This window comes from Mesorhizobium sp. Cs1299R1N1, from assembly GCF_037179655.1.
Taxonomy (GTDB): domain Bacteria; phylum Pseudomonadota; class Alphaproteobacteria; order Rhizobiales; family Rhizobiaceae; genus Mesorhizobium; species Mesorhizobium salmacidum.
Window position 1 is genome coordinate 225,309 of sequence record NZ_JAPYKR010000008.1, and the last position, 56,690, is coordinate 281,998.

The 56,690-nt window shown below is 62.1% G+C and carries 54 protein-coding genes and 1 pseudogene (2 of these 55 cut by a window edge); 29 read left to right on the forward strand and 26 right to left on the reverse strand.

What is annotated here, in order from left to right:
- The 3 genes in view from O7A70_RS19320 to O7A70_RS19330 are tightly spaced (at most 25 nt apart) and all read left to right on the forward strand, a layout consistent with a single transcriptional unit that may run on beyond the window.
- Positions 1-344, forward strand: partial view of a heme/hemin ABC transporter substrate-binding protein gene (locus O7A70_RS19320; protein ID WP_337141798.1) — the final stretch only. The gene continues 565 nt to the left of window position 1, outside the view; 344 of the gene's 909 nt are visible here — the last part of the coding sequence; the start codon falls outside the window, past its left edge; its stop codon occupies positions 342-344.
- Positions 345-349: 5 nt separating this feature from the next.
- A complete protein-coding gene (locus tag O7A70_RS19325; protein ID WP_337141799.1) occupies positions 350-1,450 on the forward strand; it encodes a FecCD family ABC transporter permease in 1,101 nt (366 codons plus the stop codon).
- A gap of 25 nt (positions 1,451-1,475) precedes the next feature.
- Positions 1,476-2,267, forward strand: a complete 792-nt coding sequence (locus tag O7A70_RS19330; protein ID WP_140751699.1) for a heme ABC transporter ATP-binding protein — start codon at positions 1,476-1,478, stop codon at positions 2,265-2,267.
- A 32-nt stretch (positions 2,268-2,299) separates the two neighbouring features.
- On the opposite strand, the gene rirA is transcribed toward O7A70_RS19330, so the two are convergent.
- Positions 2,300-2,764 (reverse strand): iron-responsive transcriptional regulator RirA, encoded by a 465-nt coding sequence (rirA, locus tag O7A70_RS19335; protein WP_027144053.1) that lies wholly within the window; start codon positions 2,762-2,764, stop codon positions 2,300-2,302.
- Between the two features lie 271 nt (positions 2,765-3,035).
- On the opposite strand from rirA, the gene O7A70_RS19340 reads away from it, so the two are divergent.
- The 3 genes from O7A70_RS19340 (at position 3,036) to O7A70_RS19350 (ending at position 5,621) form a co-directional block, all read left to right on the forward strand.
- Positions 3,036-4,331: a DUF445 domain-containing protein gene (locus tag O7A70_RS19340; protein WP_337141800.1), complete on the forward strand. Its 1,296-nt coding sequence runs from the start codon at positions 3,036-3,038 to the stop codon at positions 4,329-4,331.
- A 105-nt stretch (positions 4,332-4,436) separates the two neighbouring features.
- A complete protein-coding gene (locus O7A70_RS19345) occupies positions 4,437-4,865 on the forward strand; it encodes a phasin family protein (RefSeq protein ID WP_337141801.1) in 429 nt (142 codons plus the stop codon).
- Between the two features lie 258 nt (positions 4,866-5,123).
- Positions 5,124-5,621 (forward strand): MaoC family dehydratase, encoded by a 498-nt coding sequence (locus O7A70_RS19350; RefSeq protein WP_337130677.1) that lies wholly within the window; start codon positions 5,124-5,126, stop codon positions 5,619-5,621.
- Between the two features lie 41 nt (positions 5,622-5,662).
- Here the strand turns inward: O7A70_RS19350 and O7A70_RS19355 are convergent, their stop codons facing one another.
- On the reverse strand, positions 5,663-7,120 hold the full coding sequence (locus O7A70_RS19355) for an MFS transporter (protein WP_337141802.1): 1,458 nt from the start codon (positions 7,118-7,120) through the stop codon (positions 5,663-5,665).
- Between the two features lie 128 nt (positions 7,121-7,248).
- Here O7A70_RS19355 and O7A70_RS19360 point away from each other — a divergent pair, with 128 nt between their 5' ends.
- Positions 7,249-8,139 carry a LysR family transcriptional regulator gene (locus O7A70_RS19360; RefSeq protein ID WP_337141803.1) on the forward strand — a complete coding sequence of 297 codons (891 nt, stop codon included), beginning with the start codon at positions 7,249-7,251 and terminating at the stop codon, positions 8,137-8,139.
- Positions 8,140-8,154: 15 nt separating this feature from the next.
- Here O7A70_RS19360 and O7A70_RS19365 read toward each other — a convergent pair whose 3' ends face one another.
- Positions 8,155-9,558 carry an aminotransferase-like domain-containing protein gene (locus O7A70_RS19365; protein WP_337141804.1) on the reverse strand — a complete coding sequence of 468 codons (1,404 nt, stop codon included), beginning with the start codon at positions 9,556-9,558 and terminating at the stop codon, positions 8,155-8,157.
- A gap of 106 nt (positions 9,559-9,664) precedes the next feature.
- On the opposite strand from O7A70_RS19365, the gene O7A70_RS19370 reads away from it, so the two are divergent.
- Positions 9,665-10,555 carry a DMT family transporter gene (locus O7A70_RS19370; RefSeq protein WP_337141805.1) on the forward strand — a complete coding sequence of 297 codons (891 nt, stop codon included), beginning with the start codon at positions 9,665-9,667 and terminating at the stop codon, positions 10,553-10,555.
- 19 nt (positions 10,556-10,574) lie between these two features.
- Here the strand turns inward: O7A70_RS19370 and O7A70_RS19375 are convergent, their stop codons facing one another.
- The 7 genes from O7A70_RS19375 to O7A70_RS19405 form a co-directional block, all read right to left on the reverse strand.
- Entirely contained in the window at positions 10,575-10,973 is a 399-nt protein-coding gene (locus O7A70_RS19375) for a GFA family protein (RefSeq protein WP_337141806.1), read from the reverse strand.
- Positions 10,974-10,989: 16 nt separating this feature from the next.
- Entirely contained in the window at positions 10,990-11,121 is a 132-nt protein-coding gene (locus tag O7A70_RS19380; RefSeq protein ID WP_337141807.1) for a hypothetical protein, read from the reverse strand.
- Between the two features lie 52 nt (positions 11,122-11,173).
- A complete protein-coding gene (locus O7A70_RS19385; RefSeq protein ID WP_337141808.1) occupies positions 11,174-11,722 on the reverse strand; it encodes a GNAT family N-acetyltransferase in 549 nt (182 codons plus the stop codon).
- Between the two features lie 71 nt (positions 11,723-11,793).
- Positions 11,794-12,834: a zinc-dependent alcohol dehydrogenase family protein gene (locus tag O7A70_RS19390; RefSeq protein WP_337141809.1), complete on the reverse strand. Its 1,041-nt coding sequence runs from the start codon at positions 12,832-12,834 to the stop codon at positions 11,794-11,796.
- Between the two features lie 61 nt (positions 12,835-12,895).
- A complete protein-coding gene (locus O7A70_RS19395; protein ID WP_337141810.1) occupies positions 12,896-13,045 on the reverse strand; it encodes a hypothetical protein in 150 nt (49 codons plus the stop codon).
- Positions 13,035-13,685 (reverse strand): maleylacetoacetate isomerase, encoded by a 651-nt coding sequence (gene maiA, locus O7A70_RS19400; RefSeq protein ID WP_337141811.1) that lies wholly within the window; start codon positions 13,683-13,685, stop codon positions 13,035-13,037. The genes O7A70_RS19395 and maiA overlap by 11 nt, the downstream gene beginning before the upstream one ends.
- The gene (locus O7A70_RS19405) at positions 13,682-14,380 is read right to left on the reverse strand and encodes a fumarylacetoacetate hydrolase family protein (RefSeq protein WP_337141812.1); all 699 of its coding nucleotides are present in this window, start codon (positions 14,378-14,380) and stop codon (positions 13,682-13,684) included. The genes maiA and O7A70_RS19405 overlap by 4 nt, the downstream gene beginning before the upstream one ends.
- A 220-nt stretch (positions 14,381-14,600) precedes the next feature.
- On the opposite strand from O7A70_RS19405, the gene O7A70_RS19410 reads away from it, so the two are divergent.
- Positions 14,601-15,284: a response regulator transcription factor gene (locus tag O7A70_RS19410; protein ID WP_337141813.1), complete on the forward strand. Its 684-nt coding sequence runs from the start codon at positions 14,601-14,603 to the stop codon at positions 15,282-15,284.
- A gap of 24 nt (positions 15,285-15,308) precedes the next feature.
- Here O7A70_RS19410 and O7A70_RS19415 read toward each other — a convergent pair whose 3' ends face one another.
- Together O7A70_RS19415 and O7A70_RS19420 are read right to left on the reverse strand one after the other, a co-directional pair.
- Positions 15,309-16,649 carry a hybrid sensor histidine kinase/response regulator gene (locus tag O7A70_RS19415; RefSeq protein WP_337106347.1) on the reverse strand — a complete coding sequence of 447 codons (1,341 nt, stop codon included), beginning with the start codon at positions 16,647-16,649 and terminating at the stop codon, positions 15,309-15,311.
- 10 nt (positions 16,650-16,659) lie between these two features.
- Positions 16,660-17,796 carry an FIST signal transduction protein gene (locus O7A70_RS19420; protein ID WP_337141814.1) on the reverse strand — a complete coding sequence of 379 codons (1,137 nt, stop codon included), beginning with the start codon at positions 17,794-17,796 and terminating at the stop codon, positions 16,660-16,662.
- A 311-nt stretch (positions 17,797-18,107) separates the two neighbouring features.
- Between O7A70_RS19420 and O7A70_RS19425 the strand changes: the two genes are divergently transcribed.
- The 4 genes from O7A70_RS19425 (at position 18,108) to O7A70_RS19440 (ending at position 23,252) form a co-directional block, all read left to right on the forward strand.
- Complete coding sequence (locus tag O7A70_RS19425; protein WP_337141815.1) at positions 18,108-18,608, forward strand: (2Fe-2S)-binding protein; 501 nt, start codon at positions 18,108-18,110, stop codon at positions 18,606-18,608.
- A 105-nt stretch (positions 18,609-18,713) separates the two neighbouring features.
- Positions 18,714-21,059: a xanthine dehydrogenase family protein molybdopterin-binding subunit gene (locus O7A70_RS19430; protein WP_337141816.1), complete on the forward strand. Its 2,346-nt coding sequence runs from the start codon at positions 18,714-18,716 to the stop codon at positions 21,057-21,059.
- 114 nt (positions 21,060-21,173) lie between these two features.
- Positions 21,174-21,971 (forward strand): FAD binding domain-containing protein, encoded by a 798-nt coding sequence (locus O7A70_RS19435; RefSeq protein WP_337141817.1) that lies wholly within the window; start codon positions 21,174-21,176, stop codon positions 21,969-21,971.
- 258 nt (positions 21,972-22,229) lie between these two features.
- Positions 22,230-23,252, forward strand: a complete 1,023-nt coding sequence (locus O7A70_RS19440; protein WP_337141818.1) for an acyltransferase family protein — start codon at positions 22,230-22,232, stop codon at positions 23,250-23,252.
- Between the two features lie 22 nt (positions 23,253-23,274).
- Here O7A70_RS19440 and O7A70_RS19445 read toward each other — a convergent pair whose 3' ends face one another.
- Positions 23,275-23,763, reverse strand: a complete 489-nt coding sequence (locus tag O7A70_RS19445; protein WP_337129909.1) for a GNAT family N-acetyltransferase — start codon at positions 23,761-23,763, stop codon at positions 23,275-23,277.
- On the reverse strand, positions 23,760-24,512 hold the full coding sequence (locus O7A70_RS19450; RefSeq protein ID WP_337141915.1) for a copper homeostasis protein CutC: 753 nt from the start codon (positions 24,510-24,512) through the stop codon (positions 23,760-23,762). The genes O7A70_RS19445 and O7A70_RS19450 overlap by 4 nt, the downstream gene beginning before the upstream one ends.
- A 208-nt stretch (positions 24,513-24,720) precedes the next feature.
- On the opposite strand from O7A70_RS19450, the gene O7A70_RS19455 reads away from it, so the two are divergent.
- Both O7A70_RS19455 and O7A70_RS19460 read left to right on the forward strand, forming a co-directional pair.
- Entirely contained in the window at positions 24,721-25,149 is a 429-nt protein-coding gene (locus tag O7A70_RS19455) for an SRPBCC family protein (RefSeq protein ID WP_337141819.1), read from the forward strand.
- Positions 25,150-25,252: 103 nt separating this feature from the next.
- Positions 25,253-25,708 (forward strand): carboxymuconolactone decarboxylase family protein, encoded by a 456-nt coding sequence (locus O7A70_RS19460; RefSeq protein WP_337141820.1) that lies wholly within the window; start codon positions 25,253-25,255, stop codon positions 25,706-25,708.
- A gap of 82 nt (positions 25,709-25,790) precedes the next feature.
- Here O7A70_RS19460 and O7A70_RS19465 read toward each other — a convergent pair whose 3' ends face one another.
- Positions 25,791-26,222 carry a cupin domain-containing protein gene (locus O7A70_RS19465; RefSeq protein WP_337141821.1) on the reverse strand — a complete coding sequence of 144 codons (432 nt, stop codon included), beginning with the start codon at positions 26,220-26,222 and terminating at the stop codon, positions 25,791-25,793.
- Between the two features lie 237 nt (positions 26,223-26,459).
- Here O7A70_RS19465 and O7A70_RS19470 point away from each other — a divergent pair, with 237 nt between their 5' ends.
- The gene (locus O7A70_RS19470; protein WP_337141822.1) at positions 26,460-27,941 is read left to right on the forward strand and encodes a glucosamine inositolphosphorylceramide transferase family protein; all 1,482 of its coding nucleotides are present in this window, start codon (positions 26,460-26,462) and stop codon (positions 27,939-27,941) included.
- Positions 27,942-27,945: 4 nt separating this feature from the next.
- On the forward strand, positions 27,946-29,040 hold the full coding sequence (locus O7A70_RS19475) for a glycosyltransferase family 4 protein (protein WP_337141823.1): 1,095 nt from the start codon (positions 27,946-27,948) through the stop codon (positions 29,038-29,040).
- Here O7A70_RS19475 and asnB read toward each other — a convergent pair.
- The 4 genes from asnB to O7A70_RS19495 form a co-directional block, all read right to left on the reverse strand.
- On the reverse strand, positions 29,010-30,938 hold the full coding sequence (asnB, locus tag O7A70_RS19480) for an asparagine synthase (glutamine-hydrolyzing) (protein ID WP_337141824.1): 1,929 nt from the start codon (positions 30,936-30,938) through the stop codon (positions 29,010-29,012). The two genes, O7A70_RS19475 and asnB, sit on opposite strands and share 31 nt — an antisense overlap.
- 5 nt (positions 30,939-30,943) lie before the next feature.
- A complete protein-coding gene (locus O7A70_RS19485; protein ID WP_337106335.1) occupies positions 30,944-32,206 on the reverse strand; it encodes a glycosyltransferase family 4 protein in 1,263 nt (420 codons plus the stop codon).
- Positions 32,187-33,500, reverse strand: coding sequence for a nucleotide sugar dehydrogenase (locus O7A70_RS19490; RefSeq protein ID WP_027144026.1), 1,314 nt, complete (start codon positions 33,498-33,500; stop codon positions 32,187-32,189). The genes O7A70_RS19485 and O7A70_RS19490 overlap by 20 nt, the downstream gene beginning before the upstream one ends.
- An 88-nt stretch (positions 33,501-33,588) precedes the next feature.
- Positions 33,589-35,547 carry a heparinase II/III family protein gene (locus O7A70_RS19495; RefSeq protein ID WP_337141825.1) on the reverse strand — a complete coding sequence of 653 codons (1,959 nt, stop codon included), beginning with the start codon at positions 35,545-35,547 and terminating at the stop codon, positions 33,589-33,591.
- Between the two features lie 173 nt (positions 35,548-35,720).
- On the opposite strand from O7A70_RS19495, the gene O7A70_RS19500 reads away from it, so the two are divergent.
- Entirely contained in the window at positions 35,721-36,983 is a 1,263-nt protein-coding gene (locus O7A70_RS19500) for a glycoside hydrolase family 5 protein (protein ID WP_337141826.1), read from the forward strand.
- 218 nt (positions 36,984-37,201) lie between these two features.
- Here the strand turns inward: O7A70_RS19500 and O7A70_RS19505 are convergent, their stop codons facing one another.
- The 3 genes from O7A70_RS19505 to O7A70_RS19515 form a co-directional block, all read right to left on the reverse strand.
- The gene (locus tag O7A70_RS19505; RefSeq protein WP_337141827.1) at positions 37,202-38,494 is read right to left on the reverse strand and encodes a glycosyltransferase; all 1,293 of its coding nucleotides are present in this window, start codon (positions 38,492-38,494) and stop codon (positions 37,202-37,204) included.
- Positions 38,491-39,342, reverse strand: a complete 852-nt coding sequence (locus O7A70_RS19510) for a GNAT family N-acetyltransferase (RefSeq protein ID WP_337141829.1) — start codon at positions 39,340-39,342, stop codon at positions 38,491-38,493. Before O7A70_RS19510 ends, O7A70_RS19505 begins: the two co-directional genes overlap by 4 nt.
- A 621-nt stretch (positions 39,343-39,963) precedes the next feature.
- Positions 39,964-40,125, reverse strand: a complete 162-nt coding sequence (locus O7A70_RS19515) for a hypothetical protein (protein WP_181166167.1) — start codon at positions 40,123-40,125, stop codon at positions 39,964-39,966.
- Between O7A70_RS19515 and O7A70_RS19520 the strand changes: the two genes are divergently transcribed.
- From O7A70_RS19520 to O7A70_RS19565, 10 genes are all read left to right on the forward strand, one after another.
- Positions 40,112-41,380, forward strand: a complete 1,269-nt coding sequence (locus O7A70_RS19520; protein WP_337141830.1) for an oligosaccharide flippase family protein — start codon at positions 40,112-40,114, stop codon at positions 41,378-41,380. The two genes, O7A70_RS19515 and O7A70_RS19520, sit on opposite strands and share 14 nt — an antisense overlap.
- 47 nt (positions 41,381-41,427) lie before the next feature.
- A complete protein-coding gene (locus O7A70_RS19525) occupies positions 41,428-41,760 on the forward strand; it encodes an acyl carrier protein (protein WP_337106329.1) in 333 nt (110 codons plus the stop codon).
- A gap of 2 nt (positions 41,761-41,762) precedes the next feature.
- On the forward strand, positions 41,763-42,968 hold the full coding sequence (locus O7A70_RS19530; RefSeq protein WP_337141832.1) for an acyl-CoA dehydrogenase family protein: 1,206 nt from the start codon (positions 41,763-41,765) through the stop codon (positions 42,966-42,968).
- Between the two features lies 1 nt (position 42,969).
- Complete coding sequence (locus tag O7A70_RS19535; protein WP_337141833.1) at positions 42,970-43,893, forward strand: amino acid--[acyl-carrier-protein] ligase; 924 nt, start codon at positions 42,970-42,972, stop codon at positions 43,891-43,893.
- Between the two features lies 1 nt (position 43,894).
- The gene (locus O7A70_RS19540) at positions 43,895-44,890 is read left to right on the forward strand and encodes a DUF1839 family protein (RefSeq protein ID WP_337141834.1); all 996 of its coding nucleotides are present in this window, start codon (positions 43,895-43,897) and stop codon (positions 44,888-44,890) included.
- Positions 44,891-44,931: 41 nt separating this feature from the next.
- Complete coding sequence (locus O7A70_RS19545) at positions 44,932-47,442, forward strand: glycosyl hydrolase 2 galactose-binding domain-containing protein (RefSeq protein WP_337141835.1); 2,511 nt, start codon at positions 44,932-44,934, stop codon at positions 47,440-47,442.
- A 59-nt stretch (positions 47,443-47,501) separates the two neighbouring features.
- Positions 47,502-49,190, forward strand: coding sequence for an alpha/beta fold hydrolase (locus tag O7A70_RS19550; protein ID WP_337141916.1), 1,689 nt, complete (start codon positions 47,502-47,504; stop codon positions 49,188-49,190).
- Positions 49,191-49,298: 108 nt separating this feature from the next.
- A complete protein-coding gene (locus O7A70_RS19555) occupies positions 49,299-49,766 on the forward strand; it encodes a hypothetical protein (protein ID WP_337141836.1) in 468 nt (155 codons plus the stop codon).
- A 171-nt stretch (positions 49,767-49,937) separates the two neighbouring features.
- The gene (locus O7A70_RS19560; RefSeq protein ID WP_337141837.1) at positions 49,938-51,860 is read left to right on the forward strand and encodes a GumC family protein; all 1,923 of its coding nucleotides are present in this window, start codon (positions 49,938-49,940) and stop codon (positions 51,858-51,860) included.
- 103 nt (positions 51,861-51,963) lie between these two features.
- Positions 51,964-53,262: a VpsF family polysaccharide biosynthesis protein gene (locus tag O7A70_RS19565; protein WP_337141838.1), complete on the forward strand. Its 1,299-nt coding sequence runs from the start codon at positions 51,964-51,966 to the stop codon at positions 53,260-53,262.
- 435 nt (positions 53,263-53,697) lie between these two features.
- Here the strand turns inward: O7A70_RS19565 and O7A70_RS19570 are convergent, their stop codons facing one another.
- Both O7A70_RS19570 and O7A70_RS19575 read right to left on the reverse strand, forming a co-directional pair.
- Positions 53,698-54,471 (reverse strand): sulfite exporter TauE/SafE family protein, encoded by a 774-nt coding sequence (locus tag O7A70_RS19570; RefSeq protein WP_337141839.1) that lies wholly within the window; start codon positions 54,469-54,471, stop codon positions 53,698-53,700.
- A gap of 156 nt (positions 54,472-54,627) precedes the next feature.
- Positions 54,628-54,918 (reverse strand): hypothetical protein, encoded by a 291-nt coding sequence (locus tag O7A70_RS19575; RefSeq protein WP_337141840.1) that lies wholly within the window; start codon positions 54,916-54,918, stop codon positions 54,628-54,630.
- A 440-nt stretch (positions 54,919-55,358) separates the two neighbouring features.
- Between O7A70_RS19575 and O7A70_RS19580 the strand changes: the two genes are divergently transcribed.
- The gene (locus tag O7A70_RS19580; RefSeq protein WP_140761456.1) at positions 55,359-55,589 is read left to right on the forward strand and encodes a type IV toxin-antitoxin system AbiEi family antitoxin domain-containing protein; all 231 of its coding nucleotides are present in this window, start codon (positions 55,359-55,361) and stop codon (positions 55,587-55,589) included.
- Between the two features lie 3 nt (positions 55,590-55,592).
- On the opposite strand, the pseudogene O7A70_RS19585 reads toward O7A70_RS19580, so the two are convergent.
- Together O7A70_RS19585 and O7A70_RS19590 are read right to left on the reverse strand one after the other, a co-directional pair.
- Positions 55,593-56,065 (reverse strand): annotated as a pseudogene (locus tag O7A70_RS19585) (methyltransferase family protein).
- 21 nt (positions 56,066-56,086) lie between these two features.
- On the reverse strand, positions 56,087-56,690 hold the 3' portion of the coding sequence (locus tag O7A70_RS19590) for an NAD(P)/FAD-dependent oxidoreductase (RefSeq protein ID WP_337141841.1). The gene runs 293 nt beyond the window's last position; 604 of the gene's 897 nt are visible here — the last part of the coding sequence; its start codon lies beyond the right edge, outside the window; the stop codon is at positions 56,087-56,089.

Below are 56,690 nucleotides of genomic sequence, written 5' to 3' on the forward strand. Positions count from 1 at the left end.
AGGGCGGCAAGATCATGGCGGCCGGCAGCGACACCGCGGCCAACGGCATGGTCAAGCTGGCGGGCGGGGTCAATGCGGTGGAAGGCTTTTCCGGCTACAAGCAGATGTCCGACGAAGCGATCGTCACCGCCAGGCCGGACGTGATCCTGATGATGAGCAATGCCGGGCCTCCTGTGTCGGACGACGAAGTGTTCGGCAATCCATCCATAGCCTCGACGCCGGCCGGCACCGCGCGCAAGCTGATCCGCATCGATGGCGCCTACCTGCTCGGCTTCGGGCCACGCACGGCCGACGCCATCCACGACCTCGCCGTGTCGCTCTATGGCGCACAGGTCACGGACTGAGCATCATGGCCGACCAGTCGATCGCCGGTCCAGTGAAGGCGATGGGTGCATCCGAAGGCGATCGTTCCGGTCGCGCCCGTGCCGTCATCCTCTTGCTGTGCCTGGGCCTGGCGATCGCCGTCTTGCTTTCGCTCACATCCGGGGCGTCGGACGCATCCGCCGTGAACGTCATCAGGGATTGGCTCTTTGGCACCGTCCCCGGCGATGCGGCCCTCAACGCGCGTGACAGTCTGATCGTCTACGAAATCCGCCTGCCGCGCGTCATCCTCGGCATGCTGGTCGGCGCGGCGCTCGCGGTTTGCGGCGCCGTCATGCAAGGGCTGTTCCGCAATCCGCTCGCCGATCCCGGCCTGATCGGGGTTTCAGCCGGCTCCAGCCTTGGCGCGGTGGCCGTCATCGTGCTTGGCGGGACCGTGCTTGCACCGGTGACCGCCTTGCTTGGAACGCTCGCGCTGCCGCTTGCGGCGTTTTTCGGCGGCCTCGCCACCACACTGGTGCTTTATGAGGTCGCCACGCGACGCGGGCAAACCTCGGTCGCCACCATGCTGCTCGCCGGCATAGCCCTGGCGGCACTTGCCATGGCGCTGACCGGAATCCTGATATTCATGGCCGACGATCGCCAGTTGCGCGACCTGACCTTCTGGTCGCTGGGATCGCTCGGTGGTGCGACATGGGCCAAGATCGCTTCCGTGGGGCCCATCATCATCTTGGCGCTGGCGGCGATGCCGTTCCTGGCCCGCGGCCTCAATGCGCTGGCGCTCGGCGAGGCCACCGCCGGCCATCTCGGCATACCGGTGCAGCGGCTGAAATACACAGCCATCATTGGTGTCTCGGCGGCGGTCGGGGCGTCTGTCGCCGTCAGCGGCGGCATCGGTTTCGTCGGCATCGTGGTGCCGCATCTGCTGCGCCTGCTGATCGGCCCTGACAATCGTTACCTGCTGCCGACCTCGGCGCTGCTCGGCGCCTCGCTGTTGCTGCTCGCCGATGCCGTCGCCCGCACCATCGTGGCGCCGGCCGAGTTGCCGATCGGCATCGTCACCGCCGTCGCTGGCGCGCCGCTCTTCCTGTGGATCCTGTTGCGCAAGCGCGGCGTGATCGACCTGTGAGATTTGGGACCTGTAGGAGTGTTTCATGATCGAAGCGCGCGATGTTTCTGTGGCGATCGGCAAGAAGCGTATTGTCGTTGATGTCGATTTCGAAGTCGGGCCGGGTGAAATCTCGGCCATCGTCGGTCCCAACGGCTCGGGCAAGACGACCTTTCTCAAGGCGATGTCGGGGGATCTCGCCCATACCGGACGGATCGTCATCAACGGTCGCGAGCTGTCGACGATGAAGCCGGTCGAGGCTGCGACGGTGCGAGCGGTGTTGCCTCAGGCAACGACCTTGTCCTTTCCCTTCACGGTGCGCGAGATCGTCAGGCTTGGCCTCGTCGGTGGCCGCGCGGGCGTGCTGCCCGGCGAGAACGAACGCCTGCCGGAGCGGGCGCTGGCGCGGGTCGATCTTGATGGCTTTTCCGGGCGTTTCTACCAGGAACTTTCGGGTGGTGAGCAGCAGCGCGTCCAGCTTGCGCGCGTGCTGTGCCAGGTCTGGGCGCCAGTGCTCGACGGCAGGCCGCGCTATCTCTTCCTCGACGAACCGGTTTCCAGCCTCGACATCAAGCATCAGCTGATCATCATGAACATCGCCCGCGATTTCGCCAGAAGAGGCGGGGGCGTGGTCGCGATCCTGCACGACCTCAATCTGACGGCCATGTATGCCGACCGCATCTTCGTGATGCATCGCGGCCGGCTGGCAGCGACCGGCTCGCCGCGGGAGGTGCTAAGCGATGAGCTGATCGAAAAGGTGTTCGATTGCCGGCTCAAGGTCGGCGTGCTGCCGGCTAGCGACATGCCGTTCGTGCTCCCGCAATCGTCGGTCAGCTGATATTCAGCCGACCTCGCACGACTCGACAGGGATCAAGCTGCCGGCGCGCGGCGCTCCATCAACAGATCGATGCCGAGCAGGTTGCGCACATTCGGCCGCGCCGCCACCAGGTCGGCGATCGTGTAGCGGGCAAGCACGGCGAAGAAGGCGTTGAGCGCCTCGCGCAGCGCCGAATTCAACGCGCAGCTGTCGACAAGCGGGCATTCGGCCGCGTCGTTCTCGAAGCACTCCGCCATGGCAAAGCTTTCCTCGGTCACGCGCACAACGTCGAACAGGCTTATCGCTTCGGCGGCACGGCCGAGCCGTACCCCTCCGTTCCGGCCGCGGACAGTCTCGACCAGGCCGTTCTCGACCAAAGGCTGCAGGATCTTGAACAGGAACAGTTCCGACACCGAATAGGCGGCCGCGATCTCCGGGATGCGGCTCAACCGTTCATTGTTGGCGGCACAATACATCAGGATGCGCATGGCGTAGTTGGTTTGGCGGGTAAGCCGCATTTCATCCTCACAAAGCGCTGGCACGGTGCAACCATGCCAGAGTGTAGACTTGCTGGCGCGGCTTCATCCGGATTTTCGGAGTCTCCACACTGGCCTCGACGGAATATGGCCTATACCTTGGAATAATTCCAGACTAGCTTCGCGTTATAGATGAATATTCTCGTCAACTTTATGTGCGTGACCGGGTGAAACCCCGGAGGTAATCGCTGTCACGGGCATTCTGGCGGTCGAAACACTAAATAGGCTGAGATCGACGAGGAGCGGCCCATCCATGGCTCAATCGGACCAGTCCCTGGCGCCAGTGCGGTTCGATGCCGACGCGGGCGCCAAGCTTTCCGCGCTGCGGCGGACAAAGTTCGTCGCCACGGCGGCACTGGCACTCTGCGTGCTGGTCTTTGCCTTGGCCAAGTCCTACCAGAGCAGCTATCCGTGGCTCGGCTTCGTCGCCGCCTTCGCCGAGGCGGCAACCATCGGCGGCCTTGCCGATTGGTACGCGGTGGTGGCGCTGTTCAAACGGCCGCTCGGGCTGCCCATCCCCCACACCGCCATCATCCCGGAAAACCAGGACCGCATCGCCGACAATCTCGGCCGTTTCATCGAGGTCAATTTCCTGGCGCCGGAGCCGGTGCGTGAAAAACTCGCCGAGGTCGATTTTTCGGCACTCGTCGCCGACTGGCTGGCCGATGCCGAGCGCGCCGCCGACCTGTCGCGCTTCGTCGTGCGGCTTGTGCCGCAGACGCTTGCCGCCGTCGAACAATCCGGCCTGCGCGGTTTCGTCACCAGCCGCATGCTCGAACAGATCGAAAAGGTGCCGCTGGCGCCGCTGGCCGCCGAACTCTTGTCGGCTCTCACCGACGATCGCCGCCACCAGAAGCTGTTCGACGAGTTCATCAAGGTCATCGGCCGGTTTCTCAACGACGAACAGGCGCTGGCGACGATGCGCGACAAGATCCGTGAGGAATTGCCGTCGCTGTTCAATCTGTTTCGCGCCGACGCCTATCTCCTGAAGAAGATCGTCGCCTCGGCGGGCTCCCTGCTGGACGAGGTGCGTGCCGATCCCGACCACCCGATGCGCGCCGAATTCGACCGTTTCGCGCTAGGCTTCGTCGAGCGGCTGCGCACATCCAAGCAATATGCCAAGCGAGCGGAGAAAATGAAGCGGGATTTCCTCGCCAGACCCGAAGTCAGGGCGCTGGCCGGCGACATGTGGGAGAGCCTCAGCCTGTTCATCGAGCAGGATGCCAAGGCGCCGAAATCGCTGATCCGGGAGCAACTCGCCAACATGTTCGTCGAGGTCGGCCGCCATCTTGCCGGCGATGCGCAGATCCGGGCCGACATGAACGGAGGATTCGTGGTGGCGCTGGCCTCTTTCGTCGAGAGCCAGAAGAGCGGCGTATCGAAATTCATCGCCGACCAGGTCAAGCGCTGGGATCTGGCGCAATTGACGCGCCTGATCGAGATGAACATCGGCAGGGACCTGCAATATATCCGCTTCAACGGCATGATCATCGGCGGGCTGGCCGGCATCATGCTCTATACGATCGAGTTGCTGCTCCCGGTCAATTGATCCGTATCGACCGCCAGGCGTGCGTTCGAAATGGACACGCGGCGTTCGAGTGCTATTCTCCCGTCGAGGGCGTCCGTACCCGCGGCAACAGGGGAGAAGACAATCATGGCCAGGCAACCGGAATCCGATTCCTTCATGGAGATGTTCGGCAGATTCGGCCGTGACCTCAAGGTGCCCAATGTCGATGTCGAGGCGATCCTTGCGCATCATCGCAAGAATCTGGAAGCGCTGGAGAAGGCGGCACGGACCAGTGCGGCCGGGGCATCCTCGCTGTTGTCGAGGCAGCGCGAAATGCTGCAGGACACGCTGCGGGAAGTCGCCGACATGACGCAGAGCTACCGCGCACCGGGCAATCCGCAGGAGCTCATGGCTAAGCAGACGGAGTTTGCCAGAAAATCCTTCGAGGCGGCGCTCAAGAACGCCGGTGAAGTGGCTGAACTGGCAAGGAAATCAGGCACCGAATCGATCGATATCCTGCGCGCGCGCATCAAGGAAGCGATGGAGGAGGTCCGCGCCGGTTACGGGCAGAAGTAGGTTCTCATCGGCTGTCGTTCCGTCCTCGGCCAAGCACGCCGGTTCGCGATTCCGCAACCTTGCGCATGGTTGTATTAGCGCCACAGCATAAGCTCCCGGCAGCCCGGAAGGTTGGAAAATCCGAATTCGGCCTGCCATCGCGTGGCAATGCATGGCACGAGTGAGCTCGAATCCGCCGGAACGGATTTGCGCAGGATGAATTGACAGAGGCCGCCGGTTCGTGGTCCGGAAGCTTTGGAAGCGATCGGGAAAGCAGGAATGACGGAAGTACGGCCTAAAACGCCGCCTAGTTACGAGCAGCTGAGAACGATGTCCGGACAGGAGCTCGGCGTCTCGGAATGGACCACGGTCGACCAGAACCGTATCAACCAGTTCGCCGACTGCACCGGCGACCATCAATGGATCCACGTCGATCCTGAACGGGCGCGGCGGCAAAGCCCGTTCCGCACCACGATCGCGCATGGCTATCTGACGTTGTCGATCATCGGCGCGCTGGCCCTCGACATGGGGATCGTGCCCGAGAATACGCAGGCCGCCTTCAATTACGGTTTCGACAAGGTGCGTTTCCTGGCGCCGGTCAAGGTCGGCGCACGCATTCGCCTGCGCACGACGCTGCTTTCCATGGAAGACAGAGGCCCAGGCCAGTACCTGATGAAGGCAGCCAACACGGTCGAGATCGAAGGCGAGGAAAAGCCGGCGCTGATGGCTGAAACGCTGGTCATGCTTTACGAACGCCGCAAACGGGCAGGGGCCTGAACGGCGGTCCGCCAGGCCCCCAGCTGTCAAACGGTTTCGGTTCAAGGCAGACTGGGTTGCGCTCGGCGAGCGACGCGGGCGGAGAGCAGGGCAAGGACCAGCGCGGCCAGGGCCAGGGCGGTGGCTGTCCGAAAAGTGATCTGCATGCCTCGGGCCGCGGCCGCGGAACTCAAGAGCTGTTGCCCGATCCCTTGCCGAGCGTCACTTGATGCAATCGCGAATATGGCGCCCATCAGCGATGCGCCGGTGATGAGGCCGAGATTGCGCGACAGGTTGAGCAGACCGGAAACGACGCCACGTTCGTTTGCGGTTACATCGCCCATGACCGCCGCGTTGTTGGAGGTCTGGAACAGGGCGTAACCGAAGCATGTGACGGTGATTGGAACGACATAGCTGGCAATGCCGAACTTGGTCAGGGCAAGCGACAGGAGGAACGTCCCCGTGGCGAGGCAGGCCAGGCCGGCGACCATCATCGCGTGGGCGCCGAGGCGATCGGTCAGGCGGCCGGCCAGCAGCGCCGACAAGGTCGAGACAAGCGGCCCGGTCGAAAGCGCCATTCCGACCATCGCGGCATCCAATCCGAGCCCGCGCGACAGATAGAACGGAGCAACCACGAGGGTTGCCATCATCACCGTCGCGACGATGAGACTCATGGCAAGGCCGGCGCTCAGCCGTGGGTCGCGGAAGCGGGCGAGTTGGATCAGGGGCGCCTTCGCCTTCGCCTGCGCGATGGCGAACACGATGACGCCGATACCGGCCGCGACCAGCAGGCCCAAATTGGGCATGCCGAAATTGCCTCTTCCAAGCGTCAATGCCAAGGCATAGGCGCCCAAGGTAAGGGCCAGCAGGGCGGTGCCCGTGGCGTCAAACGTGCCTCGAGCGACCTCCATTGTCCCGCTGCGCGCCGGCAGGGCACGCCAGGCGAGAGCGAAGGTCAGAAGGCCCAGCGGGACATTGACAAGAAAGATAGCCCGCCAGCCAGGGCCAGCGATCAAAAAGCCACCAAGCGAAGGCCCGAGCGTCGTGCCGATCGCGGACATGGCGCCGAGCAGGCCCATGGCGCTGCCGGTTCGCTCCTTGCTCACGGTTTCCGCGACGAAGGCCAACGTCAGCGCCATCATCAGCGCGGCGCCAAGCCCCTGCATGGCGCGTGCCGCGATCAGCAGCCAGAGCGTCGGTGCCAGGCCGCAGAGCACCGATGCCAGCGTGAACAGCGCGATGCCGCCGAGCAGCAACGGCCGGCGCCCGAACATGTCGGCCAGCCGCCCGGCGCCGACGATCAGTGTCGTGATGACGAGCAGATAGGCGAGAACCACCCATTGCACGGACTGGAACGATGCATCGAAAGCCTGCATGAGCGAGGGCAGCCCGACGCTGGCGATGCTGGTTCCCAAGGACGATAGCAGCGTGGCGAGCGACAGGCTCGTCAGCGCCAGGCCGGTGGACCGGGCCTGTTGCGGCGCCGATGTCAGTTCCCGATTTTGCTCAGCGAGTGCCAAGGCGATCTCCTTCTGTCTGCTCCCGAAGCGGAGCTGTCGGAGATCTAGTCTTGTGGCTGATATGGCGGAAGATGCAGCATTTGCATCTTATCCGTGCGTCAAACGCCATATCATGCTAGGATAGACCGATGACATCACCCGATCTCAATCTGCTGTTTGCCCTCGATGTCCTGCTGGCCGAGGGCAGCGTGGCGCGCGCGGCTCACCGTCTGCGCCTCAGCCCCTCGGCGATGAGCCGAACGCTGGCGCGGCTGCGCGAGGCAACGGGCGATCCTCTGCTGGTGCGCGCCGGGCGCGGCCTGGTGGCGACGCCGCGTGCGGAGGAATTGCGGTCACAGGTCGGCCGTGTCGTCCAGGACGCGGAAGTGCTCCTGCGCCCTGCCGAGTTGCTTGACCCCCGGAGTCTGGACCGGATCTTCACATTGCGCACCAACGAAAGCTTCGTCGAGGAGTTCGCGCCCCGTCTCGTCGCCCGCATCGAGGCCGATGCGCCAGGGGTGCGGCTGCGTTTTGCGCCGAAGTCCGATAAGGATGCGATGTCGCTGCGCGAAGCGGCGATTGACCTGGAAATCGGCGTTGCCGGCGAGACCGGACCCGAAGTGCGCATCCAGGCGCTGTTTCGCGACCGTTTCATCGGCGCTGTTCGATCAGGCCATCCCCTGAGCGAGGGCAAGGTGACGCCCGAGCGCTATGCGGCCGGCCGGCACATCAGTGTTTCGCGGCGCGGCCGCGAGAAGGGGCCGATCGACGAAGCGCTGAATGGGTTTGGCTTGCGGCGGACGGTGGTGTGCATGGTTTCGGGCTTCTCGGCGGCACTTGCCATGGCCCGAGCCTCGGACCTGATCGCCAGCGTGCCCGAGCGGCATACGACAGGAGCGCGCGCCGGCATGCACAGTTTTCCCCTGCCGGTCGCCACCTTGGAGGTCACCATCTCCATGCTCTGGCATCCGCGCCTCGATGCCGATCCGGCACAACGCTGGTTGCGTGAGTGCGTGCGCGAGGTTTGTTCGAAGCACTGACGATTTCGTGCCAAATCAGCGAGCCATCGCCGTTTCGAGCGCCTTGAAAATCCGCTCGTCCGCGCACTGGGCGACGTTGAAGCGCAGGAAGCGACTGGCGGCCTGCGACAGGCTGAACGCATTGCCGGGTGCCAGCACGATGTTGTCGGCCAGAGCGCGGCGGGCGATTTCGGCGGCGTCCACCCCGTCCGGCAGGCCGCACCACAGGAACAGCCCGGCCGGCTGCTCGATCCAGGGCATGATGCCGATCGCTTTCAGCCGGGCGCTGGTCTCGACCATGGCGCGCGCAAGCTTGGCGCGCAGCAGATCCATATGTTTGCGGTAGCTGCCGTCCTTCAGCAGCGTCAGCACAAGTTCTGCCGCCAGCCGTCCGCCGCCGAAAGTCGTGGCGATCTTGAGGTCGGCCAGGCGCTCGATCCAGTCTCGGGGCGCGGCGATGAAGCCACAGCGGACCGAGGCCGAGAGCGTCTTGGAGAAACTGCCGATCTGGACGACGCGACTGAGGCCATCGAACGCCGCCAGCCTGGGGGCGGGGGTGTGCTCGAAATCGGCGAAGATGTCATCCTCGACGATGGTCAAGTCCGACTGGTCGGCAAGCTTGAGCAACCGGTGCGCGGTGACCGGAGACAGGATCGCGCCGGTCGGATTGTGGATGGCGGAGTTGGTGATGTAGAGGCGCGGCCGGTGTTCGGCGAGCGCCTGGGCGAACAGTTCGATGTCCGGTCCCGATGGTGTGTAGGGAACGCTGACGACCTTAGCGCGGTGGGCACGCAGCAAAGCGTGGAAATTGAAATAGCAGGGGTCGTCGACCAGCACCGTGTCGCCGGGCTCGATCAGGAACCGGCAGAGCAGGTCGATGGCCTGGGTGCCCGATTCCGTCAGCATGATCTGTTCGGGGGAGGCTTCGATGCCGTGCCCGGCCATGCGCCGCGCCAGCAATTGCCGCAGCGGCGGCAGGCCGAGCGGCGTGCCGTAATCGGCAAGCGCGACATCGTCGGCACGCGCGACCGTACGCAGTGCCCGGCGCAGCCCGGTCTGGGGCATCCATGATGCCGGCAGCCAGCCGCAACCGGGTTTCAGGACCTCGTCGCCAGCCTCCAGCGACTGGCGCGAAACCCAGAGCGGATCGACGGCACGATCGAGCCGGGGGCCGATCTCGGCCAGGGACAGCGGCGCCAGCGAGCCGGCGGCATAAAAACCGGAACCCGGCCGGGAGCGGATCGCGCCTTCGGCGGCGAGCCGCTCATAGGCTTCGACGACGGTGGATTTGGACACCTGCATGGACTTCGCGAAGGCACGGATCGACGGCAATCGGGTTCCCGGTGTCAGGCTGCGCGCTGCGATCCGCTGACGGATGGTCGCCATGACGCTTTCCACAAGGGTGCGTGCGCCGTCGGGTTCCAAGGCAAGGTCTGTCATCCGTACTGCTCAATCCTCCATTACAGTTTCATCGAATTGTACCCCATTGTCTCTGGCCGCACCATGGGCGTCCGCCCGATAGAGGGCGAAAGCAATGGAGCCTGCGATGGACAAGACGGCGAGCGGCTGGGTGAACGGATTTATCGGCGTGCTGATCTTCAGCGGTTCGTTGCCGGCGACGCGCGTGGCGGTGATGGATCTCGATCCCATATTCCTGACATCGGCTCGCGCGGTCATAGCCGGCCTGCTTGGTCTGGCGCTGCTACTTGCATTCCGCGAGAAACGCCCTGAGCGTCATGACTTGCTGTCGCTCGTCATTGTTGCTCTTGGCGTGGTGGTCGGCTTTCCCTTGCTGACGGCATTGGCGCTGAAGCATGTCACCTCGGCCCACTCCATCATCTTTGTCGGCCTGCTGCCGCTGGCGACCGCGATCTTCGGTGTGTTGCGCGGCGGTGAACGGCCCCGGCCGGCCTTCTGGCTGTTCTCATGCCTCGGCAGTGCGCTGGTGGCGGGTTTTGCACTTGCGCAAGGCGTGACGGCTTCGCCGGTCGGCGATGGGCTGATGCTTGCGGCCATCATCGCCTGCGGCCTGGGCTACGCCGAGGGTGCCGCACTGTCGCGCAAGCTCGGCGGCTGGCAAGTGATCTGCTGGGCGCTGGTGCTGTCCCTGCCGATCATGCTGGTGCTGACGTTTGCGACCTTGCCGCCGTCCTTCGCCAGCGTCGGCTCCAATGCCTGGATCGGTCTTGGCTATGTCTCGCTGTTCAGCATGCTGATCGGCTTCGTCTTCTGGTATCGCGGCCTGGCGCAAGGCGGTATTGCAGCGGTGGGGCAGTTGCAGCTTCTGCAGCCGTTTTTCGGGCTCGCATTGGCGGCGACGCTGCTGCACGAGCAGGTCAGCCCAATGATGATCGTCGTCACGCTCGGCGTGGTGACATGTGTGTTCGGCGCGAAAAAGTTTGCCAAGCGGGATTTGCCGCAGCGTGCGACTGCATAGTGATGATGCCGATCCCTGACTAGTTTTTCGTATAGTCAGGCCCAACCCGTGTCGGCAGGCCGTCGGCGAGTTTCAACCAAGGGAGCTTCTCCTCAAAAGCGACATGCAGCGTGGGTGCAAATTTTTCCGGCTCCTCCATCCCCGCTGCAAAAAAATGCATGACACCGGACATGTTCGTTGAGCGGAAGGACAGCGGCGAGCCACAGTGATCGCAAAATGTTCTTTCCACACCGGGTGAAGAGTTGAATACCTTCGGTGGCTTGCCCAACCATCGCCAGTGGCCGTCCAAGACGCCAATGTAGGTGGTCATCGGCGCGGAACATTGCCGCCGACAACTTTCACAATGACAGACCACGCATGCTTGCGCCGGCCCATCGACTTCAAAAGCAATAGCGCCACATAAGCAATGACCACGCATGGAAACTCTCCTTAAGTCACTGACCCATAAGTTGTACCGGGCGTAGTGAGAGAGCCGCCATGAGATGCGCCGAGTTGGCGCTCAATTGCGACATTGCCGATGAAAGTACCAGCGGCGCCTTCTTGTCGAGCATGGCCTTGGCGGCCATTAGATTTGTCGCTTTGCTTTCACCGCCGTTTGGCTCTGAACGAGTTTAAGCTCTAGGTACCCGACTGCGGCACTGTCCTTTCGGCGACATACAGCATGTGCATTGAGCTCGGATCGGTCGGCAGCAGGTCAGGATGAGCGAATTCGCCGCCCTCGATTTTCTTCATCCCCAACCGCTGCATGACGGCTTCGGACCGCTTGTTCGCCAATGCGGTGAATGCGTAGACGCGCGGCGCATCCAGGCTGCCGAATGCATAGTCGAGGGCGGCGCGAGCGGCTTCGGTCGCATAACCCTTGCCCCAATGGTCGCGAGCAAGCCGCCAGCCCACCTCCAGGGCCGGGCCGAAAGGGAAATCGGTCCCGAGGCGGTGCAGGCCGACCGCGCCGAGCAACGCCCCGTCGCCGATACGCTCGGCGGCCCAGAAAATCGGCTCGCCGACTTCGGAAAGCCGCATCAGTTGTTCGACGATGTCGCTGGTCTCAGAGGCGGTCTTCATGCCGCCGAGGAACTGCATCACCTCCGGATCGGCGTGGATAACGCCCAATAGGGGCTTATCCGCCTCTCGCCAGGCCCTGAGCTTCAACCGGTCGGTCGCGATCATACACTGTCTCCAAGAGGATCGGCTCACCCCCGCTACCACAATAGCGTTCTGGCTGTGATTGAGTCTCGACCTTAGAACTTCGTCACCACGCCGATGCCGATGCCCTCGAAACCGCCCATCGCCATCAAGGCTGCTGGCGCCTCGTCGAGGCTGATCTTCTTGCCGACCAGCAGTTCGGGCTTGAGCTTGCCGTGGCGGATCATCTCCATCATCGCGGGGTAGCGATAGGCCTGCATGCCGTGACTGCCGAGGATTTCGAGTTCGAAGGCGATCACCTTGTCCATCGGCACTTGCGGGCGGGCATGCTCGCCCAGCATCAGGCCGACCTGCACGTGACGGCCGCGCCGGCGCAGGTTGGCGATCGAATTGAAGGACGTCGTGGGGTGGCCGAGCGCGTCCATCGACATGTGAGCGCCGCCATTGGTGATCTGCTTGACCGCCTTGACGACGTTCGGCGTCGTGGAGGCGTTGATGGTCGCCACGGCACCGATTTTTTTGGCGAAGTCCAACTTTTCCTCGGTGAGATCGATGGCGATGACATTGGCGCCCATCGAACTGGCGATCATGATCGCCGACAGGCCGACGCCGCCGCAGCCATGCACCGCCACCCATTCGCCCGGCGTCACCCGGCCCTGGTCGACGATGGCGCGGAACGATGTGACGAAGCGGCAGCCGAGGCTGGCGGCGGTGGCGAATTCCATCTCGTCGGGCAGGCGAACGAGATTGGTGTCGGCGTGTTCGATGGCGACATATTCGGCGAACGAGCCCCAGGCGTTGAAGCCAGGCTGAGACTGATGTTCGCAGACCTGATGATTGCCTGATGTGCATTCGAAGCAGTGGCCGCAACCGACGGCGAACGGCACGGTGACGCGTTCGCCCGCCTTCCAGCGGGTGACGTGCTTGCCGGCGGCGACCACGATTCCCGCCAGTTCATGGCCCGGCACGTGCGGCAGGCGGATATCAGCGTCGTGGCCCATCCAGCCGTGCCAGTCGCTGCGGCACAGCCCGGTCGCCTCGACCTTGATGACGACGCCATCGGCAGCCGGCTTCGGATCGGGTACGGTCTGGATGGTCGGCTCTTCGCCGAATTTCTCGAAGACGACGGCTTTCATCGGTCACTCCACCCCTGAGACTGCACGCACGGTGGGAAACGATAGCCGATTCCCTGACCGGTCAAGCGGAAATCGTTTCCTCGATGCCAACGGAGGAGGCGAATGGCGGTTCGCCATCTTCCTCGAGCACGTAGCGGATGTGACAGCCATACGCCTCGATATCGGCCAGCGCCTTTGCCTCGTCGGCATCGGTGGCTTCTCTACTCGGCATCGATCTGGTTCTGTGGCGCGGCTTTCTGGAAGGCGGGTAGCGCCATGCAGGCGGTGTTGATGCGCGAAATCATCGGGTAGGACGTCATATCGACGCCAAAGCGGGCATTGCTGGTGACTTGCGCGGCAAGGCAGATGTCGGCCAGCCCCGGCGTGTCGCCGTGACAGAATGTGCCGGTTTCGGACGAAGCCGTCAGCAATTGCTCGAGCGGCGCAAAGCCTTCATTGACCCAATGCCGGAACCAGTTGGCGATATCCTGGTCGCCGGCGCCGAACAGCGTGCGCAGCGAGGTCAGCACCCGCAGATTGTTCACCGGGTGGATGTCGCAGGCGATGATCTGCGCCAGCATTCTCACCCGTGCCCGGCTGGGCGGGTCTTTCGGCAATAGCGGAGGTTCAGGTATGGTCTCGTCGAGAAATTCGATGATTGCCAGCGATTGCGTCAGGAGCATGCCGTCGCTCCAGATCAGCGCCGGCACCAGCCCCTGCGGATTGACCGCGAGATAGGCCGCCTCCAGATGCTCGCCGTGACGCAGGTAATGCGGGATGTAGTCATAGCCCACCCCCTTCATCTCCAGAGCGATCCGCACCCGATACGAGGTGGAGGAGCGGAAGTAGTTGTGCAGGACGACGTCGCTCATGGCTTCGGCTGGCCGATGGTCACTTCGATCGTGCCGATGCCGTCGACGCCGCCTGATATCGTTTCGCCCGGCTTGACCGCGCCGACACCGGCCGGCGTGCCGGTGAAGATCAGGTCCCCGGCCTGCAATTCCACGCCGTGGCTGCAGATCGAGACGATATCGGCAATCGGCCAGATCAGCTCGGCGAGGTCCGCATCTTGTTTCACCGCGCCGTCGATGGCGAGCCAGATACGGCCCTGCGTCGGGTGCCCGGATTTCTGCGCGGCAACCAGCGGGCCGCAGGGCGCGGAACGGTCGAATGCCTTCGACCAGTCCCAGGGCCGCGCCGCCTTCTTGGCGGCATCCTGCAGATCGCGGCGGGTGAGGTCGATGCCGACGCCATAGCCCCAGACATGGTCCAGCGCCTTGTCGCGGGAAATGCGAAAGCCTGATGTACCGATCGCCACCACCAGTTCGATCTCGAAGTGGAGGTTTTCCGTCAGCGGTGGATAGGGGATATGAGTGCCGGAATCGACCACCGCGTCGGCCGGCTTGGTGAAGAAGAAAGGCGGATCGCGCTCGTCATTGCCGAATTCGCGCGCATGCGCCGCATAATTGCGGCCGACGCAGAAGATGCGCCGCACGGCAAAGCGTTCGCCGGAACCCGCAATGGCGACAGAAGGCGTTGGCGGGACGGAAAGGACGAAGGCGGTCATGGCGATCTCTGCGTATGATGGCGATACATTCGGCCGATTTCGGGGGTCGGGCAAGGCGTCGCTTTTCATAAAGCATGGGCTTTGCCGCGGCTGGATGAGGAATTCAGGCTTCCGGCCATTTTTGCAGCGATGAATCCCGTCAACAGGCGATAGACTATTTGCCAATAATCCGGCCATGGTCAGGAGACTATGGTGTGCCCGGTAAACCGGAACGAGCCCTATGACCCCTCCCACCGATCGTGTCCGGTTTCTTATCATCGACGACCATCCGCTGTTTCGCGAGGCGCTGCACAGCGCCGTCCAAATGGCTTATCCCGAGGTCGACACGGTCGAAGCGCGCTCGATTACCGAGGCGCTGGATCTGCTGGCCGATGCAAAGCCTTTCGACCTGGCGCTCCTCGACCTCAGCATGCCCGACGTGCACGGCTTCGACGGGTTGTTGCAGCTCAGGACCCGCTATCCGCGCCTGCCGGTGGTGATCGTGTCGGGCTACGAGGAGCCGAGGATCATCTCCGAGGCCTTGTCCTACGGCGCTGCCGGCTTCATCCCGAAATCGGCGCGCAAGAGCGATCTGGCCGCGGCCATCCGCTCGGTGATGGACGGCGCGATCTATGTGCCGGAAACCTATGAGGGCCTGCCGCCGGGCGCCGACAGCACCGATCGCGCCGACATGCTCCAGCGCCTCTCCAAGCTGACGCCGCAGCAGTTGCGCGTGCTGCAGATGCTGCGCCAGGGTCTGCTCAACAAACAGATCGCCTTCGAGCTGCAGGTCGGCGAGACCACGGTGAAGGCGCATGTCTCGGAGATCCTGCGCAAGCTCAACGTCTACAGCCGCACGCAAGCGGTGATCGAGGTGTCGAAGCTGGACAGTGCCGAGCTGTTTCGCGATCAGGCCGGTTTTTGAGCCATTAGTCCTCCGCTGGGGACTCTAAGCCAGCAAATGCGCCAGCAGCGCGCGCAGTTGCGCGGGCTTCAACGGCTTGCGCATCAGTTCGATGCCGCCGGCGCGCGCTGCCTTGGCCACGGCTTCGGAACTGTCGGCGGTGACGATCAGCGCCGGCACGGCGCGGCCGAGATAGTCGCGGACCTCCGATATGGTGGCGGTGCCGAGGTCGCCGCCGTCGAGATGCTGGTCGGCGATGATGATGTCGGGCACCCAGTCGGTATCGCCGAGCATGTCCAGCGCATCGTCGGTCGACGTCGCGGCCCGCACCAGGCACTGCCAGCGTTCGAGCAGGAAGGTCATGGCCTCCAGCACCTCGGCATCGTTCTCGACCAGCAGCACCTTGGTGCCGAACAGGCCGTAGCCGCGCGGCCGTTCCAGGCTGGCGGCGCTGGCGATGGCATCGGCCGGCGCGCCGAGGCCGACGGGGACATCGATGTGGAAGATGGTGCCGCGGCCAACCTTGGATGAAAACGTCACGGGGTGGCCGAGCGCGCCGGCCATGCGGCGCACGATGGCGAGCCCGAGCCCAAGCCCGCCGCCATCGAGTTCGGCGTTGGCCGGCGAGGTGCCGCGATGGAATTCCTCGAACACCGCTTCGCGCTGGTCCTCGGGAATGCCGCAGCCCGTGTCGGCGACATCGATGCGGATGGTATCGCCGCGATGGCGTGTGCCGACGAGCACGCCGCCCGAACGGGTATAGCCGAGCGCGTTGGAGAGAATGTTCTGCAGGATGCGGCGCAGCAAGGTCCTGTCCGAGCGGACCACCGCATTGACCGGCCGGAATTTCAGCGACAGCGCCTTCAACTCCGCCACCGGCTGGAAATCCGAGCGCAGCGACGAGAACAACGCCTCCAGGCTGACATCGCCGATGTCGGGCTGGACCACGCCGGCGTCGAGCTTGGAAATGTCGAGCAAGGTGCGCAGCAGGTCTTCCATCGTCTCCAGCGAGCGCTCGACCTGCCGAACCAGTTTTTTTCCCTCCTCGCTGGTCTGCACCTCGGCGAGCGCCGAGACGGAGAGGTGGGCGGCGTTCAGCGGCTGCAGCACGTCGTGGCTGGCGGCGGCGAGGAACCTTGTCTTGGACAGGTTCGCCAGCTCGGCACTCTCCTTGGCGGCGCTGAGGTCGATGTTCGACTGTTCCAGCCTGCGCAAGGTCGAATGCAGTTCCTCGGTGCGCGTGCGCACCCGGTTTTCCAGCGAGATCGCGGTCTGGAACAACGAAAAGGCGTTGCCTTGCTGGTCCATCGAGCGCTCGACGCGGCTGACAAGGGCGGCGTTGATCTTCTTCAGCCTGTCGAGATCGTTTATGTCCCTGAGCGGCATTTTGTTGTGCCTATTCAGCCGCTTGCCGGTCACCGAAGGCGATGCCGGTGAAAGTCTGGTTCAGGTGCATCGACCGATATTGCTCGCCATAGGTGCCGAAGCCGATGACATTGTTGACCCTGTAGAGCTCCGAAATGTCGCGAAAGACCTGCCGGTTGCGCGCATCCAGCCGGCGCAGCACGCAGTCGAAGCCAAGAATCATATCGATACCGCCCAGCCTTTCCTCGACCTCGCGCAATGCCGCTCGTGTCGCTTCCACCATGTCCTTGGGCTGGGCGATCGACAGCACGACACCGTCGTCGATGGCGCAGAAGAACGACAGCGAGCCATCCGCGTGCATCTTCTGGATCGAGCGGCAGTAATATTCTCCGCCCACCTTCACCACCACGGGATGCGAGGCGAAGCTCAGCGGCGTCAGGGTCTGCGGGAGGATGCCGACGGAAGCGGCATATTCCTCCGCCGCATTGGTGGCGTTGAACTCCCGCACGATGCGATGATCCGGATCGGACGCGGTCACCACCAGCTTTTCGTCGGTGGGAACGAAGTTGTCGGTCTTGAAGACGTGGAACGGAATTTCCGTGGCGATCAGCACGATGATGGCGCTGTCCGAAGTGACGGCGCCGTTCGAGATCAGACGCGTCGTCTCGAATTTCAAATCGTCACCGGCCGAGCCGCCGAGCAGCGGTATGTCATCAAGACCCCAGTGGATGGCCGAACTCACCGCTTCCTCGGCATAGGACAGCCCGTCGATGAAACAGAGCGCGAAGGTGTTCCTGGTCTGCTCGCCGCCGGGCCGGGCGCGCAGCGTGCGCCGCAGGGCCTCGACCTCTTCGGTGATCCTGTCCATGCCCGATGTCGACAAATTGTCGACCATGGTGCTGACCGCCGTGAAGGACGCCGAGGGCAGCAGCATCGCCAGCATATGGCCTTCCTCGAGCCCCTGCGGCGTGATCTCGCCGGCGGTGGAACAGCCGGCATGGTGGAGCCCCGGCGCGCACGTCGTGAGCGCCTGCGAGAGGGTGCTTGCCTCGACGAGGCTTTGGGAAAAGAACACGAGGGCAAAGCCGGCATCGATGGCAGCGGCCTCGGCGGCTACCGCGCGTGCGAAGACGTCCGGGTCGGGCTCGTCCGTGGTCAGCGCCGACAACCCGCATGCGTAGCGCGTCAGTGAACTGGTCAGCGGCGTTCTCCCGCATTTCCTCCGACGCCTTCTTGTGCGCGGCTTTTCAAGTGCTTCTGGCGCGCGGGCGACGAAGGCATTCTTGCCGCCAGGAGGCGTTTTGGCAATGGGGCCGGAAAAATGCACTTTGGTCCCTTGGCCATGGCCGAAAGTACAATGATCCGACTTTTCCCTCGTGTTGTTTTTTGTGCGTTGTGCGGTGTACGACTAACGCATGGCCGAAGTGCCAGCGGCGCGTCGGCAACCTGATGACCAAGGTTGACACCCAGGGAGGGGCTATGTCGGACGTTTCGTTGATGGTGAACGGCAAGCGGATCGGCGGTGCCGTCGAGGATCGAACGCTGCTCGTCCATTTCCTGCGGGAGAATCTCGGCCTGACCGGCACCCATGTCGGTTGCGACACCTCGCAGTGCGGAGCCTGCGTCGTGCATGTCGACGGCAAGGCGGTCAAGTCCTGCACCATGCTCGCGGTCCAGGCGTCCGGATCGACCGTGGTTACGATCGAAGGCCTCGCCGACGGCGCCGACCTGCATCCAGTGCAGGCGGCCTTCAAGGAACATCATGGTCTGCAATGCGGCTTCTGCACGCCAGGCATGATCATGGCCGCAATCGACATGATCAACCGTCATCCCGAAGGCCTCGACGAGGCCACGGTGCGTGCAGAACTCGAAGGCAATATCTGCCGCTGCACCGGCTACCACAACATCGTGAAGGCGATCCTCGCCGCATCGAAGACGATGTCGAAGGGGTCCAAGAACAAGGCGAAACAGGCGGCGTGAGAGAAGAGCGAGTAGTGAGTAGTGAGTAGTCAGTAGTCGGTCTGGACCGGCGGCTATACTTACTGCTTACTACTTCCTATTCACTTTTTCGGGAGGAATCTCTGCATGGGCATCGAAGGTGTTGGCGCTCGGGTCGCGCGCAAGGAAGACAAAAGGTTCATCACCGGCGCCGGCCGCTATGTCGACGACATGGTGGTTCCCGGCATGAAGCATGCAGCCTTCGTGCGCAGCCCGCACGCGCATGCGCAGATCAAGAAGATCGACGTGAAAACGGCTCAAGGCATGCCGGGCGTCATTGGCGTGCTGACCGGCAAGGAGCTCAAGGCCGACGGTATCGGCAACCTCATCTGCGGCTGGATGATCCATTCCAAGGACGGTTCGCCCATGAAGATGGGCGCATGGTCGCCGCTGGCCGTCGACAAGGTCCGTTATGTCGGCGATGCGGTCGTGGTGGTAGTGGCCGAAACCAAGGGCCAGGCACGCGATGCGGCCGAGGCGGTCGACATCACCTACAAGGAACTGAAGGCCGTCGTCGACGCGACCAAGGCGCTCGAAAAGGGCGCGCCGCAGGTCCATGCCGAGGCCGAGAACAACCTGATCTTCGACTGGGAGATCGGCGATGCCAAGGCGACCGATGCCGCCATCAAGGCGGCGGCGCATGTAACCCGCATGAAGATCGTCAACAACCGGCTGGTGCCGAACGCGATGGAGCCGCGCGCGGCTCTTGGCCATTACGACAAGGCCGAGGATCATTACACCTGCTGGACGACATCGCAGAACCCGCATGTCGCGCGGCTGGTGATGAGCGCCTTCTACAACGTCGCACCCGAAAACAAGCTGCGCGTGATCGCGCCGGATGTCGGCGGCGGCTTCGGCTCCAAGATCTATATCTACCCGGAAGAGATCGTCTGCCTGTGGGCCTCGAAGAAAACCGGCGTGCCGGTCAAATGGGTCGCCGATCGCACCGAAAGCTTCCTCACCGACGCGCATGGCCGCGACCACGTCTCGACCGTGGAAATGGCTTTCGACAAGAACAACAGGATCACCGGGCTGAAGGTGGACACCATCGCCAATCTCGGCGCCTACATGTCGCTGTTCTCGTCCTGTGTGCCGACCTATCTCTACGCGACACTGCTGTCAGGGCAGTACGACATCCCGGCCATTCACGCCAATGTGCGCACCGTCTACACCAACACGGCACCTGTCGATGCCTATCGCGGGGCAGGGCGGCCGGAAGCCACCTATCTTCTGGAGCGCACCATGGAAGCCGCTGCACGCGAGCTCGGCGTGTCTCCGGCCGAACTGCGGCGCAAGAACTTCATCACGACCTTCCCGCACCAGACACCGGTGATCCTGAACTATGACGCCGGCGACTATGCGACCTCGCTCGACGCGGCCATGAAGACCGCCGATTATGCCGGCTTTGGCAAGCGCAAGGCGGACGCTGCCAAAAAGGGCAAGCTGCGCGGCATCGGCATGAGCTGTTACATCGAGGCCTGTGGCCTCGCCCCGTCGGCCGCGGTCGGCTCGCTCGGCGCCGGCGTCGGCCTGTGGGAATCGGCTGAGGTAAGGGTCAACGCCGTCGGCACCATCGAGGTGCTGACGGGGTCGCACAGCCATGGCCAGGGGCACGAGACGACCTTCGCGCAACTGGTCAACCAGCGTTTCGGGGTGCCGATCGATTCGGTGTCGATCGTCCACGGCGATACCGACAAGGTGCAGATGGGCATGGGCACTTACGGCTCGCGCTCGGGCGCGGTCGGCATGTCGGCGATCGCCAAGGCGCTCGACAAGGTCGAGGCCAAGGCCAAGAAAATCGCCGCGCACCTACTCGAAGCCGACGAGGGCGACATCGTCATCGAGAATGGCGAAGTCAAGGTCGCCGGTACCGACAAGAGCCTGCCGTGGTTCCAGGTGGCTTTGGCCGCCTATACCGCGCACAATTTGCCGGCCGGCATGGAACCAGGACTGAAGGAAACGGCGTTCTACGATCCGGCGAACTTCACCTTCCCGGCGGGCTGCTACATCTGCGAGGTGGAGATCGATCCGGAAACCGGAACGACCGAGATCGTCCAGTTCGTGGCGGCGGACGATTTCGGCAATATCATCAATCCGATGATCGTCGAAGGCCAGGTGCATGGCGGCATCGCCCAGGGCGTTGGCCAGGCGCTGCTGGAAGGCGCTCACTACGACGCCAGCGGGCAGCTGCTGACGGCGAGCTACATGGACTATACCATGCCGCGTGCCGGCGACCTGCCGTCGTTCAAGGTCTCGACGTCGAACACGCCATGTCCGAGCAATCCGCTCGGCATCAAAGGCTGCGGCGAGGCCGGCGCCATCGGTTCGCCGCCGGCGGTGATCAATGCCATCACCGACGCCATCGGCATCGCCGATATCGCCATGCCGGCCACACCGTCGACCGTGTGGGCCGCGATCCGCGCCGCGAAATGAGTGAGTAGGGAGTAGTGAGTAGCGAATAGGGCACCGTGTCCAGCTCCGGCGGCGGCGTTCCCACTACTGACTACTCACTGCTCACTACTGCTTGACCACTTAGGGGAGGATCCCATGTACGCAGTCAACTATCATCGTGCCGCCTCGGTCACTGAAGCCGCCAAGCTCGTGAAGAGCGGCGACGCCAAGCTGCTGTCGGGCGGCATGACCTTGATCCCCGCCATGAAGACGCGGCTGGCGGCCCCTTCCGACCTGGTCGACCTGTCACGCATCAAGGACCTGCAGGGCGTCAAGGTGTCAGGCAAGACGGTCACGATTGGCGCCGCCGCCACGCATTTCGACGTCGCCAATGACGAGAAGCTGCGCAAGGCCTGCCCGGCGCTTGCCCATCTGGCGTCGCTGATCGGCGATCCGGCGGTACGCCACAAGGGCACGATCGGCGGTTCGATCGCCAACAACGATCCGGCGGCGGATTATCCGGCCGCACTTCTGGCGCTGGGCGCCACCATCATCACCAACAAGCGCGAAATATCAGCCGACAAGTTCTTCAAGGGGCTGTTCGAGACGGCCTTGAAGGACGGCGAGATCATCACGGCGGTCTCCTTCACGGCGCCGGCAAAGGCTGCGTACGAAAAATTCCGCAACCCGGCCTCGCGCTACGCGATCGTCGGCGTGTTCGTGGCCAAGGGCAAGGATGGCGTCAGCGTTGCCGTCACCGGCGCCGGCGATGATGGCGTCTTCCGCTCGAAGGAGATCGAGGCGGCACTTGCCAAGAGCTTCGATGCCACCTCGCTCAATGGCGTGAAAGTGCCGGCGAAAAACCTGATGAGCGACATCCACGCTTCCGCCGACTACCGCGCCAACCTGATCGCGGTCATGGCCAAGCGCGCGGTGGCGGCAGCCAACGCCTGACGCAAGATCGATTGCGGACAAGGAAAGGGGCTGTCACGGCCCCTTTTTCGTTCCTGGCGCCTGTAGCTGCCCGGTTCCCGGCCGCCGCATGTTTGCCTGAAACGATTCTGACCCATGCCTGCCCGGGAATGCACCGGCGCTAATCTCGCACTTGCACAAACTTATATTGCACTGCAGTATGGGGCGGGCGGGGAATGCGAGCCGGGTTCGGAATGCGTGCAGCCGTGCCCTTTCGCATATCAATGCGAAGGGATCGGCATGTCCGAAATTTCCGCGACCCATTTGGTTCCGTCCCAAACAATCGTCCACCGATCGGCCAGGACAAGGCTGGCCTATCTCGATGGCTGGCGGGGTCTGTCGATCGCCCTGGTGCTGATTGGGCATTTTTTTCCCGTTCCCGGAATCAATCTGGGCGTGCTGGGCGTCGAATTCTTCTTCGTGCTCAGCGGCCGGCTGATGGCCGAAATCCTGTTCATCGAACGCTACCCGCTGAAGAAATTCTTCAAGCGCCGCTTCTCGCGCATCTATCCGGCGCTTCTGGTCTTTGTCGTCGTCGCCATGATCGCGCTCTCAGGCACGTTCATCGTCTTCAAATGGAAGGCGGCCCTGACGGCGCTGACATTCACCTACAACTATGCCGGAATTCTCCTGAACCGGGCCGGCGCACTCGACCACATCTGGTCGCTCTGTATCGAAGAGCATGCCTACATCATCCTGGCGGCGATCAGTGCAATCGTTGCCAGCCGCAGCCGTGTCGTGCCGCTGCTGCTGGTCCTGGCCTTGCTGGCCATGGCCAATGGCGCGGTTTCCTACTGGTTCCTGCACATGGATTATGAAGCCACGTACTGGCGCACCGATGTGCACATCGCCTCGATCCTGCTGTCGGCCGCGGTCTGCCTGCTCAAGGCCGACGGCAAGCTGCCGGCCTTGTTGAAGGGGCCCTATGTCGCCGTCGCGGCGGCCGTTGGCGCGGTTTTCCTGTTCATGGATTCAGTACCGACGCCGATCCACTACCTGATCGCGGTGCCATTGCTGGCGACTGCCGTCAATGCGCTGGATTTCAGCACGCGGTTCTTATCCGGATGGCTGTCATCCCTGCCGATGACGACACTGGGTCTGTGGTCGTATTCGCTCTATCTGTGGCAGCAGCCCTTCTACAAATTCGTCTACGAGCAGGGCAGCAATCCATGGCCGATGCTGGCCGGGGTTTTTGCCTGCGCGCTCTGCAGCTACTACCTCATCGAGCGCCCAGCGCGCGAATGGCTCAACCGCAATTGGTGAATGAGCGCCGAGCGCCATCGGATCAGGCGGCGATCTGCCTGACGTAATAACGCACCGCTTTCTTGCCGCCATGGATCACCGCGTCGCCGACCTCGGCGAAGCCGAGAGCGGCGTGGAAGGCATCCGAGGCTGGGTTGGGCGGGTCGGTGTTGACCTCGCAGGTGACCAGTGTGTGGCCGGCGCTCTCCGCCTGGTCGAACAGGTCCCGATAGAGCCGGCGAGCATGGCCGCGGCCTCTTGCGTGCGCCGCCACGACGACGCGGTCGACATAGATGAAGCGTTCGTAGCGCTCGCGGAACCAGACGAAGTTCGGACTGTCGTAATTCGCATCCTGGTCGAAGGTCATGATGAAGGCTTCGAGATCGCCGATGCGGCGGGCATAGAAGGACTCGCCGAGCAGGAAGGACAGCCGTTCGGCTTCGAGCCACGACAATTCGGCGGCGTGCTCGTTGTTGAGCGCCAGTATGGCGGCTTCGTCGTCCTGCGCTATGCGGTCTATGGGAGAGGTCATGCCTTGGCCGCCGCGATTGTCGCCGCCACCAGCGGTGTGTCGGTCAGTGTGTTGCGATACTCGCGGTCGAGATCGGAGCCGCCCATGCCGACCTTCGGATTGCGGTAGCGCATGGCGCTCGGCACGTCCTTGAGGGCGGCGAAGTGCATTTCGGCCAGGCCGGTCCTTGCGCGCACCTCGGCAATGTTGCCGAGATCGAGCCCGCCGCAGCCGAGAATGATGATCCGGTCGCCGGCCTGACGCACCAGCTCTTCCAGCAATGGCAAGCCCTCGATCGCCGTGTCGCGCTGGCCGCTGGTCAGCACGCGGCCGACCTTGCAGCGGATCAGCGCCTCCAGTGCCTCGGCCGGATCGAGCGTCATGTCGAAGGCGCGGTGGCAGGTGACGTTCACGGGCCCTGCGGCCTCGGTCAGTTCGCCCATGCGCTTCTCATCGATGGTGCCGTCGGCGTTCAGGCAGCCGAACACCACGCCGGGCACACCGAGCTCGCGGAGCGCGGTGACGTCGGCCAGCATCGAGCGGTATTCAGTCTCGCTGTAGAGAAAATCGCCGCCGCGCGGCCGCACCATGACGTGGAACGGCACGGTCGCCTGGTCGAGCGCGGCGCGCACAGTGCCAAGGCTCGGCGTGATGCCGCCCTCGACCAGACTGGCGCAGAGTTCGACCCGGTCGGCGCCGGCGGCCTGCGCGGCGAGCAGGCCATCGATGCCTTCGACACAGATTTCGATCAGCGGCGGGCGAGTTTCCATGGTCAAGGGGCAATCCAGTTCATGATGTCGTGGAGAGCCCTAGCACCAGGACGGCTGACGCGAAAGCGTGAACCCTATGCGCCATTTGGACCAGATGGCAGATTCCTTTCTTGACAATCGCATAACCGCATGGTTATGGGTAATGTATAGCTGGCGGGTTATTGATTGCGCGTGCGTGGCACGACGACAACAACGAGAGGAGCAAGGAATGACGGAAACCAAATCGATTGTCGTCGAAAGGCTGATTCCATATTCGGCGGAAAAGATATGGCGGGCACTGACCGTGCCGGCGCTCGTCGGCGAATGGCTCATGCAGAATGACTTCGCTGCGCAAGAGGGGCATCGCTTCACACTGCGTGCGACACCAGTTCCCGGATGGTCCGGCGTGACGAACTGCGTGGTGCTGAAAGTCGAGGCGCCGCGGCTGCTGGCCTACAGTTGGGGCGATGGGACGGAATCGGACAGCGGGTTGAAAACCGTGGTGACGTGGTCACTGACGCCCGAGGGTGTGGCGACCCGGGTGCGAATGGAGCAGTCGGGATTCCGGCCGGCCGACGAGCGTGGCTATATCGGCATGGGAAGTGGCTGGCCGCGCATTCTGGAACGACTCGAACAGGTTACCGCAAAACGGGCCTGATACGCGGCAGGCAGCCAACAGTTCTGTCAAGTTCGAATCCTGGATGCGAGGCGTCCGGGCCGGGAAAACACGCCCGGAGAAACAATTCAAAAGGAGAAGGATCATGCAAGCAAGGATCAAGAACCCGGTGATGCTCATCCCCGGTTCGGTGCAGGCGCTGCTGGCGCTGGACAAGTCGACCGAGGCGGCCGACGTGCCCTATGTGACGCGCAAGCTCATTCATCTGCGCGCCAGCCAGATCAATAATTGCAGCGTCTGCGTCGACATGCATGCGCGCGAATTGAAAAAGGCCGGAGAAAAGGACGAGCGCATCTTTGCGCTGGCGGCCTGGCGGGAGACGCCGTATTTCACCGACGCCGAGCGCGCGGCATTGGCGCTGGCAGAAGCCGGCACCAGGCTCGCCGACCGGCCGGACGCAGTGCCGGACGATGTCTGGGATGAAGCGGCCCGGCATTATGACGAGAAGGCGCTTGCCGCACTGGTCATCCAGATCGCCCTGATCAACGCCTTCAATAGGCTGAACGCAACGACCCGGCAGCCGGTTGGCGCCTGGGGCTAGGCGCCTGGTTCGAATGGTCCGCGAGGCGAGGGCGGGCGGGGCATTGCCTTTCCGCCCTCGGGCGCGGGCATAGTCTTGATGGCTACTGGCGCAATTCCGTGTTCTTGGCGCCTTCCTCGACCTGATCGATCACCAGGAGCTTGACCGGCCCGTCGCCAATATTGGTGGCCTGATGCCATTGGCCGATCATCTCGATGATGAAATCACCTGTCTTGTAGACGTTGCTGTTGCCGGTCTCGACGTTGGTGACCTTCAATGTTCCAGCCTCGACATAGGCGTAGCGCGGGAAGGGATGGCGATGGACCGGCAAGGTCGCGCCGGGCCTGATGTCATAGGTCGAGACCAGCACCTGCACGTTCTTCTGCGGCAGCGTGATCGGCTGACCTGATGCAGTGGTCGTGCGTGATGCGAGTGGCGTCACGACGACGGGGGTTCCGCTGCTGTCCAATGCCAGGGCACAATTTGCATAAAGTGCAGCCGCGGCCAGCAGTACCGCTATCAGGATTTTCCGCATGATTCCTCCACTGCCGCAGCATTGCTCGGGAGACTTCCCATGCGCAAGCCTGCCGGTGAGACCGTCGGAATGGCTCGACCCATTGCCACCTGGCACCGAATGAGAAAGCCATGCTGTCGCGCGTCTCGGTGGTCGGCAGAAGGCACACCGCCGAACACACCTTACAGAGTCCGCGGTATTAAGCCGAACTTAGCAACTGGTTCTCATAGTCTCTCGACCTTCGCTGACGGAATCCCGATGAGCAGAATTGATATACTTGTTCCTGATGACAATGTGTGTTCGGTGCACATGCTTGTCGCCAAGCGGCTGGCCGAGAAAGGTCATGACGTTGCGCTGGTCGGCGTTGCGGCGCCCGGGGTACAATGGCCGCTTGGCTATATTCTGCGCCTTGAGCGCAAGGCAGTGCAGATTCGGGGCCATGACCTTCTTGAACCTGTCGAGGGCGTGGAACTTTCTCGGTCCCGGCCTGACGCTGACCTGCGTATCGATCTGACCGGCGTCATGCTGCCTATTGCCTCTCCCGGCCTTCGCCCGGGCTTCGCGGGCTCCGCGTCAATTGCCGAAGCAGCCCGGGTGTTGATGGCCGGCGGCCTTCCCGATATCGAAATCATTCTGGATGGTGAACGCATCGCGCGCGCGGCCCCCATGGTCGACAGCCGGCTTTCGATCCTTCGCGGGCTCAATGACATTCTGGCGCGCATGTGTACACTGCTGGTGGATACCACGGATCATTTCCTCAAGGGCCACAAGGCCCGCTCCGAACCGACAGGGGGCGCGCGTCAGTGTCCAACCAATGGACAGCTGATCGGTACCTACCTTCTTTCAACCATACCCCGGCAAACAGCAGGGGCGGCCAGGCGCTTGGGGTTCCGCCTCAATCGTTGGCGGGTGAGCTACCGGTTTCACAATGGCCAGACCGTCGCGGCCACGGGTCTCCTGGCCGGAGAACCCTGGATCGATCTGCCCGATGATGGTGATCGTTTCTATGCTGATCCGTTTCCGTTCGAATGGCAGGGGCGATATTTCATATTCATTGAAGACTTTTGCCATGCCAGTACCAAAGCGGTGATTTCCGTGACAGAGGTCTTCCGAGACGGCACTCCAACCGTGCCGCGTGTGGTGATCGAGGAACCCTATCATCTGTCCTATCCGCAAGTGTTCAGTCATGGCGGCCAGATCTGGATGCTTCCCGAGGGCGGTTCGGGTGGAGATCTGGTTCTATACCGGGCCGAGTCGTTCCCGGACCGGTGGGTTCGGCACTCGGTCCTGATTCCGGACCGCGAACTTTTCGATGCGACCTTGCTGGAGCATGGCGGCAAGCTTTGGCTGTTCGCGACCGAACGCGACGGCTACGGCAGCGCCTCGGACACCCTCGTGGTCTACTATGCGCAGGCCCTGGAGGGACCATGGTTCCCGCACAGGAGCAATCCGGTGAGAATCGATCGCGCCGCAGCCCGGCCCGGAGGCTGTTTTGTGCGTATGGGCGATCGCATCATATTGCCATTGCAGAACGGCACGGACAATTATGGCGGCGGGCTCGGACTTGCCGACCTTGTCGAGTTGGACGAGACGAAGGTGCGTTTGACCTTACCAGTGCCCATTCTTGCTTCGGCAAAGAGACCTTATCCGATGATCCATACTCTCAACAGCAGCGATCATCTTGAAGTCATCGACTGTCGTGCACCCGCGCCCAGGTCGGCGCTTCGAAGGGTTGTGTGACCTTTTGGATCGAATCCGGGTCCTCTGTGTCGTTCCGCGGGGCCTGAAAGGCCGTGGCGGCATCGAGACGCTGTTTTCTCACGTTGATGAACAGCTTCGTTCGACGGCCGGCAGTGCGATCGAGATGGATTTCCTGGCCTCGCGTGGCGACGCGTCCGGTGTCGGTTGGCTGGCACATTTCCCGTTCGCATTGATCCGCCACGGCTGGCTGCTGGCAACCCGCCGGTATGACATCGTCCACCTCAACACCGCGACGAATGCATCGTCGTGGAGGAAATGGGTCATGCAGTCCATGGCGCGATTGGCCGGCGCGGCCACGGTCGTCCACTTTCATGGCTCGGCCTTTCCCAAGCCCGGAGATGCGCAACGCGGCTGGGTCCGTGTCTTGCGCCTTGTCTTTGAGAGAGCCGACGCCATCATCGTGCTTGGCGATTACTGGCGAGACTTCGTCGCCCACTTTTATCACATGCCGCCGGATCGCTTCGACGTCGTGGCCAATGGCGTCGCCGACTTCGCTTTTGATGCACCGCAACCGCGCGAGGAGAATGCGCCCGTTCGACTGTTGTTTGCCGGCAACCTCACCGAGGCCAAAGGCGCCGGGGTGTTGCTTCAGGCACTTGCGCTTCTGCCGAAGGATCTGCCGCAATGGCGCGCGACCTTCGCGGGTGCCGGCGATGTCGCCGCCTTCCGCGACCGCGCCATAAGTTCAGGGCTTTTCGGCCAGGTGGAATTCACCGGCTGGCTGGCGCTCGAGACGATCCTGCCGCTCTATCGGCAGGCCGATATCGTCGTCCTGCCGTCACGCAATGAGGTCTTGCCGGTTTGCCTGCTGGAGGGTGCGTGTGCGGGCGCAGCCCTGGTCGCGACATCGGTCGGCTCGGTGCCCGACATATTGAGGGAAGGTCGGAACGGTCTAAGCGTGAAGCCGGACGATGCGGAAGAGCTTGCGCATGCCCTTGCGCAATTGATTGAAAACGGCGCGCGCCGCGAAGCGTTTCGAACCGCGTCGCGCGATATCTATAATGCGCGTTTCCGCCTCGAAACCATGATCGAAGGTCTTCAGGGAGCCTATCGGAAGGCGCTGGCGACCCGTCGCTGAGCGGCTTGCGGCTGTTCAGCATCGAGCGTCGGCCGGAACACCCGGAAGAACTGCTCCAGATTGGCAAGCGCCCACAGTATCTTCTCGTGATTGTGAGCGCCACCCAGGTGCTCGCTCACCAGTCGATCTATCTCGCGCGCATTGCAGACATTGCGCACCGTGGCGCTGTCACTCTGCAGCAGATCTCGAAGCTGATCCGACATGCCGGTACGGAACCATTGCTCGACAGGTACCCGGAAGCCGACCTTCTTGCGCTCCAGGATCTGGCGGGGAAGCAATTGCGCTGCAAGCGATCGCAGCACGCGCTTGCCCTTTGGCGCGCCGGTCAGGAAAGCATCGCGAAATTGGGCGACGAGTTCGGCCAGGCCGACATCCATGAATGGCATGCGCCCTTCGATCGACCCCGCCATCATCATGCGATCGCCGCGCTCGAGAAGATTGTCCGGCAGCCATGACGTCTGATCGAAATGCAGCATGCGTTTGAGCGGGCTGATTTCGCCATCCGTCGTGAACGGCAGCGGGTCGAGATCGCGCGATTGGGGCGGACCGGAATAGAGCGCTTCGGCTTGTCCGCCGTCTGCTCCGCCGAACCAGGCCACCATACGGGCCTGTGCATCGCGAATGCCGGCGACGCCGGCCAAGATCTTCAGTCGCCGCGCCGCATAGGGCAGGGCGCGTGCGCCGGGACCCACAAGGGCTTCGTGCAAGCCGCCCGGCACCAGACTCTGATACATGGAAACCCACGGCTCGGCGCGATGCTTGGGATAGCCTCCCAAGAGCTCGTCGGCGCCTTCGCCGGTAAGCACCATCTTGACGGTGCGGCTCGCCAGCCGTGACAAAAGCAGAACCGGCAGGTCCGACGGCTCGGATACCGGTGCGCCCCGCCGCAGCACCGCCTCCTCCCACACCGACGTGAACGCATCCATGTTCACGACGAGCTCACTGTGGTCGCTGCCGAAGGTGTCGGCGACTTGCCGGGCATAGGGTAATTCGGAGGAGCCGGGCACATCGAACCCTACTGAATAGGTCGCCACGGGCTTGCCCATGTGACGGCTCATCAGCGCAACGATCATCGAGGAATCGAGCCCGCCGGAAAGATATGCGCCAAACGGCGCATCCGAGCGCAATCTGAGCCGTACCGCCTCATCAAGCTTCTCGCCAAAAAGCTTCACCGCCTCGTCGAAGCTTTCGACGGTGGGCGACGTGCGTGAAAAAGGCGTCGTGAAATAGCGCTCCGCACGGATGTTGGCGCCATCGACCACCATGAAGGTTCCTGGCGGAACCTTGGAGATGCCGCGAAAGAACGTGGCCGGTCCAGGGACATAGCGATAGCTGAGAAATTCGCGCAGCGAATCCTGATCCAGACGGTCGTCGACACCTGGAAAATGGCGCAGCGAATCGATTTCGGAGGCGAAGGCGTGGAAGCCGTCCCCGGAAGCCAGGAAGAGCGGTTTCTTGCCGAAAGGATCGCGCGCGGCATAGAGGCGGCCGGTTTCGCTGTCCCAAAGCAGAAAGGCAAACATGCCGTTGAGGCGCGGCAGGCAGTCGTCGCCCCAGGCGCGCCAGGCCTCGATCACGACTTCGGTGTCGCCTTGCGTGGCAAAGCGATGTCCGCGTTCCATGAGTTCGGCGCGCAATTCGATATAATTGTAGACCTCGCCATTGTAGACGATGACATATCGGCCGTCATGCGAATGCATCGGCTGCGGGCTGCCCTCGATATCAAGGATCGACAGCCGACGATGACCGAGTCCGGCCTGCCACTCGCCATCCGGGCTCCGCATGATCAATGTTCCGCGCCCGTCCGGACCGCGATGGGCCAGCCGATCCGTGGCCCCATCCAGCGTTTCGGCGAGAGGCAAGCGTGATCGGGCGTGGAACCCAAAAATTCCGCACATGGCGGCTAGCCCTGACCGCTGCACATGGCCGGGTCGGACCCCGAACTTGGCTTCTGGATTTGGCTCCTGGAAGGCGTGCCGAACAAGGCGTCATAGGCGGCCAGCAACTTCGGACCCTCGTGGCTCCAGGCGAGTTCCTTGCGTACCCGCTCACGGCCTAACGCGCCCATGGTCGCGCGGCGCTCGCTGTCGTCGAGGAGTTCGGCGATTTTGTCGCCGAAGTCGGTCGGCTCCGTGCAGGTTGCGTAGAGCGAGGCGCCTTGCGCCGAAAAGCGGCCTTCGCGCAGATCATATTGCACGATCGGTTTGCCAAGCGCCATATATTCCATGATCTTGTTCATGGTCGATTTGTCGTTCATCGCCGTGGGCCGGTCGGGATTGACACAGACATCGGCTGTCGATAGCGCGGAAAACAGAATCTCGTCCGGGCAGCGACCGGTATAGGTGACGTACTCGCCGAGCCCGCGCGCGACTGTATCCGCCTTGATGGCATCAAGCTCGGGACCGCCGCCGCAGATCACGAACTGTATATCCTGGCGCCCTTTGGCATTCACCAGGTGGTCGACCGAGTCGAGCAGAAGGTCGAGCCCTTCCTGCTTGCCGATGACGCCGACATAGCCGACGACGAAGCGGCGACCATTGCGCCATTTCGGATCGGGCGCAACCTCTCTGACCCGGTCCAGATTCGGGCCAGAACGCACGATATGCACCTTCTCGGGGAGCATGCCCCCCCGTCTGATGGCAATGTCGCGGTAGCTTTCATTGGTGGCGATCGAGACATTGGCGGTTCGGAACGAAAGCCGCTCCAGCCAGACCATGAATTTCCAGCCGATGCCGCGCTTGCCGAACTTGGCCTCGTAGAGCTCTGGATTGATGTCGTGATGGTCGAACAGGAACTTCTTGCCGAACAATTTGTAGAACCCGCCGATGAGGAAAATCGTATCTGGTGGGTTGCAGGCATGGATCGCGTCGAAACCGCGCTGCCGCGCCACTTTGAGTGACAGCAGGAATTCCCAAAACAGCGCGGTGCTGTACTCCAGCACGTAGCCAAGGAAGCCCTCGGCGTCGAGCGGCAGCGAGTGGCGATAGATATGGACGCCGTCGATCACCTCGTAGGGCGCCGTCGCGCCCTTGCCTTTCGGGCAGATCACCGACACTTGATAGCCGGCTTTCACCAGCGTGGTTGCCTCTGACCAGACGCGGCGGTCGAAGGGGACCGGCAGATTTTCGACGATGATGAGGATGCGCTTACCAGTTGATGCCGTCATAGGTCCCCGCAAACCGGTTCGTGTTCGGCAGCCTGGCCATGTCGAGAAGCGTCTGGTCTGCATTCATCTTGTCAACCACAGTTTCATATTCGGGCGAACGACTGGTGGCCACGACAACGTCCGAATGCATCACCATCTCGTCGAGCGAGGGGACCATCAGCTGCGTAACGTGCGGGATCGCGTTCATTAGGTATGTTTTGTTGGCGCCCATCAGCTTTGCCAACGACACGTTCGGGTCAAAAATGCGGATGTCGCAACCCTTCCCGACAAGCCGCTCGATAAGTTCCAGATAGGGGCTTTCGCGCAAATCGTCGGTGCCTGCCTTGAAGGAGAAGCCGAGGAAGCCGATTTTGCGCTTGCCATAGCTCAGCAAGCGGTCCAGTGCGCGCTCGACCTGCTGCTTGTTCGACGGCAGCAGGGATTTAAGCAGCGGTGCTTCCACATCGTTCTGGATCGCGTAGGCGTTGATCGCACGTACGTCCTTCGGCAAGCACGAGCCGCCAAACGCAAAGCCGGGCAGAAGATAGGCATTCGAGATATTCAGCTTGGTGTCGGCGAAGAACACCTCCATCAGCTCATGGCTGTCAACGCCCGCCGCCTTGCAGATATTGCCGATTTCGTTGCCGAAGGCGACCTTAAGCGCATGCCAGGTGTTGTCTGTGTATTTGACCAGTTCGGCCAACCGGGGCTCTGTGACGACAACGCGGCCAGGCAGGCCTGCGTAGAGCTCCAATAGCCGATCCCGGGTTATCTCATCGTCAACGCCGATCACGGTCTTGGCTGGATTATTGAAATCGGCGACCGCCGATCCCTCGCGCATGAATTCGGGGTTTGAGGCCACGCCGAACGTTTCGCCCAGTTTCCTTGATGCAGTTGCCTGCAGCGCCGGAATGACGATGTCGGACAACGTCCCCGGCAGCACGGTCGAGCGAACGACGACCGAGTGATAGTCCGCCTTTCTGGAAAGAGACGATCCGATTTGGCGCGATACCGCCTGAACCGCCGACAGATCCAGTGAGCCGTTGGGGCGTGAGGGCGTGCCGACGCAAAGCAACGACAAGTCGCTGTTCATCACGGCTTCCTCGGTCGACGATGAGGCCTTTAGACGACCCGACGCGACATTGGCAGCGACAAGTTCGCCGACATCTTTCTCGATGATAGGGCTTCGGCCACTGTTTATGAGATCGACCTTGGCCTCGCTGACGTCGCAGCCGATGACGTCATGCCCGCGCTCGGCCAGGCACGCAGCACAAACAGTACCGACATATCCCAACCCGAAGATGGAAACTTTCATAGCTCGCCTGTCCTGTTCTTTCTTTCGAAAGGCGGATCGAGCCACCTTCACGCTTGTTTTCGAAGAACATAAAAAAGACAAGTAAAGGTCAGGTTAGCAAACCGACCAGTAATCTGCTTTGCCACCGCATCCGGTGGCCAGGCACCTTGAAAACAACGGTTGCCGCCTCATCGAGGAGCCCGAATCCAGCCGACTGCAGGCCGCGTCCGGATGTCTGGTCGCCGCGTACAATCTCGATCTCGGCGCTTTCGGGCGCTACGATGCTGAGTTCCGACCGGCCGTTGCGGCGTGCCACCGCACAATTGTCCTCGACGGACACGCTGAGTTCCGGCGAAATCAGGAAAGCGATCTCGACCGCCCCGGACGGCTTCGTGCCAACCAGCCGGTCCGTGATCAGAAAACCCTCGGCGGTTTCTTCTATATCCCGATGGTGAATGACGCCGAAGCGCCTCATGTAACCATCATGCGAGGCGGATACTTTCAGCCGGGACGCTTGCGACCTGGCGTCCAATCTTGCTCGGGCACGCCGTGGCATCCAGTTGAAAGCACCTGACGGCTCGCTTTGGCTGACGCCGTCCATGGTAAGGGTATTGTGTACGGCGCTGACCCGGAAGCGCCGGCGACTTTCGCCTTCCGAATGATAAAGATGCGTGCCCGCATCGACCAGCAGCGGCAGGCCATCCAGTGAGAGCCATACCGCGAGAGCGTCGGCGTGGCCATGTGCGGCCAAGGCGCCAAATCCAAGCGGTCCGTGATCGAAGACAAAATGGACACGGCGGCCCTTTATTGCACCGCGCCGGATGGTATAGCCGCCCTCTTCAAGGGTAACCGCGCCGTCGGCAGGCAGTGGCGTCAACGATGGGGTGGCGAATACAGCATCGCGCCAATGCGGATCGCGTATAGCCGGTCCGAGTTCGGGCTGATCCAGAAAACCGGCAATCGCGCCGACGATGGATGCGACATAACGCGGCTCGTCGCTGCCGAATGCCAACAGGACCCGGCTCTGGTCGTCATCGCCGATCAACGGCGTATGGCCGGCATCATTGAGAAAGAAGTTCAAGGCGCGGGCGGCTTCAGCCATGCGCTTACGTGCGGTTTCTGTGGCGCCGCCCAAAACGCTGAAGCCGATGAGCAGCATTTCGAGCGTGAAAGCGCTGTAGGCCGGCGACTGCTCCTTGCCCACGCCGTCCTTATGGAATAGGGCCAGCGCCCTGTCTTCAAGATGCGTCCGACCGTGTGTCAACCAGCGTGAGGCGCCGGAGTGGTCCGGCAGCATGCGCGCGGCAAGCACAAGGCCCATCGCCTCGGCGACGAGGTGATTGTTGGCCGAGGAATGGAGTGACGGAAACCTGGCGAGCCACAGGCCGTGGGCGCAGACAAAGGACGCCAGCCGCTCGCCGGCAGCCCGGTCGATCCATGGATCGAGCGACGCTATGATGATGGACAGCGAGATCAGCCTATAGCCGGCCTCGATGCCTGAATACCAATTGATGCCGCGGCCGGGAACATTCGCTTCCATCCACGAGAAGACGGAGCCGAGTATGGCGTCGGCGAGGCTTGCGTCGTTTTCCCGGCGGGCATGGATTGCCGGCGCCGCCAGAAAATGCAGCCGGTTTGCCTCGGCCACGTACTTGACGTCTCCATGCTCCTCGCCGAAGCGGAAATTGATGTCGAAGGTCGATCGCTCGGCGCCAGGCCAGCTTGCGCCACTCACCGGGTCCAGCCGCCAGATCACCGGATCGACCCGGCCGCTACTGTCCAGCATCGATACAGGCCAATCGCGATTGAGCAGTCTCAGCCGGCCGGCGCGAAACGCGGCAGCGGCGGTTTGCAGTTGCTGTGCGACGGGCAGCGGCAAGTCCGCTTCGAACAGGGGCGCAAACAGCGGCAACACGCTGGGTCGCGCACCGGCCGTTGCAAAGTCGGACCAGTTGTGGCGCTCGCGCCGCGCGCGCCTGCGCTCCAACTGCTCACGAAACCGATGACGGACCTCGCCATGTTCCATCACGGCAAGCCGTCGTGCATACCAGGTCAAACGTCTCAACATGGAGCAGATTCTAACGGACTGCCATTGCCTTGAGATTAACATCGGCAGGCTATCGGGCAGACGGCTCCGCTAACCTTAATCGGCATCTTTGTCGCGTTGTCCTCGCGCGCACCGGCCGGGTACCGTATCTTTGTAGGCGCGGGCTTACGAGGCCTCGCAAGGAGCGCCGCCATATGGAATTCTCACGACGCCAGCTTCTGTCAGCTTCGATTGCCGCGCTGACGGCCCTGTCGGTGCGTGCTGCCGCGGCGCCAAAAACGAATTCCCGTTTTCAACATGGCGGCTCGATCCATACAATGATGAATTGGGGAGCGTTGCGCGACGGCGATCCACAACACTATCTGGCGCGCCCGTTCGAAACGGCCCGAAACGTCTTCCCAGCCGAATTGGTGCGCGATTTTGCGCAGGTCGGATTCGACTTTATCCGACTCAGCTTGGACGTTGGCCCGTTCATTCAGTTGCAGGGCAGCGACAGGGACGCGCTGGAGCGGAAGCTCATGGACAATTTGCAACTCTTCCAGGAGCTCGGGCTTTCCGTGATCGTGGATTGCCATCCGGTCGAGCAGGTGCCGGCCTATTCGGTTCAGTCAATCCTGGCGGATCTGGAGGCGCCGCTTTTTGCTCAATACACCGCGATGATCAGCCGGCTGGCGGCTCTGCTGGGTGAACTGCGGTCGGAGCGGGTCGCGCTGGAACTCATGAATGAGCCGGTGGTCGGGGAGGCGAGTCATCGAACCCAGGTCCAAGTCTGGGGCGCGGCGCAGCTGGTTCTGCACGATGCGGCGCGGCGGGCGGCGGTCGATCTGCCGATCCTGCTGACCGGCGCCGACTATGGCGGCATCAGTGGGCTTACGGATCTGGATCCATCACCATTCATCGATAGCAATACGCTGTTTTCCTACCACTACTACATGCCGCTCAGCTTCACCCATCAAGGCATCGATTTTGGGACGCCGGACGCCCCCTCTTCGCCCTACGTCGTCGATCTTCCTTATCCTTACGACGCTGTCTCGCCCGACGAGATATCGGCGAAAATAGAAGCTCGCATTGCCGCCAACACGGCGCTTGACCAGGCTGCAAAGACGGCTGCCATGGCCGATGCACGTCGGATTCTCGATGGTTTCCTGGCCGACGGCTGGAACCGCGCCCGCGTCGAGAAAGACTTCGTGCGTGTGGCGAACTGGGCAGATCGTAACGGCATCGCGAGGAATCGCATCGTGATGGGCGAGTGCGGGGTGACGCGGCGCGATCGGATTTTCACGGGAGCCGAGCCGACCTATCGCCGGGCCTGGCTTTCGGATGTGACAGGCATTGCGAAGACGCAGGGATTTGGCTGGGCGCTCTGGGAAATCAACGGCCGGCAATTTGGTATTCAGCGGGCCGACGACAACCGGATCGATCCTTCGATCGTCGAGGCATTGGGGATGTCAGGCTAATGCATTTCGCCCGGAAGTGTCCTCGGTTCCGGGATAACGACATGCATAAAATCAGAAGCTTACGGCAGGTCGACCGGAACCTATTCGCCGCGACATGCTGAAAGCAATCGCCGCCTCGGGACCGCCGCAGCGATGCTTGCCAGCACAATTCCAGGAGAAGTTCGGGTCCGTCCAAGATTGTGTAAAAACAAGAGTTAGAGCCTCAACTCCCGCGACCACTATCGGGCAAGCAGGCTGGTATAGACGCGCTCAACTTCGTCTGCCAGACGGGCGTAGTCACGGTTGGCCTTGACCCATACGGGCCCTTTGGCGGCCATCGTCCGGGCCTTGTCCGGGTCGTCGAACAATCGCGCGACACCTTCCGCGATTGCTTCGCCCGAAAATGCCGTGACGATACCGGCGCCGCTGCGGTTGACCACCTCGCTCTGATCGTAGTGGACGGTGGCAATGATCGGCCGTCCCATGGCCATATATTCAACCAGCTTTGTGGGCGTGGCGACCTGCTGGGCCGCATCCATCTCGAACGGTGACAGGCAGACGTCGACACGCTTTACCCAGCCCAGCGCCTCGACCAGGGGAAGACGTCCGGTAAAGATCACCCTCTCGGACAGGCCGAGCCTGTCGAGTTGAGAGGCAAGTTGTTCACGCTCGTGCGCCGAAACGGCCCCGATGATCACCAGGACCGCGTCGTAACCGTTGGCTACCAGCAGGGCCAATGCCTCGAACGTCAGGCGGGTGGTCAGGTTCAGAACATCGGCGCACATATAAGCCATGCTCTTTTTGCCGATGAGCCGCGGGTCGTCGGTGGCAGGGATCGACGCGGGATTATAGCGCTCAACCGTGACCCCCATCGGTATCGGCGTCATCTTCTTCGTCGGTATGCCTCGTTCGGCAACGCGCTCAAGCATTCTTTTCGATTGGACAATGACATGGTCCGACAGCGGCAGCACGACCCGGTAGAAGAGGGCGCTGCCGATAACGGCATAGGCCAGTCGAACAAATCGGGCCGGCAGGCTCATGGGCACGAGATTGTGAAGCGCGATACGCATGCGCGCTTCCAGCACGGGATAGCTCATCCAGAACACGAAGGGCGTACCGGAGATCCTGGCCGCGATGCCGTACACGATGCCCCACAGCGGCTGATCGCGTATCTGTATCAGGTTATATTCGCCACGCATTGCCCGCCAGGCCAGCTTCAGGCGAAGCCGGGTTTCCGCCATCATATAACGGAGCGAACCGAATTTCTCCGTCATCTGGCGACGAGCGATATAGAACCGCTCGGCGCCGCGCACGTCGACGCGTTTGGGACCATCCGCGTAAGGCCGCAGGCTCCAGTCAATCTTCAGCCCACGGCCAACCAGGTGGTTTGAAAACAGTTCCACCAGATCGACACGGAATGCCGGGTAGTCGTCTGGCGCCACGAACAGGACGCGGACTCCAGCCAGCGGACTTTGCTGTGGCGATATCACGTCAGCGGTCGCGATGGATTGTTTCGAGGCCAAGGCTGTCATCTGTTCCCTGCGAATGCATGGCGCGCCAAATATGCCCTCAACCATTTAAGGCGCTGCCACAGAAATGGGTTTCGACGCAGTCGATCCGTCGCTGCCCGACCAAGCTGGATCGCCGCGATAGCGGCTTTGCCGCGTGATGTGAGCGGCACATAGGCATCATCCAGTTCATGGATGACGTCACACCAATGGGTCTTGAAGTCTTCGAAGCCGACGCCCAGGTCATAGGCGGCCATGCCGCGTTCGCAGCACTCCGCGATTTGCCTGAAAGTCAGCACTTGGCCCGGACTTTGTGGCGCCAATTCATCCCTGGCGAAGGTCATGAAGTATACGTTGACCCGCTTGCGATGTATCGCCGAACCGATGACAGCGCATATCTTGCCGCCCACCCGAAGCTCCGCCATTTCCAGCAACGGCTCGCTCATGTGCCGGGAGCGATCGAGAAGGTCGCGGAAGAAATCCGTCACCCCTGGGGCACCAAAGCTGTTGAGCTGGCCTTGCTCGGCAAGGCGCAAGGCTTTCTGCTCGAAAAAGAAGTCGAGAGCGGCATTGCCGCGCTCGAGAGACCGAACCGTGCCGTATTCCAGCACGCCTGCCTCTCGCATTTTACGCTCTTTCGATTGGATTTTGCGTTGGCGCGAACCGCCGTTTCTTTTCTGCAGCACAGCCGCAAATCCCCCGGCAAGAGCGAAGGAGTAGCCTTCCGTATGCGATGGGCTGCGCAACAGCGCGGCGAGCGGTTGAGCCATGTCGTCATGGATCCTGGGCATTCTCCTGAGCACCGCATAGTCCACTCCATCGAGCGCGGCGCGCAACGTGGCTTCAATCTGGGTGCGCCTCATGCTGGCCATGACCGCCGCGGCTTCGTGGCTCCACAGGCCGAAATTGTAGCTGGAGTGGTTTCCGCCGATCCAGGTCGCGACGCGAACGGGTCCGAACGTCGAGGTCGCCAGCGGGAGGATGAAGGCCGGATTGCCGTCGAGCCGCCCCAACACTATGGCTGGCGTGGCTTTCTCCTTTGGCAGCACATGCCGGGCGTAGGCATCGACCCAATCATAGCGCTGAAAGACCGTTGCCACGCCGGTCGACTCGAGTTGGCGCCATTCGCGCTCGATATCCGAAGGGTTGGTAAAAGCGGCGACCTCGAAACGACCACAAGGTCTGTCGGACCAGACAGCCTGTGCCTCTCCATCGGCTGCCGTGTTCAACCGTGAGTTCATTCTCGCGACCCTTGGCGCCGGCTGCTGGCAATCTGCGTTGAGAAAACTGTTGGGTATGCATGCCAGGTTCCAAACTACTTTATCCGGCACGACTTAAGGAATGGTCTAGCAATCCTCTATAATACCTCAGACAGACGTTCTTCATACCCTATGGATCGCGTTTTCTCGGGCGGCGGTGAGGCAAGCGCAGAGAGTTCGTTAACCTTTCGAACCGGTCGCCTCGGCGGTAATCGCTTAGCTCATACATTCCTGTTAGCAGTCGGCGAGAATTATCCAATCGACAGGACGAGAATTGATTGCGTCGCTCAGAACATTGATCGGTCGATCCGCAGACATTCGGGTATTCAGCGCCGGGCTGCTCTGGTCGACCTTTGGAACGGTGATCGTTCGGCTGACGCCGATGATCACCACCATTTTGATTTCACACTGGTTCGGCATTGAATTCGTCGGCAAATTCGGAGTGACCTACGGCACACTGATGTCGAGCAGCCTGCTGGCATCGGCCGGAGTGAGCCTGATGGCGACGCGCAATATCGCCGCCTACTCGATAAACGACCCCGCCACGGCGGGCCGCCTGGCCGGCATGGCATTCCTCCTCACCGGTGGCGCCGCGGCATTGATCGGCCTGATGATCTTCCTGTTCGCGCATGAGATCGCCGGTCGGCTGCTGAAGCAACCGGAACTCGCTTTCTATCTCCAGATCATCGCGCCCGTGATTGTGGTCAACGCGATGAACACGGTCCAGACGGCTATCCTGAGCGGTATCCAGGCCTTCAGGACCATCGCTCGCCTCAACGTGATCTTTGGCGGATTGATGATCACGCTGGTGCCTGTCGGGCTTTACTTTTACGGCCTCTCGGGCAGCTTTATCGCCTTGGGCTGCGCTTATCTGGGTGGATGCCTCATCGCCTATCCGGCCGTAGTGGCAGCGCTTCGGCGGCGCGGTATTGAGATTGCGTTCCGGGAGGCATTTTCGCAGTGGCGGCTGGTTACACGCTATGCGGTGCCGGCGCTGCTTGCCAGCCTGCTGTACGAGCCGGTGAACTGGATCTGCACGGCGATGGTGGTCAACAATCCCGACGGTCTTGCCCAGGTCGGCCTGTACTTCATTGCCATGCAATTGGAGACGTTGCTGCTGTTCGTGCCGCAGATCGTGGTGCAAGTGGTTATCCCGATGCTGTCGACCGGCTTCGGCGAGGCCGACCGCCGGCGTGTGATCAACGTGCTTGGCATGGGCATCGGCACCAATATAGCCATAGCCATAGGCTTCGTCGTGGTCATGATGACGTTCGGCAACTGGTTCCTTGTGCTGTTCAAGCTCGATCCCGCCCAGCACTGGCCGATTTTCATGATCGTGGTGCTCGCGGCCGCCATGATCGCCGCCGCCCTGCCGCTCGGACAGGTCCCGGTGTCCTCCGGTTACATGTGGACCGGGCTTTCGATCACGGCTGGATGGGCGCTGACATTCATCATTGCAACGTGGTTTCTGCAAGATCGCGGCGCTCTCGGCATCGTTATAGCCCGCGCCATCGCCTGGTCACTGCAGACGGTGGTCTATATCGGGTTCACCCGCTTCGCCATTGGCCGGACGTGCGGTGAAAAGGGCACGTTGCTTCGCGATCGTGACCTTTCCGCTGCGCCCGCCAAGTCGGCATCCTTGGATGCCTGATGGTGCGTCGGGGTGAAACATTGGCATTATAATGGATCCGGAAGTCGTTGGTTAAGCATAATCGCGGATACGATTTCGCATTAACTGCGCCGCTAGAGTTGAAGCGTATCTTCCAGACAGGGAGACTTGGACAGATGATCAATCGTATTCGTGCACTTTTCGCCCGCAACGAGGCGCTTTCATTCAACATCGAAACACTCTCCGATCATGACAACCTTTATGATGCGGGGATGACGTCGTTCGCTTCCGTCCAGATCATGCTGGCGATCGAGGAGGAATTCGACACCGAATTTCCAGAGGAAATGTTGACACGGCGAACATTCGCCTCGCTTGCCAACATCGCCGAGGCGGTCTCCAAACTTGCGAAGCAGGCAGTCTGACCATGAATGTCGCGAAAGCAATTGGCGTCACCCCTGCCGGCATGCACCGTGACGCCCCAACGGCGCGCATGGCCCGTGTTGCCGAGGTTGCGGCCAAGGCGGCCGATTCCGTCGATCGCGACGCCCGTTTCCCCCACGAAGTCTTCGATGCATTGAAGCAGGAAAGCCTTCTTGGCGTGGCTGTGCCGATTGAATTCGGCGGCCAGGGAATGGGCCATGCCGCTATTGCCGACCTGATCGTCCAGCTGGCGCAGGCCTGCGGTTCCAGCGCGATGATCTATGGCATGCACCAGATTCAGATTGCGAGCTTGGCCAGCCATGGGACTGGCAGCGAATGGCATCGTGCCTACATGCGTCGCATTGCCGGCGAGCAGCTGCTGATGGCATCCGCTACCTCCGAGGCGGGCATTGGTGGCGATCTTCGCAATTCTATCTGCGCGCTCAACGTCATCGATGGCCGCTTCTCGTTGACCAAGGACGCGACCGTGATTTCCTACGGCGCCTTTGCCGACGCCATCCTGGCCACAGCGCGCCGGGCACCGGATGCAGCCGGCACCGACCAGTCCATGATCGTCATACCCGCCGACGCCAACCGCACGCTGGAGCGCAAGTCCGTTTGGGACACGCTCGGCATGCGCGGCACCTGTTCCGACGGCTTTCTGCTGACCGCAACCGGCGATGCCGCGCAGATATTCACCAAGCCGTTTTCGGAGATCGCTGCCCAATCAATGCTGGCGAGTTCGCACATCTACTGGGCAGCGACATGGTTTGGCATTGCGGCCGATGCCTTCGCGCGTGCCCAGGCCTTCGTCAAGCAAGCCGCCCGCAAGCAGCCAAACCTGACGCCGCCAGGCGCGCTCCGCCTGTCGGAGGCAGCCGCCAAGCTGCAGGAGATGAAGGGACATCTCGTTGCCGCCATCCGCCGTTTCGAAATCGCCGAACGCAATGAGGACGATCTCTCCTCGATAGGCTTTGCCGCTGAAATCAACGCGCTGAAGGTGGCCGCGAGTGAAAAGGCGGGCGAAGTCGTGCGGCTCGCAATGCTGATCTGCGGCATCCTTGGCTATAAGAACGGCACGCCGTTCAGCGTCGGCCGGCATCTGCGCGACATCACCTCCGCTACAGTGATGATTTCGAACGACCGCATTCATGCGAACACGTCGACGCTGCTTCTGATGAGCCGCTTCGATGCCAGGCTGGGAGGTTGAGATGGATACCGGGACATTCACCTCAAAGGACCTGCTCGACAAGCTGTTCGATAACGGCATCCTGTTTGAGACCGGCGTCGACGGCCTCTATGGCCGCTCCGGCATGTTCGAGGAAGTCATCGAACGTTTCGAGCGCCTGGTCACGCGCCTCGGCGCGGTCGACAAGCCTACCCGTATCCACTTTCCGCCAGGCATGAGCCGCGCGACGCTGGAAAAAAGCGGCTACATGAAAAGCTTTCCGCAGCTTGCCGGGTGCGTGCACTCCTTCATGGGCGACGAGCGCGGCCATGCCAAGCTGCTTGGCATGATGGATGCCGGCCAGGACTGGACTGAACTGCAGCAGCCAACGGAGTTGGCGCTGACGCCTGCCGCCTGCTATCCGCTCTATCCGACGGTCGCCGCACGCGGACCGGTTCCGATGGACGGTCTCCTGTTTGAACTCTCATCCTATTGTTTCCGGCATGAGCCGTCGCAGGACCCGGCCCGCATGCAGCTTTTCCGAATGCGGGAATTCGTCTGCATCGGTACGGCCGATCATGTGCATGCGTTTCGCCAGAGCTGGCTTGAGCGTGGCAAGGCGATGATCGAGTCGCTGGAGTTGCCTTGTGAGCTGGATCTCGCCAACGACCCGTTCTTCGGCCGCGGCGGCAAGATGCTGGCCAACAACCAGCGCGACCAGGGGCTGAAGTTCGAGCTGCTGATACCGGTAAGCAGCCAGGAAAAGCCGACGGCCTGCCTGAGTTTCAACTATCACCAGGATCATTTCGGCCAAACCTGGGGATTGAAGTTCGCCGATGGCAGCCTGTGCCATTCGGCCTGCGTCGGCTTCGGCCTGGAACGTGTGGCGCTGGCGCTGTTTCGTCATCATGGCCCCGACGTTAATGCCTGGCCGCCGGCTGTCCGTGCGGTTCTCTGGGATGCCTGACATGAACGCCGTGATCCCCGGTCTCGACCCGGCGGGCTACAGGCCGCATGAATTGCACAGCGCCGAACGGCGCTGGCCGCAGACAAATTGCTACGTCGACCTGCTGATTGAAGTCATGCATGCGACCGGCCATGACCCGGTGGCCGCGCTCGGCTTTACCCTTGCCCAGGATTTCGAAGGCGATCAGTTCACCTTCTTCAAGTTTCCGATCGCCGATCTGCAGCGGCTTGCGGGTCTCGATATCCAGGAACTGGCGATCTTCGACCGGCTGGAAACGCATGTTGCGACGCAGATCGACCTCGGACGCCTGCCGCTGGTGGAAGTCGATGCTTTCTACCTGCCCGACACAAGGGGAATCACCTATCGCGCGGCCCATTCCAAGACGACCATCGGTATCAATGAGATCGATCCGCGGACGCAGCGGATGGTCTATTTTCACAATGATGGTGTCTTCGCACTGGGTGGTGAGGACTATGAAGGCATCTTCGGCGGCGCGGACCTTGCGAGCGCGGGCTCGTTGCCACTGTTTCCCTACGCGGAGTTCGTGAAATTCGGCGTCACGCAGCCGCCGGAAGACATGGCACGAGCAGCCGCGACACTGCTCTCACATCACCTGTCACGCCGCCCGAAGCAGAATCCGTTGCGATCCTACGCTGCTGCGTTCGGCCGCCATGTCGAGATGCTGGTCCACCGCCCGCCGGAGTATTTTCATATCTACTCCTTCAACACGTTGCGGCAGCTAGGCGCGAATTTCGAGCTTCTCGGCAGCCATCTGGAGTGGCTCGGGAAAAATCGCCGCGAGAGTTTCGAGCAAGCGGCCAAGGCCGCCGGCGATATCGCCGAAGGCGCCAAGGTCATGCAGTTCAAACTCGCCAGGGCCATGGCGCGCGGGCGTTTCGATGGCCTGGAGGCAATGCTGGAACCGATGGCCAGCGCTTATGATGTTATCATCAACGTGCTTGACGCGCGCATGGCAACCCTGGCGGAGGCGGCCTGAACGGCGAGCGGAATTCGGCTGCCGTAGCCTGGATCAGATCCATGACGACAGTGATCTCCGTCGCCGATTCAGCTGAGTTGCTGGAAGCAGGATGGCAGCTTGCCCTGACACCGGCTGGCGCATGGCGCGGGCCGAGCGATGCTGACCCTTCGGCAACATGGCTGCGCACCACATGTCCTGGTACCGCGGCGGCGGCGCTCGAGGCGGGCGGCCTTTGGGATCGGCAAGCACCGATGCCATTGCACGACAAGGACATCTGGTATCGCTGTCGCCTTGAAGCCAGCGGGCCGGTGCGGCTTGTCTTCGAAGGCCTTGCGACGATTGCCGAAATCTACATCGACGATCGATTGGTCCTTGTCTCCACCTCCATGTTCGCGCCGTGTCAGACGTCGCTGACGCTGAAAGGCGGCGAAATGCTTGCCATCGCGTTTCGCAGTCTTGACGCCTATATGGACGGCCTCAAGGGTCCGCGGGCCCGCTGGAAGGCGCGCATGATTGACGATCAGCGCTTGCGGCTCGTTCGCACGACCCTGCTTGGCCACATGCCGGGCTGGTGCCCGGCCTTCGACGTCGTCGGCGCATGGCGGCCGGTTCTGCTGGTGCGCGAGAATTTGGCTTCGCGCGTCGCTAACGTCGACATGCGTTCCGATCTCGAAGGGACTACAGGCAAGCTCGATGTCGAGCTGACGCTCTTCACGCCGCTTGTCGACGGCGAAACCGCCTTTATCAGCTGTGCCGGAAAAACCGCGACGCTCACCGGCGATGGCGAGAAGCTGAATGCGCGCCTTGACATCGCCAACGTTGCGGCTTGGTGGCCGCACAGCCATGGAACGCCGGATCTTCATGGTGTCAGCGCTACCATCGGGAGTAACGAGGTAAACCTCGGACGTGTCGGCTTTCGACGCCTGGAGCTGGATCGCGGCCGTGACGGGCGCGACTTTCGGCTGATCGTCAACGGCATCCCGGTCTTTTGTCGCGGCGCGGTTTGGACACCGTCGGACATAGTGTCCTTGGACGGGAGCGCGGCGCCGTTGGACGCCGCCTTGCGCCTGGCAAGTGATGCCGGTGTCAACATGCTGCGTGTCGCCGGCCCCTTCGTCTATGAATCCAACGCCTTTCATGCCCTGTGCGACGAACTCGGCATACTCGTCTGGCAGGATCTGATGCTGGCGAATTTCGACTATCCCGCCCGGGATGACGAATGGTGCGCTGCGCTGGCGGCGGAAGTAGAAGCATTGCTGCGACGATTGCGGCACTCGCCTTCGCTGGCTGTGATTTGCGGCGGCAGCGAAATCGCCCAGCAGGCGTCGATGATGGGAATTCCAGCGTCCATGGATCCGACGCCATGGTTCGACACCGTGGTGAGGCCGCTTGCGGACGCCATTAGACCTGATCTCGTGCAGGTTGCTTCCTCGCCGCATGGCGGCAGCTTGCCTTTCACCGCTGAAGCCGGACCCGTGCATTATTATGGCGTGGGCGCTTATTGCCGGCCGCTGGAGGATGCGCGCCGTGCCGAGGTCCGCTTCGCCAGCGAGTGCCTTGCCTTCGCCAACGTGCCGGATCAGGAGACGCTGGACGCCTTCCTGCCCGTTGCGCCCGTGCATGATCCAGGCTGGAAGGCCGCGACGCCGAGGGACGTTGGGGCGTCTTGGGATTTCGAGGATGTACGCGACCACTATCTGGAAAACGTCTTCGGCGTCGACGCCCGTGCGTTGAGGCTGCAGGACGGTGCACGCTACCTCGACCTCTCGCGTGCCGTGACGGCCGAGATTGTGGAGCGCACGATTGACGAATGGCGCCGACCGGCCTCGCCGACGGCGGGTGCACTGACCTTGTTCTGGAAAGATCTGGCCGTCGGCGCCGGCTGGGGCGCGATCGATGCGACCGGCCGGCCAAAATCAGTTTGGCATGCGATGAAGCGGGCCTTCCGTCCGCTGCGCCTGATCCTTAGCGATGAAGGCTTGAACGGCCTCCATGTGCATGTGATCAACGATGGACCGGATTTGGTTGAAGGCAGGCTCACCCTGACCTGCCTGCGCGATGGTTTGACACCGGTCGTCACAGGCAAACGCGAGATCGCGGTTGCGGCGCATGATGCCGTGACGGTTTCGGCCTTCGAGCTGTTCGGTGCGTTCTTCGATATCTCTTACGCCTACCGCTTCGGTCCGGTTGCGCATGAGTTGAGCGTGGGGCAGTTTACGGATTCGCAGGGAACCCAGTTGGCGGAAGCCTTCCATGTTCTGCCCAATGTCATGACGAAACCGTGCGATGTCGGCCTTCGCGCCAAGATCGAACCTGGCAGCGATTGCTGGCGGCTTCGGCTCGCCTGCGACAGGGCCGCGTATTATGTCCATGTCGGCGGTCCCCATTATCGGGCCGAAGAGGATTATTTTCATCTGTTGCCTGGTCGCGAAAAAACAGTGAGGCTGGTCGCGCTGACGGGCGCACCGATGCCTACCGGGACCGTTACAGCCCTCAATGCGCAGCGACCTGTTGTTTTCGACTTGACCGAGCCGTTCCCTAAAATGGGTGCAGCCAGGGGCATTTCGTGAGGCCGATCGTTTTCGAAGGGACTGTCGGCTGGGTTCATCCCGCAGGGGGCAGCCGGGGCGTGGTTATAGCGGGCGCGCACGGTTTCGAAGACCTTTGCAGCCGGCGTTTTCTCACATTGATGGCAAGGCGGTTGGCCCAAGCTGGTCTACCCGTTCTGCAATTCGACTATCCAGGCTGTGGAGACGCCATCGGCGATCACACCGAGCCCCATCGCGTGGCTGCCTGGGTGTCGAGCATCGAGACGGCGATAGGGCGGCTGAAAGCCGAAACCGGCGTGACCGATGTGCTGGTGATCGGCTTCCGTCTCGGTGCTCTCCTTGCTCCATCGGCCATGGGCGGACGGGATGACGTTGCCGGTCTGGCACTGCTTGCGCCGCCAATATCGGGCAAGGCCTATGTGCGCGAGATGGCAGGCCTGGCGAGAATGATCGACGCAGCCCTGCCGCCATACGACACTGAGGTCGAGCCATTCGACGGCATCGAAACCGCCGGGTTCAGGATGAGCGCCGAGACGATCGCGGATCTGCGGACGCTTGAGTGGCGTGAATTCGCCGGTTCCTTGCGCCAGGATATTCTGCTTGTGACGACACAACCCGCCACGTCGCATTCGGCGCTCGCCGAAGGCGTGGCCGCGGCCGGTGGCAGCGTGCGGATCGAGACATTTGCCGGTTTTGCCCGGCTGATGAGCAACCCGACCGCCAACGACATCCCGCAATCCACCCTTGAGATGGTCGTGGGGTGGGCAGTCGAGCGCCGAAAGCCCGTCGGCGCGGCTTCCCACGAGCCGGTGGCCACCGCGCCCGTGTTTCTGGCGGAGGGTGGATATAACGAATGGCCACTGGTGCTCGCGCCCGCACCGGAGATTTGCGGCGTGCTGTGCATGCCTGCCCAGGCCAAGCCCAAGGGACAGGTCGCCCTTATCCTCAATGCCGGCGCGATACCGCATATCGGTTGGGCACGTGGCGCGGTCGACATGGCGCGTTCACTCGCCCGAGATGGCATAGCCTCGCTGAGGGTCGATCTGCCGGGCCTCGGCCAGAGTGGGACGCCGGACGAGAAACGGCTGTTTCTCTACGATGAGCGCGGTCGCGATGACATGCTGCGCATTGTAAACTGGCTCGAGCAGTATGGATTTGATCAGGTCAGCGCGATCGGCACATGCGCCGGGGCCTATCAGGCGTTCCATGCCGCGCGTTTCGATCGCCGTATTTCCTCGCTCACCATGGTCAATCCTTTGTGCTTCGCATGGAACAGTTCATATGCCCTGGACATGGAACTGTCGAAAGTCAGGGACAATGCGCGTGGCTCACTCAAACCCGAGGACGGCGCCGGCGAGGCGGATGTGGCTGAGCCGCATTCACACGGAACGGCCTTGAGATCACCTCGCTTGAAAGCGCTCCTGTCCAGACTTGGCGGGCGCGCCCTGCGCTTCGGCCTGGAATTGTCGAAATCCACGACGTCCAACTTTTGGCGCAGGCGCGGTTCGGGAAGCCAGTCCGTGGAAACCTGGATGAAAAATCTGACCGCGCGTGGAACGCGCGTCTTGGTGGTAAGCGCCGAAAACGATCGGAGCCTGGATGAAATTGCCCGTCACTTCGGGCCGGACGGCGAGCGTTTGAGGCGCATGCAAGGTATCACTCTCGTGCGTCTGGATGCCGCCGATCATACATTGACGCCGGCCCATGCACGCTCTCGGCTTGTCGAGCACGTCACACACTTATTGAGCCCCGCCGCCGATGGGCGGTAGGACCTGGGGCCTGCTCGACGACCAATCGACAGCCGGCACTTTAATTCTTTATTTCCCAAACTGGCATACCAATTGGGAGAGGCTTTTTATCTTCATGGATATCGCGGAATGTCCAACGCGCGAAACACAGCCGCCAGGGCGGGTGAAAACTCAGATTTGCCACCGTCGAGCGAGAAAAAATTGAGATTGCTGTCCTTGATCACCAATTTGCTGCGCAAGAGGAGCGGCAATCTAGCGGCTTCACAGACCGGCGTGATCTACGGGGATGACGATTTTGCCGGCTCGCCTGCTAGACTACGGCTCCTCGATCCACTGGAACTGGACTACTTTCCTCATGACAACGAGATATTCCAAGACCAGGATGAGAATACCGCTGAAACAATCCACAGCATTCATGCCGAGCTCGCCGAACTGCAGGCCAGCGTGGCCGAACTGATGCAATCTTCAAGCAACGGACAAGCTAAAATTGCAAGCCAAGCCTATGCCGGACGGGGATTTCCGAAGGGTGCTTCCACGGACTACGGCACGATTGAGGAACCGCATGCGGCCTCCCGTTGGGAGCATATCCGTCGCTGACCAGATGTAAGTCAGATCCCGGACTGAGACCTCGCCCTGACCGGCGTCTTCCCGATGAGGGTGACGCCGGCATCTCGGTCGAGGGATATCCTGTAACCCGATATTAAGCATATCCGCGCATGGATGTTGGCGATATGCGCACGATGATTTTAGTGCGGTGGAGACGAGACTATGGCGACCTCCATGGGCGGCATTTCACGCGATCGATCTGCCGCCAGGCGAGCGCAGGTCGATACCTCGGTGGATTTGCTCGGCCTTGCCGATACGCTAATCCGCCGGCGCTGGATCGTTCTTTCGTTCACGCTGACCTTCGTCGCATTGGGACTGTTGGCGTTGTTCCTGATTTCGCCGCGGTACACAGCGACGTCGCGCATCCTTATCGATCCGCGTGAGCAGCGGGTCATGCAGAACGAGGTGGTGCAGCAAGGCTTCGGCTCCGACATGGCGCTGGTGGAAAGCCAGATCGAGGTGATCACCTCGGAAGCGGTGCTCAAGCGGGTTGTCCAGAGCAGCGGCCTTGCCACGGATCCCGAATTCATATCCGCCATCAAAAGCGGGCAAGATCCCTCAGTCATTGCGCTTGAAGCGCTGGCGCAAGCGACCAAGGTCGTGCGGCCCGAAAACACTTACGTGCTTCAGATCAGCGTCACCAGCAAAGAAGCCATCAAGTCGGCTCGTCTCGCGAACGCCGTGGCTGCCGCTTATTTGGGCTATCAGGCCGAAACAACTTCCGGCACCGCACGCGACGCCAGCACGTCGATCCGTGACCGCCTCGCACAATTGCAAAGCGAGTTGAATAGCTCGGAGGAAGAGGTCGAGGCCTTCAAGCGCGACCACAATGTTTCGGAGTCGGACGGACGATTGCTCGGCGATCGCGAACTGACGGACCTTTCGGCTCGCCAGTCGGCTAGTGCTGCGCGAGTCAACGAAACAAAGGCCCGGTTCGAGGTTATGCAGGCCGCGCTGAAGACGCGCGGAGATGTCAGCACGGTCATCACCGGCACCGACAGCGCCATGGTCGACCTGCGCACCCAGCTTGGCGAGGCGCAGCGAAACCTGGCCGAACTCCAGCAGATCCTTGGACCGCGTCATCCTCGCGTCACGGCTGCCGAAGGGCAGGTTATGCAAGCTCGCGCGACAATCCGTGCGGAAAGTGAGCGGCTGGTGCAAGCCGCGCAAGACGACTATCGCGCAGCTGTTGACACGCTGAACAAGGTCACCGGAGACCTTAATGCCGCCAAGACAGCTTCCTTCGATACCAACCAGGATCTGATCAAGCTGCGTGAACTTGAGCGCAAGGCGCAGTCGAGCAAGGTCGTCTACGAGGCGTTTATGGTCCGCGCCAAGGAAACCGCCGAGCAGGAAAATATTTCGCCGCCCAATGCCCGTATCATCGCTGAAGCGGCGGTTCCAAGTTCGTCCTCGTATCCACCTAAGTTGCCGCTGCTTATCGCCGCCGGACTGTTGGGATTGTTCATAGGCGTCTTTGCCGCGATATTGCGGGATCTGGCTGCCGGCGCGCTCGCCGCGCGTCCTCAGGCTCAGCCTTTGGAACCTGCCAAGGCGGGCATCACCGGCGGGCTTGTAACAGTCGTCTCCATCCATGATCCCGCCCTTGCCCGTCAGGCCGCGTTCGAGTTGGCGCGAGACGCAATGGCGGCCGACCAGAAGGTCATTTTCATCGATGTCGCGTCTGATGCACCTTCCGACATAGCCGGACTTGCAGAACTAGCAATTGGTGAATCCCCGGTCGCGAAAGCGATCCGGATCGGCCGTAAATCGGGCCTTCAGATGCTCAACGCCGGGCGCAAGGATACCGTCGCGCGCCTGTCGCCCGGAAAAGTGGAAGCGGTCCTTGGCGCGATAATTCAGGAATATGACCACATCGTTGTCAATGGAGGGACACTCGAGGCCAGCCCCGGTCCCATGGCCGATGTGATTGCCGGATATTCCAGCCGGTCGGTGCTGGCGGTGCGGGACGGTGTGTTTGGTCCACGCGAACGCCAGGCTTTAAATGCGTTGGCCGGCGATGGCGACATGGATGTTTCGGTGGTGTCGGTTGAGAAGGACGTGGCTATCGATCAGGCCGCATGAAGTTCCCCTGGCCAAGAAATTGCGTCGCGGCGAAAGGCATTCATCGGTCCGACGCGGCCACTGAAAGTCAATGACAATGGGATCAATAGAGTATCGGCTGAACGTGGCTGATTTCCCTCTAAAGGTGCAAGGCGACGCTGCGTCCTGGCGGCAGTTGGTCGATCCGCTCATTCTGCTGGCCACGGTACTTTTATTCTCCCTATCAAACTATGCGCTCGACTTTCTCGGCATCCCGTATGATTCATCGAGCGGATCGATCGTCACCAAGATCCATCCGGCAACCTACACATTTGGCCTGGCGCTGGTCCTGGCGGTGCTCGCCAATCGAAACCCGGTCGGCTACGCGGTCTCCCTTCTCGTTCGTTGCGCCGGATCGACCAGCCTGCTCGCCGCTTGCCTGCTGCTCTGGTACTTCATCTCCCGTTACAAGCCCGATCAATCCGCCTCCTTCCTGATCGACGCGCTGATGGTCGCGGCCGTTATTACCATGCTGTTTTGCGACTCGGGCGAGAAGCTGCGGCTTTATGCTGCCCGTTGCCTTCACATGCTGATGGTCCTCAATTGCCTGATTGCGATCACCGAAGGCTTGACGTCGTGGCGACTGTTTCCCTTCCTCATTGAGGATCGGGTCCAGACCTGGGATCATCGGGCCACGGCTTTGCTTGGCCACCCGCTTGCCGGTGCGCTGGTCACTGGCGTCTACGCGGTGATCCTGATGACTGTGAAAGATGTTCGCGGGCTGAGCCCGCGCTGGCGCCTGCCCATCATACTCCTGTGCATGGCGACGATGCCGCTTCTCGGCGCCCGAACCTCGTTTGCTGTTGTCTATGGCGTGGCGGCGGTGATGGGCCTGCTCTTCATTTTGAAGCTGATGCGCGGCGGCGCGATTTCAGTGCGCGCATTGCTCGCCATTCTCGTTCTTGCACCGCTTGGCGTCGTCGCTGTCGCGGCAATGTACCAATTCGGCTATTTCGACAATTTCCTCGCGCGTTTTACCAATGACAGCGGCAGTGCGGCGACTCGCATTCAGTTGTTTCGCCTGTTCGACAATTTCGGGCTGCGCGAACTGCTCATCGGATTCAGTCAGGACGAACTGGAGACGAGTGTACGTATAAACGGCCTCAGCGAGGGTATCGAGAACGCGTGGGCTGGCCACCTGTTGCGCTATGGTCTGGTCTTCTCGTCGGTTCTGTGGCTGGGCATCTTGAGCTGGTTCATCGAGATGCTGCGGGTCGGCGGCCGTGGCGCGATCCTGCCGCTCTTTTTCGCATTGCTGATCAACTCCACCAGCGTCGGCATAAGCGCCAAGACGACGATGCTGACCATGCCGGCCGTGCTGATAATGGCCCTTGTGGCAAGGACCAGGGCAATTCCAGGAAGAGCAATTCCAGGAAAGGTGTGAGCGGTTTCCGTCCGGAATTGCTTACGGAACCACTTATCAGGAGCCGGTCGCAGCGGCCGGGCGGCGAGGGGAGCGCGCCAACCCCTCTGAGCGAAGCAGTCCGAGCCTCGCTCGCGGCGTTGTTCGGCATAGGCTGGACAATTCGGCGCCGAGCTGTCTCGTCCGCTTGATCCGACGACCTGCCATTGCTGGACCCAGCCCGTCGCGCATGGCAGGTGATCGGATAAATCGTGAGCGATTGCGGGTGCCGAGAATGGGCCGAGCTGATTAAGCTAGCCAGACCTCGATGCTCCGGACGGAGCGCTCATCACCGTTGGTGCGGCGGCGGATGTGCGCATCCTTCGTCGCAGCCGGCGCTGGGCGACTTGATAATGCTCGACGTCGATGTCAGGTCATCAACGCGGATCCAACCCCGCGCGGATCCGATCAGGCTGGCTAGAGACCGCCAGCGAGATGGTGATAGAGCGCGATGATGACCTCGTTCTGTTTCCAGATCATCAGCACGCCGCTCAGGGCCATCAGCACTACGACGGCTGTCCGGAATTGGCGTCCGCTCATCCGCCCAAGCCATGGCTGCGCGGCGACCGTGGAGAGCGCCGCGCCTATCCCGGTCGCCAGGCCAAAGGCAAGGGCGTGCCCGCCGAACGCGCCAAGGTCGGCAAACACTGCAATCTTGATCACATCGGTCGCGAAGGAGTTCACCGACTTCGTCGCTACCAAGGTCTCCTTGCTGGAACCATAGTTCAGGTAAAGTGAGTTCAGCACCGGGCCCACCGTGCCCATCAGCGCCGAAAGCAGGGATACAATCAGCCCGGCGGGCAAGAACCACCAGCGCCGTGCCTGATAGCTGCGCGCGCGCGCGCCGCCTCGGAACTCCCACACCGCGCCTATCAGATAGAGGCCGATGAATATCTGCAGCCAATCGGCGCGCGCGCTGGCGAACAGCCAAGCGCCCGCTGCCGCCCCGATGATGGCTCCGGGCAAATACCAGCGCACGATATGCCAATCGACGTCGCGGCGAAACGCCAGGATCCGCGCCGGATTTCCCATCAACTCGGTGATCGTGATCACCGGAGCGACGGCGGCGCTGCCCGTGAGGAAGGTCACTGCCGGGATCAGCATCAGACCGCCGCCGCCTGCCGACAGCGTATTGAGGGTCCAGGCCATAAAGCCCGCGCCGCAGAGCAATATCAATTGGAACCAGTCCATCGGGCAGAGAACGTGCCGCGCGCCTGGCCGGTTCCGGTCAGCGGTTGCGAGTGACGATCAGTCTCCGGGCGGTGCAGTCCGCTTGGGACCCGAGAGCGGCACTCGCTGATGATGGGTGGCGGTGTCGCCTTGCGTGTTCGCCAGGCGACAAGGCTGTTACCGGGCGTGGGCCGATGGTGCCGTCTTACCCTGAGTCACCGACGGCGGGGTCCTGAGTGAGGCACCGGTCTGCGTATCAGTGGCCGGTACGGTATGCTCGTCGCCCGACAGCGGACTGCCCTGGCCCGGCACGGCGTCGGCTGTCGGTGCACTGTTGTTTATGCCGTTCATGAACGGCTGGCTCGAGGTCGTCAGGCCCCCGGCCGACGTAGCGGTGAACAGGTGATCGGCTGCCGACGCGGGGCCGGCAAGCAGCGAAAACGCCGCAATGACGATGAGAGTTCGCATGATGGATACTCCGATGCCTGCTGTCCGATGCCGGCCTTGCGGTGGCAGGGACGGCCGTCCCTTCATGGTCCCAACGCCGCGCTTCTCGCTGCGTTCCCGAAGATTTCGTTTCGACGCAAAGAAATGTCTTTTGACTGAGACACACCGGCGTCCGGCTGCAATCAGTAGCAGCGGTGCGCCAATTCTGGCCCGAGCGCGGCTGCTGCAGGCCGATCAGATCATCAAAAACGCGTTCCATGGGATTTCTCTCCTCCGGGCGATTCCCGTATAGATCGGGGCCTAGCGAAGTCGAGTTGTGTAGATATGCTGTAAATCGGCCGATTTTCGGCCGTTCCTGGAAACCCTGTATAGCTTGAGAATGTTGGCTCCCCAGGATCGACGAAGCTGAGAAATTCGAATTCGCGATTCCCTTACGCCAGAATGCGCCCTCGGTGACGAAGATGCGCAAACGTGATCGTGACCGCGCAGAAGCCCTACGCCTTGCTGGCGGGCCAAAGCCGACGCTGAGAGACCGAGCTGCGGCCCTCGCTCGCGAGCGTGGCGAGGTGCGAACGGCTGAACTGACAGCAATCGGCATTCCCCGCTGCTACCTAGCCCGGATGTGCGATGAGGGCTTGCTCATCAAAGTCGGTTATGGAGTATATCGCGCCGCCAAACGTGATGCTGCTTGACGGTCAGAGCCAGCGGCGAACCTCGGCCTTGTAGCGGCGGTAGTCGTCGCCGAACTTCGCTTCGAGATAACGCTCCTCGCGGGCGATCACCTGCGTCTGGATCGCGATCAGCACCAACGGGAGCAAGGCGAAGGCGATCGGCCCGTCGAGGCCGATGGCAAGGCCGCTATAGATAAGCGCCATGCCGAGATACATGGGATTGCGGGTCCACTGATAGGGACCGGTCGTTGCTACGAGGGTCGTTGGCTGCGACGGGGGAACGTTGGTGCCCAGCCGCCGGAACAGCCCCGCCGCTGCAAGCATTATCGCCGCGCCGGCAGCGAACAGCAGAGCGCCCGTCGCCGCCAGCAACCGCCAGTCGATGCCGAAAGAGCGCAGGGGACGAACCGCTCCACCGCCAGCCCCAACAGCAGCGCTCCCAGATAGACGAAGGGCGGAGGGAAGCGCAAACCCGCGCTGTCCGGTTCGACGGCCATGCTCCTCTCCAATCTCTGCTCTCAAACCAGCATCGACTGCTGGGCGAAGATACCCGCCATCGCGCCGTGCGATGATGCCAGGGTGACCGATGGCGGCGTAAGGGGGTTGGCGAGGTCGCCGGCGGCGTAGATGCCGGGCGTGCTGGTTTCGCGGCGCTCGTCGACCTTGAGGATGATGCCGAGTGGCGTATCGATCGTGGCGAGGCCCAGCGATTCATGGAGGTTTGCGGACGGCTTGTTGCGCGGATGCGCGAACAGGATGTCGACCGCGACATTTGGGCCGGTATCGAGCTTGACGGTGGCGTTATGGCCCCCGTGATGCGCGATCTCGATGATCCGGCCATCGACGACAGGTGTGTTGCGGCGCGTCAGATCGGCCCGGATATCGGGCGGAATGTCATGACCATCGGCGAAGACCGTCAACCTGTCGGTCCAATCGTGGAACAGCCTGACCTGATTGTGCGACTGCCGGCCGGACCAGACGAGGCCCCAATGCTGGCCGGCGACTTCAAAGCCGTCGCAATAGGGGCAGGGCACGATGGACTTGCCCCAGCCTTCGGCAAAGCCCGCAACATCAGGCATCTGGTCGATGACGCCATAGCTCAGGATCAGGCGGCGCGCCCGG

Coding starts and splice junctions, on each gene's coding strand:
- O7A70_RS19325 (WP_337141799.1), top strand. CDS start 350: ATGGCCGACCAGTCGATCGCCGGTCCAGTGAAGGCGATGGGTGCATCC.
- O7A70_RS19330 (WP_140751699.1), top strand. CDS start 1,476: ATGATCGAAGCGCGCGATGTTTCTGTGGCGATCGGCAAGAAGCGTATT.
- rirA (WP_027144053.1), bottom strand. CDS start 2,764: ATGCGGCTTACCCGCCAAACCAACTACGCCATGCGCATCCTGATGTAT.
- O7A70_RS19340 (WP_337141800.1), top strand. CDS start 3,036: ATGGCTCAATCGGACCAGTCCCTGGCGCCAGTGCGGTTCGATGCCGAC.
- O7A70_RS19345 (WP_337141801.1), top strand. CDS start 4,437: ATGGCCAGGCAACCGGAATCCGATTCCTTCATGGAGATGTTCGGCAGA.
- O7A70_RS19350 (WP_337130677.1), top strand. CDS start 5,124: ATGACGGAAGTACGGCCTAAAACGCCGCCTAGTTACGAGCAGCTGAGA.
- O7A70_RS19360 (WP_337141803.1), top strand. CDS start 7,249: ATGACATCACCCGATCTCAATCTGCTGTTTGCCCTCGATGTCCTGCTG.
- O7A70_RS19365 (WP_337141804.1), bottom strand. CDS start 9,558: ATGACAGACCTTGCCTTGGAACCCGACGGCGCACGCACCCTTGTGGAA.
- O7A70_RS19370 (WP_337141805.1), top strand. CDS start 9,665: ATGGACAAGACGGCGAGCGGCTGGGTGAACGGATTTATCGGCGTGCTG.
- O7A70_RS19375 (WP_337141806.1), bottom strand. CDS start 10,973: ATGCGTGGTCATTGCTTATGTGGCGCTATTGCTTTTGAAGTCGATGGG.
- O7A70_RS19380 (WP_337141807.1), bottom strand. CDS start 11,121: ATGGCCGCCAAGGCCATGCTCGACAAGAAGGCGCCGCTGGTACTTTCA.
- O7A70_RS19385 (WP_337141808.1), bottom strand. CDS start 11,722: ATGATCGCGACCGACCGGTTGAAGCTCAGGGCCTGGCGAGAGGCGGAT.
- O7A70_RS19390 (WP_337141809.1), bottom strand. CDS start 12,834: ATGAAAGCCGTCGTCTTCGAGAAATTCGGCGAAGAGCCGACCATCCAG.
- O7A70_RS19395 (WP_337141810.1), bottom strand. CDS start 13,045: ATGCCGAGTAGAGAAGCCACCGATGCCGACGAGGCAAAGGCGCTGGCC.
- maiA (WP_337141811.1), bottom strand. CDS start 13,685: ATGAGCGACGTCGTCCTGCACAACTACTTCCGCTCCTCCACCTCGTAT.
- O7A70_RS19405 (WP_337141812.1), bottom strand. CDS start 14,380: ATGACCGCCTTCGTCCTTTCCGTCCCGCCAACGCCTTCTGTCGCCATT.
- O7A70_RS19410 (WP_337141813.1), top strand. CDS start 14,601: ATGACCCCTCCCACCGATCGTGTCCGGTTTCTTATCATCGACGACCAT.
- O7A70_RS19415 (WP_337106347.1), bottom strand. CDS start 16,649: ATGCCGCTCAGGGACATAAACGATCTCGACAGGCTGAAGAAGATCAAC.
- O7A70_RS19425 (WP_337141815.1), top strand. CDS start 18,108: ATGTCGGACGTTTCGTTGATGGTGAACGGCAAGCGGATCGGCGGTGCC.
- O7A70_RS19430 (WP_337141816.1), top strand. CDS start 18,714: ATGGGCATCGAAGGTGTTGGCGCTCGGGTCGCGCGCAAGGAAGACAAA.
- O7A70_RS19435 (WP_337141817.1), top strand. CDS start 21,174: ATGTACGCAGTCAACTATCATCGTGCCGCCTCGGTCACTGAAGCCGCC.
- O7A70_RS19440 (WP_337141818.1), top strand. CDS start 22,230: ATGTCCGAAATTTCCGCGACCCATTTGGTTCCGTCCCAAACAATCGTC.
- O7A70_RS19445 (WP_337129909.1), bottom strand. CDS start 23,763: ATGACCTCTCCCATAGACCGCATAGCGCAGGACGACGAAGCCGCCATA.
- O7A70_RS19450 (WP_337141915.1), bottom strand. CDS start 24,512: ATGGAAACTCGCCCGCCGCTGATCGAAATCTGTGTCGAAGGCATCGAT.
- O7A70_RS19455 (WP_337141819.1), top strand. CDS start 24,721: ATGACGGAAACCAAATCGATTGTCGTCGAAAGGCTGATTCCATATTCG.
- O7A70_RS19460 (WP_337141820.1), top strand. CDS start 25,253: ATGCAAGCAAGGATCAAGAACCCGGTGATGCTCATCCCCGGTTCGGTG.
- O7A70_RS19465 (WP_337141821.1), bottom strand. CDS start 26,222: ATGCGGAAAATCCTGATAGCGGTACTGCTGGCCGCGGCTGCACTTTAT.
- O7A70_RS19470 (WP_337141822.1), top strand. CDS start 26,460: ATGAGCAGAATTGATATACTTGTTCCTGATGACAATGTGTGTTCGGTG.
- asnB (WP_337141824.1), bottom strand. CDS start 30,938: ATGTGCGGAATTTTTGGGTTCCACGCCCGATCACGCTTGCCTCTCGCC.
- O7A70_RS19485 (WP_337106335.1), bottom strand. CDS start 32,206: ATGACGGCATCAACTGGTAAGCGCATCCTCATCATCGTCGAAAATCTG.
- O7A70_RS19490 (WP_027144026.1), bottom strand. CDS start 33,500: ATGAAAGTTTCCATCTTCGGGTTGGGATATGTCGGTACTGTTTGTGCT.
- O7A70_RS19495 (WP_337141825.1), bottom strand. CDS start 35,547: ATGTTGAGACGTTTGACCTGGTATGCACGACGGCTTGCCGTGATGGAA.
- O7A70_RS19500 (WP_337141826.1), top strand. CDS start 35,721: ATGGAATTCTCACGACGCCAGCTTCTGTCAGCTTCGATTGCCGCGCTG.
- O7A70_RS19505 (WP_337141827.1), bottom strand. CDS start 38,494: ATGACAGCCTTGGCCTCGAAACAATCCATCGCGACCGCTGACGTGATA.
- O7A70_RS19510 (WP_337141829.1), bottom strand. CDS start 39,342: ATGGCCAGCATGAGGCGCACCCAGATTGAAGCCACGTTGCGCGCCGCG.
- O7A70_RS19520 (WP_337141830.1), top strand. CDS start 40,112: ATGATCACCACCATTTTGATTTCACACTGGTTCGGCATTGAATTCGTC.
- O7A70_RS19515 (WP_181166167.1), bottom strand. CDS start 40,125: ATGGTGGTGATCATCGGCGTCAGCCGAACGATCACCGTTCCAAAGGTC.
- O7A70_RS19530 (WP_337141832.1), top strand. CDS start 41,763: ATGAATGTCGCGAAAGCAATTGGCGTCACCCCTGCCGGCATGCACCGT.
- O7A70_RS19535 (WP_337141833.1), top strand. CDS start 42,970: ATGGATACCGGGACATTCACCTCAAAGGACCTGCTCGACAAGCTGTTC.
- O7A70_RS19540 (WP_337141834.1), top strand. CDS start 43,895: ATGAACGCCGTGATCCCCGGTCTCGACCCGGCGGGCTACAGGCCGCAT.
- O7A70_RS19545 (WP_337141835.1), top strand. CDS start 44,932: ATGACGACAGTGATCTCCGTCGCCGATTCAGCTGAGTTGCTGGAAGCA.
- O7A70_RS19555 (WP_337141836.1), top strand. CDS start 49,299: ATGTCCAACGCGCGAAACACAGCCGCCAGGGCGGGTGAAAACTCAGAT.
- O7A70_RS19560 (WP_337141837.1), top strand. CDS start 49,938: ATGGCGACCTCCATGGGCGGCATTTCACGCGATCGATCTGCCGCCAGG.
- O7A70_RS19570 (WP_337141839.1), bottom strand. CDS start 54,471: ATGGACTGGTTCCAATTGATATTGCTCTGCGGCGCGGGCTTTATGGCC.
- O7A70_RS19575 (WP_337141840.1), bottom strand. CDS start 54,918: ATGCGAACTCTCATCGTCATTGCGGCGTTTTCGCTGCTTGCCGGCCCC.
- O7A70_RS19580 (WP_140761456.1), top strand. CDS start 55,359: ATGCGCAAACGTGATCGTGACCGCGCAGAAGCCCTACGCCTTGCTGGC.